Origin of the sequence: Mycobacterium sp. KBS0706, assembly GCF_005938675.2 — a bacterium.
Lineage (GTDB): Bacteria > Pseudomonadota > Alphaproteobacteria > DSM-16000 > Inquilinaceae > Inquilinus.
The window spans coordinates 1-57,671 of sequence record NZ_VCCH02000036.1; the positions used below are offsets into that span (position 1 = coordinate 1).

Sequence of the window (57,671 nt, forward strand, 5' to 3'; positions counted from 1 at the left end):
AACGGCTTGCGCGATGCGCTGCATCGCGCTGCACCGCCCTCCTGCCCTGCCGGCATGGGACGATGGCGCAGGGCACAGGGAGTGTGAGAAATGCCGGCTGCGCCGTGCCATGATTCTGGGTGTGCTCCGGTTAGTTGATCAGGCCGGCGAAGACCATCGCCTCGCGCATCGCCGTCCGCGTCGCCTCGCCCGGCGGCACCAGCGGCAGCCGGACCCGGTCGTCGGACAGGCCGAGCAACTTGGCGCCGTACTTCACCGGACCCGGGCTGGTCTCCAGGAACAGCGCCCGGTGCAGCGGCATCAGCAGGTCGCGCAGTGCCTCCATCCGCTTCAGGTTGCCCTCGGCCCAGGCGGCGTGCATTTCGGCGCAGAGCCGCGGCGCGACGTTGGCAGTGACCGAGATGCAGCCATGACCACCCTGCGCCAGGAATGCCGTGGCAGTGGCATCCTCGCCCGAAAGCTGGCAGAACTCGGGACCGATCCGCAGCCGCGTCGCCAGCGGCCGCACCAGGTCGGCGGTCGCGTCCTTGACCCCGACGATGCGCGGCAGCTCGGCCAGGCGGGCCATGGTGTCGATCGACATGTCGACGATGCTGCGGCCCGGGATGTTGTAGATCACGATCGGCAGATCGACCGCGTCATGGATGGCCCTGTAATGCTGGTAGAGACCTTCCTGCGTCGGCTTGTTGTAGTAGGGCGTGACGACCAGCGCGGCGTCCGCGCCGGCCTTCTGCGCGTGCCGGGTCAGGGAGATCGCCTCCTCGGTCGAGTTCGAGCCGGTGCCGGCGATCACCGGGACGCGGCCCTTCGCCACCTCGACGCACAGCTCGACCACCCGTTCGTGCTCGGGGTGGCTCAAGGTCGGGGACTCGCCGGTGGTGCCGCAGGGCACGACGCCCTGGGTGCCCTCGCGGATCTGCCAGTCGACGAAGCCCTGGAAGGCTTTGTCGTCCACCCCGCTCTCGGTGAACGGCGTAATCAGGGCGACGATCGATCCCTTGAACATGGAAGCTTCCGTGGGCGTTGGGGTGGTGAACGCAGTGTCATAGCGGCTGTGGTGCGGGCCGGCAAGCGCAGGGCTCTGGCCGCGGCCGCCGCTCTGCTGCTCGTCAGCGCCGCCCCGGCCCTGGCGCAGCCGGCCACGCCGGCCGAGATCAAGGCGGCGCAGGCCCTGTTCTTCGCCGTCGACCGCAACGCCTGGGACGTGGTGCGGACGGTCGAGACCCAGATGGCCAGCACCCTGATCGGCCGGCTGGCGACCTGGGCCGACCTGTCGCGCCCGGACAGCACCGCCGGCTTCGAGGAGCTGGCCGCCTTCATCGTCCGCAACCCGGACTGGCCGAACGTCCAGGCCCTGCGCCGCCGCGCCGAACGGGCGATGCCGGACGGGCTGCCGGCCGACGCGGTGGTGGCCTGGTTCGACGCCTTCGCCCCGCTGACCGCCGAGGGCGTGCTGCATTTCGGCGCGGCGCTGCAGGCCAACGACCCGATCCGCGCCCCGATTTGGGCCCGCGACACCTGGCGCGGCATCGCCCTGACCGCCGGGCAGGAGAGCGAGTTCCTGGGGCGCTTCGGCAACCTGCTGAGCGCCGACGACCACTGGGCGCGGCTCGACGCCCTGCTCTGGGCCGAGCGGACGGACGAGGCCCGCCGCATGCTGCCCCGCGTCGCCGGCGATCGGCGCCTCCTCGCCGATGCCCGGCTGAAGCTGATGGCGCGCACGCCGGACGCCTCGGCCGCGGTGCGGGCCCTGCCGGCGAAGCTGCTGCAGGACGAGGGCGTCCTGTACGAGCGCACCCGCTGGCGCCGCCGCAACGACGACGAGGCCGGCGCCATCGAGATGCTGGGCCAGCAGCCGAAGACCTCGGCCCATGCCAGGGACTGGTGGCTGGAGCGGCACATCATCGCCCGCCGCCTGTTCGACGAGCAGTCGTATCGCAAGGCCTATCAGCTGGTCACGGCGCGCGAGCAGAGCGACCCGGTGGACCGGGCCGAGAAGGACTTCCTCGCCGGCTGGCTGGCGCTGCGCTTCCTCGACCGCCCGGACGACGCCGTCGAGCATTTCGAGAAGCTGTACGGCGACGTCTCTATGCCGATCAGCCTGGCCCGCGGCGCCTATTGGGCCGGGCGGGCGCATGAGGCGGCCGGCCACAAGCAGAAGGCGGCGGACTGGTACCGGACGGCGGCGAAGCAGACGCTGACCTTTTACGGCCAGCTCGCCGCCGACAAGCTCGACCAGCCCAGCATTGCCGCCCTGCCGGTGTCGGCGACGCCCAGCACCCAGGCGGTCGACGCTTATGGCGGCGACCTGGCCCGCGCCGCCCGGCTGCTCGACGCCGTCGGCCAGCGCGACCGGGCCGACCTGTTCCTCCGCAAGCTGATGGTCGACGCCGACACGCCGGAGAAGAACCGGCTGCTGGCGGCGCTGGCGACGTCGATGCAGTACCCCTTCGTCGCCGTCCGCGCCGGCAAGGCCGCGGCGCGCGAGGGTCTCACGGTGGTGGACGCCGCCTATCCGCTGGTGCCGCTGCCGGACGACCTGAGCGGCCTGCCGCCGGCCCTGGTGCTGGGCTTGGCGCGACAGGAGAGCGAGTTCAACAGCACCGCCGTCTCCAGCGCCGGGGCGATCGGGCTGATGCAGCTCAGGCCCGGCACCGCCCGCGACGTCGCCCAGTCGCTCGGCATCGACCACACCACCGGCATGCTCAGCGGCGACCCGGTGCACAATCTCCGCCTCGGCAGCCGCTACCTGGCCGATCTGATCAAGCGCTATGACGGCAACTGGCCGCGGGCCATCGCCGCCTACAATGCCGGCTTCGGCCGGGTCGACACCTGGGCGCCGACGCCGTCGAAGACTCCGGAGCAGGTGGTGGACTGGATCGAATCCATCCCGCTGCCGGAGACGCGCAGCTACGTCCAGCGCGTGCTGGAGAACGCGCAAGTCTACCGCCTGCGCCTGGGCGAGGCGCCGCAGGCCGGGGCGCTGGAGGCGGATCTGCTGCGCTGAGGCTGATGCGGGGCCGTGGATGTCCCTTCCTCGGCAACATTGAAGTTCGCCCCTGGCTGTCCTATCTTATGTCCAGATCCGGGTCGGAGATTGGGACATGACGAGGCCGACAGCGGGCAGCCGGACGAGACAAGACACCCCCGCCCGAAAAAGCGCGTCTGACCCGGGCATAGGCGGGATGGCGTTTGCCGGCGCGGGTTTCGTCACGGTCTTCATCGACGAGGCCGGTATCATCGACGTCGATCGCGTCGCCGATGCCTTCCGCATGACCAAGGGGCAGCTTGCCGAGACGGTCGGCCTCGCTGCAGCGACCGTGAGCAAGGCCGAGCGCCGCACGGCTCCCCGCACCCAGTCGCGCATGCTCGAAATGCTGGAGATCGTCTCGCGGATTCGCGAATGGGCCGGCGGCGAAACCCAGGCGATGGCCTGGTATCGATCGCAGCCGATCCCCGCGCTGGATGGGCGAACGCCGGAAGCGCTGGTCAAGGCCGGCGAGGCCGGCGCGGTCAGGGACTATCTCGATCACCTGGCGCTCGGGGGATACGCTTGAGGTTCACCGGCCGCTGCTATCGCGGCCACGACCCGACATGGTCCTTCTCGCCGCTTTCAGGCGCGGGAGCCGCGAAGACCGGAGGCCGGTTCAACCGAAAAGGCAGGCCGACCCTTTATCTGTCGCTCGACGTCATGACCTCGATCGGCGAGTGCACCCAGGGCCTGACCCAACGGCTGCTGCCGCTGACGATGTGCGAGTACGATGTCGACTGCGAACCCGTCGCGGATCTGAGGGACGGCGCCGGGCGCGATCACCATGGCATCACGCTGGCGGAACTGGGCTGCGCTTGGCTGCGCCATCTGCGCGATGGCGGGGACGCACCGTCCTGGCTGGTCGCGGAGCGGCTCGAGGCGGATGGCTTCGTCGGCATGCTGGCGCCGAGCTTCGTGCCCCATGCGACCGAGGCCAACTGCAACCTGATCCTGTGGCGCTGGGGTCCCGAGCTGCCGGCCCGCATCGTCGTGTTCGATCCGACCGGGCGCCTTCCCAGGGACCAGCTGTCCTGGACGTAACCGGCATAAATCCGTTCATGAAATTCGGATCGGGGATATTCGGCGACACGGCGGGACTGCCCCTTGAGCAAGCAAGGGAATGTCTGCCATTCCCTCTTTTGTCATGCCCGGGCTTGACCCGGGCATCCAGACGGCGTCGACATCCTCCGGATTGCCGGGTCAAGCCCGGCAATGACAGCAAAAGTTAATGCTCTGATTTAAATTCCGTCGGTAACTGGCTGAGAAAAAACAATGATCGTCTCCGTCACCGATATCGAGGCTGCCGCCGACCGCCTGCGCGGCCAAGCCGTGCGCACGCCGCTCCTGCGTTCGCCGCTGCTCGACGCCCGGGCCGGGCGCGAGGTGCTGGTCAAGGCCGAACCGCTGCAGCGCACCGGGTCCTTCAAGTTCCGCGGCGCCTACAACCGGATCGCCATGATCCCGGAGGCGGACCGGGTCCGCGGCGTGGTCGCCTTCTCCAGCGGCAACCATGCCCAGGGCGTGGCGGCGGCGGCCCGGCTGTTCGGCATCAGGGCCACGATCGTGATGCCGGCCGACGCCCCGGCGATCAAGCGGCGCAACACCGAATCCTACGGCGCCACCGTCGTGGCCTATGACCGCTTCGGCGAGGACCGCGAGGTGGTGGCGGCGAAGATCCAGGCCGAGACCGGCGCCACTCTGGTGAAGCCCTATGACGACCCCGGCATCATCGCCGGCCAGGGCACGATCGGCCTGGAGATCGCCGAGCAATGCGCCGAGCTGGGCGTGCGCCCGGACGCGGTGCTGGTCGGCTGCAGCGGCGGCGGCCTGGTCTCCGGCATCTCGGTGGCGGTGAAGGCGCGGCTGCCGGGCACGCGGATCTATGCGGCCGAGCCGGAGGCGCTGGACGATATGCGGCGGTCGCTGGCCGCCGGAGAGCGCGTGAAGAACGACCCTGCGGCGCGGTCGATCTGCGACGCGCTGCAATCCCCCACCCCGGGCGAGATCACCTTCTCGATCGCGCGCGAGACGCTGTCGGGCGGCGTCACCGCCCCGGACGACGCGGTGCTGCGGGCCATGGCCGTGGCCTTCGACACGCTGAAGCTGGTGGTCGAGCCGGGCGGCGCCATCGGCCTGGCGGCGACGCTGGAGCGGCGGATCCCGGACGACATTCGCAGCGTCGTCATCGTCTGCTCCGGCGGCAATGTCGATGCCGCCACCTTCCGCGACGCCCTGGCGACGCTCTGAGCCGATGACCACCGCCTTGTTCGACCGGCTGCAGGGCTGGTGGGACGGCCGCGCCGAGGGCGGGCGGCCGCCGCATCGCGACGGGCTGAGCCCGGTCGAGATCATGCCGTTGCTGCCGCATCTGCTGATGCTCGACCTGTCCGGCCCGGCGCGGGTGCTGTGGGCCGGCACCGCGGTGAAGGAGACGCTGGGCGGCAATCCGGGCGACCAGCCGCTGGACCGGACGCCGCTGGGCGGGCCGGAGGCCGAGGCCGCCATCGCCCGGATGTTCGCCGCAGCCCGGCCGGTCGAGGCCCGGCTCGGCGGCCGGCCGGCGCTGCTGTGCCCGCTGGCGGACGATGACGGTGCGATCGGCGCGGTTCTGGCCGCGCTGGCGCCGCCGGATCCCTGAATCCGATCGGCCCGTCCGAATTTCGCCACAACCGGCCGTCATTCTGTGGGCAGATCATCCCATTCAGTCGCGGACCGATCAAACATTCCTAGAGAGACGACCCGGCCATGGCGGCCGCAAGGTCGCCCCCTGAGCATCGAGCCAGGCCGGGACACCATTTTCATCGCTGCATAGTGCGACCATTGAGGACCACCATGCCCGGATTTCGACGGATCGTTGCGATCTTGCTGCCGCTGCTGCTGGCGCTGTCCCTGCCCGCTTTCGCCGCGGTCCCGACCGGCCCGCATCCCCGCATCTGGCTGACGCCGCAGGTGGTCGCCAGCTGGCAGGCGGCGCAATCCGTACCCGGCAGCCCGGTGGCCCGCGCCATTGCCAAATGCACCGACGCCCGGTTGAATCCCGCGAGCTACGCCAGCGGCCAGTACCAGAGCTTCCGCTGGGTCGAGGCGCTCGATTCCTGCCTGGTAGCCCGTGCCGCCACAGGATCGAGCCTGCACCGCGACACCGCAATCAAGTACTGGCAGGCGCTGCTGGACGATGCGGACACGATCGGCGACGCCAACGGGCCGCGTTATCCGGACCTGACGGGCCCGGCCACGCCGTTCGGCATCGCCGCGCGCGATTCGGGCTATTCGATGCGCACCAACGGCGCCTGGGGCGCCCTCGGCTACGACTGGCTGTACAACGACCTGAGCCCGGCGCTGCGGGCCAAGGCGGCCACCCGCTTCGCCCAGTGGATCGCCTTCCACCAGGACCCGGACACCTATCAGCGGGCCGAGGCCGGGTCGAACTACCATGCCGGCCACGTGCTGGCGGTCACCCTGATCGCGATCGGCCATGCCGACGCCATGGACGCCGCCAGCCCGGGCAGCGGCACCGCGCTGTGGAGCTACGTCACCAACACCATGTGGACCCAGGTGATGGCCGGCGGCATGGGCGCGCGCCAGCCGCTGCCGGGCGGCGACTGGGCCGAGGGCTGGCAGTACGGGCCGCTGTCGGTGCTCTCCTATGCCCTGGCCGGCCGGGCCATGACCGAGCGCGGCGTCGCCCAGCCCTGGATCGGTCCATGGCTGCACCAGTCGCTCTATCGCTATGTCTACGGGCTGACGCCGGACGACCGGATGTTCGTCGGCGGCGACACCGACGACCCGGCGCCGACCCTGGACGCCAATCCCCTGCCCCTCTACGCCGTGCTGGCCGGCCCGGCCGCCGCGCTGGACAAGGCCCAGGCCAAGGCCGAGCTGAACCGCCTGGCCCTGTCGGCGCCCCCGGCCAATGGCGACTTCACCTTGCTGTTCCAGGCGCTGGCGGCGGCGGAACCGGTGACGGCCCAGCCGATCGACCGCACCGTCCTGCCACCCGGCTGGCTGGCCGCGGGCGCCGGCAATTTCTACGCCCGCAGCGGCTTCGGCCCGGGCGCGGTCTGGATGGTCGGCCAGTGCCGCGGCCTGATCAGCGCGCATCAGCAGCTCAACGCCGGCAACATCGTGCTGTCGCGCGGCGCCGATGCACTTGTGGTCGACCCCTCACCCTACGGGTCGCTGTCGACGCTGACCGGCAACGCGCCGACCATGAGCCAGCCGCATTTCGCCGCCGACTACCGGCCGAGCCAGGGCAGCTGGGGCGAGGAGAACCCGCCCGATGTGCTGCCGCTGGCCCTGACCACGCGCTTCCTGTTCGCCGGGTCCAGCGCATCCACGGGCGTCTCGGCGACGCAATGCGCCTATACTGGCCAGTTCCGCTTCCAGGGCAATGCCTCCGAGATCGTCTGGGGCACACGGCGCGACCTGGTGCTGCTGCCCGGCCCGACCGGCGCCTCGGTGCTGGTGCGCGACCTCGTCCGCACCAACCCGGCATGGAACCAGACGCCGAACCCGCTGCTGCTGCGCTTCCGCTCGCCCGGGACCTTCGTCCAGGGCCCCGGCGGCGACCGCGCCCGCGCCGTGGTCGGCGGGTCGGCGCTGCTGGTGCGGCGGCTGTCCGGCGCCGCCACCACCGTGGCCGGCGCCGTGCCGGTGGATGATTTCTGCGACGAGCAGGGATCCTGCGTCGACGGCCGCTTCCCGGCGGGCGAATGGAAGGTGACGGTGCCCGGACCGGACCCGGGCGCGATCCACCTGCTCGACGCCGATGCCGGCGCCAGCGCCGCCCCGACAGCCTCCGCCATCCGCACCGGCTCGGTCATCCTGACCTCGGTGCTGCGCGAGGGCCGGCAGTACTATGTCGCGTCCCATACCGTGGTCAGCGGCGTGGTGACCGGCTACGACGCCCCGGCGGTCGCCAGCACGCATGTCGTGCTCGACCCGCCCGCCGGCCCCCGGGTCGCCGTCACGGCGGTCCTGAACCCGACGGCCCATACCTGCCGCTTCACCCTGGCCGCGGCCAGTGGCTCGGCCGGGCTCAAGAGCCAGCCGCTGATCATGCGGGTCGGCCCCACCTGCGCCGTCCAGGAGTAGGCCGCAGCCGCAGCCGCCGCCTCGCACCGCTTCCCTGACGTTCATCGAACCGTCATCAAACTGCAGCAAATCAAACATTACAGATCGGTAAGGTCCGCCCCGGATTCGAAGCCCGCCGCCACGGCAGCCAGCCCAGAGGGGACCGAGATGGACCAGGATTCCACCCTTTCGCGCGTTCAGCGCTACGAGCAGCAGGACGACCGCAGCAGCAACGCTTCCGACAACCCGACCATGGGCGACATCGTCAATGCCCGCTTCGGCCGGCGCGGCATGCTGCGCGGCGCCCTGGCCGTCTCGGCGATCAGCGCGGTGGTGGGGCCGGCGGCGTTCCTGTCGAACAGCCGCCCGGCCCAGGCCGCCTCCGCCTCGCGCTACGTGTTCGAGGAGCTCGAAGCCGGCGTCGACGCCAAGCACCATGTGGCCAAGGGCTACGACGCCGACATCCTGATCCGTTGGGGCGACCCGGTGGTGAAGGGCGCGCCCGCCTTCGACGTGCAGAAGCAGACTGCCGCGGCGCAGGAGAAGCAGTTCGGCTACAACAACGACTATATCGGCTATGTGCCGCTGCCGCTGGGCTCGACCTCGAGCGACCACGGCCTACTGGTGGTGAACCACGAATACACCGACGCCGCGATCATGTTCCCCGGCCTCGCCGACGCCAAGGGCGAGTTCGAGCTGTCGCAGCAGAGCAAGGAGCAGGTCGACATCGAGATGGCCGCGCACGGCCAGTCTGTGATCGAGATCAAGCGCGGCGCCGACGGCAAATGGGCCGTGGTGCCCGACAGCGCCTATGGCCGCCGTATCACCGCGCTTTCGACCGAGTTCCTGGTCACCGGCCCGGCCGCCGGCCATGACCGGCTGAAGACCTCGGCCGACAAGACCGGCACCAAGGTGATCGGCACCATCAACAACTGCGCCGGCGGCACCACCCCCTGGGGCACCACGGTGCACGCCGAGGAGAACTTCAACGGCTATTTCGGCGGCGAGCTGAAGGACGACCATCCGGAAGCCCGCAACTACAAGCGCTACGGCATGGGCGAGGCGGAGTACGGCTGGAGCCTGCACCATGACCGCTTCGATGTGGTCAAGGAGCCGAACGAGGCGAACCGCTTCGGCTGGATCGTCGAGATCGACCCGACCGACCCGACCTCGACCCCGAAGAAGCGCACCGCGCTGGGCCGCTTCAAGCATGAAGGCGCCGAGAGCATCGTCGCCAAGGACGGCCGCGTCGTCGTCTACATGGGCGACGACCAGCGCTTCGACTACCTGTACAAGTTCGTCACCGCCGGCACGTTCAACCTGAACGACCGCAAGGCGAACATGGACCTGCTGGACCAGGGCACGCTGTACGTCGCCAAGTTCGACGCCGACGGCAAGGTCGCCTGGATGCCGGTGGTGTTCGGCCAGGGCCCGCTGACCGAGGCCAACGGCTTCAAGAGCCAGGCCGACGTGCTGATCGAGACCCGCCGAGCCGCCGATCTGCTGGGCGCCACCAAGATGGACCGGCCGGAGGACGTGCAGCCGAACCCGGTGAACGGCAAGGTCTATGTCATCCTGACCAACAACGACAAGCGCAAGGCCGAGCAGGTCGACGCCGCCAATCCGCGGCCGGAGAACAAGTTCGGCCACATCGTCGAGATCACCCCGGCCGATGGCGACCACACCGCCACCGCCGCCGCCTGGGACCTGCTGGTGAAGTGCGGCGACCCGAGCGTCGCCGCGGTCGGCGCCACCTTCCACCCCGGCACCAGCAAGAACGGCTGGTTCGGGTCGCCCGACAATTGCGAGATCGACGCCGACGGCCGGCTGTGGGTCGCCACCGACGGCAACAACTTCAAATACAGCGGTCGCGCCGACGGCATCTGGGGGCTTGAGACCGAGGGCGAGGCCCGCGGCACCGGCAAGCTGTTCTTCCGCGTCCCGGTCGGCGCCGAGATGTGCGGCCCGAAGATCACCCCCGACCTGGCCACCTTCTTCGTCGCGGTGCAGCATCCGGGCGAAGGCGGCAAGGAATGGCCGGAATTCGGCCGCCCCAGCACCTTCGCCGATCCGTCGACCCGCTGGCCGGACTTCCAGGACGGCGTGCCGCCGCGCCCCTCGGTGGTGGTGATCACCAAGCAGGGCGGCGGCAAGATCGGAGTTTGAGGTTCAGAAAGTACGCGTAACTGCCTGACAATTCCTCATTGCGACCCCGGCCTTGAGCCGGGGGAAGCAATTCGGGGGCGCAAGAGCGGCGACATGGATTGTTTCGTCCGCTTCGCCTCCTCGCAATGACGGTTCAGGCTTCTGAGAAGCAGCACGAACCTCCCCGCTCCGGCGGGGAGGTTTTTTTGTCGCCGCCTTGCACTCCGTCTTGCCGCCGGGCGAGGTCCTATCGATATTGGGGCCCAGCCCGCGAGACGATCGGACCACACGGACCATGAGACGCCTGAACGCGGCCACCGCGGCCGCCATCATCGCCCTGCTCGGGCTGATCAGCGCCGCCCGGGCGCAGAGCAACGACCTGTATGTGCTTGGCATCGCTCTGTTCGTCGCCTGCATCGGCGTCGTCATGCTGCTGATCAAGCAGCATTTCGACGCCCGCGAGAACCGGCCGAGCGGCGCCTTCCTGCCGAGCGAGCCGGACTCCTGCTTCGTGGTGACCTTCCTGCTCGGCCTCCTGGCCGTGGTCGGGCTGATCGCGGCGACCTCGCCCGAGTTGTACCGGGTCGGGCTGGGCGTGTTCGCCGTCAGCATCATCGGCGCCGGCGCGGCGCTGAAGCGGGGCTACGACCTGATCGACCGCGGCCACGCCGAGGACCATGCGGATGCGCATTGAAGCCATGCGTTGCGACGGCCCGTCGCAGCTCCGAACCCCGCCTTCGGTTGCTTGACAATTTTGAATTCGCTACCAAATCCATAGGGCGGCCGGCGATGGCTCGTCCCCCCAGCCATCGCCAAGATCCTCCGATGGGATCGATTTAGCCGTCAGCCAGGCCGAACGCTCCCTCCCCTCCGAGCGGATCGACCAGGCTTAAGAACGGCCCCGACGCTTCCCCCCGCGTCGGGGCCACTTCTTTTTCTGCTTCAAGATCCAGCCGAAACACATTGGATTTTATGGACTCCGGCTGGAGTGCCGGCGCTTGCTCAGGACCGGCCACTTTCGGTTCTGTCGTTTCCCGTCGGATTTCCTTCGCCAAAGCGATTGACAAGCCCTTCGCAGCGCAACATGGATGCTTAACGCAGTTGCAGCATCGCGGCTGCCGCACGGGGAGGCACCATGCCGGATACGCGCCCAGCCACGCCTCGGCCGGAGGATCGGACGACACCCCTCGCCCGCGAGCTGACGCAGCTGCTGAAGCGCTACGAGAAATCCCAGCGCGAGGACCCCTTCGCCAACCCGATCCAGCATCTGGCGCTGGAGCTGTCGCGGCGCCTGGCCGACGGCAAGCTGGGTTATCGCGACATCGAGGAGCTGATCGGCCATCTGACGACCGAGGGCTTCAGCCACCGCGCCGCCCGGCTCGGCCGGTATCTCGGCGAGACCGGGCCCGAGGCCAATGACGCGACGCTGCGCGCCCTGTTCCTGCGCCTGGCGAAGGACGCCAAGGGCAAGACCGTGCCCTTCGCCGCCTTCCGCCGCCGGGTCGAGAGCGAGGCCTTCGGTGCCGTCTTCACCGCCCATCCGACCTTCAACCTGTCCGGCGCCCTGATGGCCGACCTGGCGGTGCTGGCGGTCGGCCGCAGCCCCGACGGCACGCCGCTGAGCGACGAGGCCCGGACTGCCCTGCTGGCCCGCGCCGCCGCGGTCGAGCACCGGCCGGACGAGGATCTGAGCCTGGCGCGCGAGCACGCCCTGTCGCTCGACGCCATCGCCAATGCCCGCGCCGCGCTGGGCCGGGCCTGGGGCATCCTGCTGGACGTCGCCCGCGACGCCTTTCCCGAGGATTGGCGCAGCCTGACGCCGCGGCTGGTCACGCTGGCCTCCTGGGTCGGCTACGACCTCGACGGCCGCTCCGACATCCGCTGGACCGACACGCTGCACAAGCGCCTGCTGGTCCAGGCGGCCCAGCTCGACCACTATTTGTCCGAGGTGCGGGCGATCCGGTCCGGGGTGCCGCGCGGCGCCGCCGACCTCATGGAAACGCTGGACCTGCTGGAGAGCCGGGTGGCGCTGGCCATCGCCCAGATCCGGGACGAGGTCGCCGCCTTCGCCGTGGCCGATCCCGGCTCGGCCGCCGGGCGCGAGCAGATTCGCGTCATCAGCCAGCGCATCCATGCCGGCCAGGCGCTGCGCCTGACCGAATCCGCCAGCCTGATCGCGATCGTCGACCGGGCGCTGGAGCGCACCGACGACCCCGATTTGTCGCGCCGCTTCTGCCTGCTGCGGGCCGAGCTGGCGACGCATGGGCTGGGTGCCGCCCACAGCCATGTGCGGATCAACGCCACCCAGGTGCACAATGCCATCCGCAAGGCGGTCGGGATGGTGTCCGACCCGAACGATCCGCGCTACCGGCAATCCTATCTCGACCGGCTGAACGCGCTGCTCGACGCGGTCGAGCCGATGACGGTCAATTTCGGCTCGCTGTTGTCGGAGCGCACCTCGGTCAAGCGCCTGTTCATGCTGCTGGCGCAGATGCTGAAATACAACGACCGCTCGGCGCCGATCCGCTTCCTGATCGCCGAGAGCGAGAGTGCCCTGACCTGCCTGACCGCCCTGTACTACGCCCGGCTGTTCGGGGTCGACGGCATGGTCGACATCTCGCCGCTGTTCGAGACCGAGAAGGCGCTGGAAAATGGCAGCCGGATCATCGAGCAGCTGCTGGAGAACCCGCACTATCGCGCCTATGTCCAACGCCGCGGCCGCGTCTGCGTCCAGACCGGATACTCCGACGCCGGCCGCTATCTCGGCCAGACACCGGCTGGCGCCTCAATCGAGCGGCTGCGCCTCAGGCTGATCCGGGTGATCGCCAAGGCCGGGCTGCCGGACGTGCAGCTCTTGATCTTCGACACCCATGGCGAGTCGATCGGCCGCGGCTGCCATCCGGGCGGCATCGCCGACCGGCTGTCCTATGTCGACCCGCCGGCGACCCGCGCCTTCATGGCCAGCCAGGGCGTCGGTTTCAAGCAGGAGGTCAGCTTCCAGGGCGGCGATGGCTATCTCTACTTCGCCCATCCCGACATGGCCTATGCCGTGGTCACCCGCATCCTCGAGCACATCCTGGCCGAGGTCGACGGCACCCAGGACGGCAAGGTGGCGGACGACCCGTTCTATGACGAAGCCTCCTATATCCGCGAGTTCTTCACCACGGTGAAGGAGTTCCAGGTCCGGCTGATGGAGAGCCGCGACTACGGCGTGCTGCTGCAGGCGCTGGGCCCGAACCTCCTGTTCCCCTCCGGCAGCCGCGCCACCAAGCGGCAGCACGAGGACCCGAGCGAGCTGGACCACGCCATGCCGTCGCAGCTGCGCGCGATCCCGCACAACGCGATCCTGATGCAGCTGGGCCTCATGGCCAACAGCGTCGGCGGCGCCGGCGCCGCCATCGCCAAGGACCCGGAGCGGTTCCGCGAGCTCTACGCCGCCTCGCCGCGGTTCCGGCAGTTGATCGGCATCGTCACCTACGGCGCCTCGGCCAGCAACCCGGCGGCGATGAGATCCTATATCGACGCGCTCGACCCCGGATCCTGGATCACCCGCGCCGCCGCCACCGGCGACCGCGAGCAGGCGGACCGGATGGTGGCCCTGTCCGGCCATCTCGAGCCGATGCCGGTGTATGAGCGGCAGAGCCGGGTGTTCCGCGCCCTGCACAAAGACTTCATCCTGCTGCGCGAGGGGCTGGAAAGCATCGCCGAGCAGTCGCCGCATGTCGACGCCGCCAGCCGCGACGCACTGGCCGTGCTGCACGCGGTGCGCTTGGCGCTGATCCAGGAGATCTTCCTGCTGGCGATGCGGATTCCGGAATTCTCCAGCCGGCACAACCTGACCCTGAAGCAGGTGATCGCCCGGGTCCTGCATCTCGACGTGCTGCCGGCGGTGACCTCGCTGGAGGAGATCTTCCCGCTGACCGAGGACACCATCGCCGTGGCCGATTTCGGCGAGACCGCGACCTACCGCTCGGATGAGAGCCAGAACTACCAGTTCGAGAACGAGCGGATCTTCCGCCCGATGCGGCAGCTCTACGGCCTGGTGCGCCGGGTCTCGGCCGCGGTGGTGCACCGGACCGGCTTCTTCGGCTGAAAGCGGGGCGAGGGCCGACCCCTCGCCCGGCCTGCGGCGTCAAAGAACGAAGTCGGTGCGGACCAGCGTAAAGGCGTTGACGACATCGATCTGCATGTCGGCGGCCTTGTCACCGTTGATGTCGACCAGCACCGACTGAACGCTGCCGCTCACCATCACCCGCACCTCATGCCCTGCACCGGTGAAGACATTGGCCCCGAGGAAGGTGAAGGCGGTGTTGCCGTTGCCGGAGTTGCCGTCGGCATCGATGACGGAAAGGTCGATCCGGTCGCGGTCCGGGTTCCAAAAATCGGAGATCGTGTCCCGGCCCGCCGCCGCGACGGTGCTGTCGCCCACCGCGCCATACATGAACCAGTCCCCGCCGGCCCCGCCGGTCAGGACGTCAGCTCCGGAACCACCGACCATGCCATCATTGCCGTCGCCACCCTTGAGGGCGTCGTTGCCGCCGGCCCCCATGAGAGTGTCGGCGCCGCCCAGGCCCCACAGCGTGTTGGCGCCGGCATTGCCCCCGACTGTGTCGGCAAAGGCTGAGCCCTGGACGTTCTCGACGCCGGTCAGCGTGTCGCCCGCGGCATCGCCGGCGGTGCCGACCCCTGTGCCGAGGCTCAGCCGCACGGCGCCGGAGGCGTTCGCAAAATTGACGACGTCGATGCCGCTACCGCCGTCCAGGATGTCGGCGCCGGCGCCGCCGACGAGGCTGTCATTGCCGTCGCCGCCGCGCAGCGTGTCGGTGCCCGCCTCGCCATAGAGCGCATCGTCGCCGAGCCCGCCGACGAGCCCGTCGTTTCCGGCGCGGCCCCAGAGAGTGTTGGCTCCGGCATCGCCGGTCAGCATGTCGGCATAGGCGGTGCCGCCGACCGTCTCGATGCCGGACAGGACATCGCCCTGGGCGTTGCCGCCGGACGCGGTCCCGGCGCCGAGATTGATCGCCACGCCGGTGGCGTTGCGGGCGGGATCGGCGTCGTAATCCGCCATGTCGGTCCCGGCGCCGCCGTCCAGCCGATCGACGCCGGCGCCGCCGAAGAGCGTGTCGTTGCCGGCACCACCGGCGAGGACGTCGTTGCCGGCACCGCCATTCAGCATGTTGGAGCCGGCATCGCCGGTGAGGGTGTCGGCGAAGGCTGTTCCAACCACCCCTTCTATGCCGACGAAGCCGTCGCCGGCGGCATCGCCGCCGCTTTTGGCGCCGGTGGCCAGGTTGATCGTCACCGCAGCGCCGGAGGTGTCATAGATCGCGACATCGTTGCCGTTGCCGCCGGTCAGGACGTCCGCCCCGACGCCGCCGACCAGCCAGTCGTCGCCGTCGCCGCCGTCGAGCCAGTCGGCGCCGCCGGCGCCGGACAGGCGATCCGACCCGGCTATACCCCACAGACCGTTGGCCCCGGCATCGCCGGCGATCGTATCGCCGAACGCCGAACCCACGACCTGCTCGATGCCGGCAAAGCTATCGCCCGCCGCATCGCCGCTCGTGCCGCCACCGACGCCGAGCCCGAGAGCCACTCCCGCCAGGGCATCGGCGTAGTTCGCGGTGTCGATGCCGATGCCCCCGTTCAACACATCCGCGCCGGCGCCGCCGACGAGCGTATCGTTGCCGTCGCCGCCCGCCAGGCTGTCGGTACCGTTCCCGCCCCAGAGAGCATCATTGCCGGCATTGCCGGAGAGCTGGTCATCGCCGCTTCGGCCCGATAGCGTGTTGGCACCGCCGTCGCCGGTCAGGGCATCGCTGAAGGCGGAACCGCTGACCAGTTCGATGCCGCTCAGCGTATCCCCGGCCGCGTCGCCGCCGCTGCCCATGCCGGTGGCGAGGTTGACCGTCACTCCGGCCGCGGAGGCCCCGTATTCGGCCCGGTCGGTGCCAGCACCGCCATCGAGCCGATCCGCCCCGGCACCACCCGTGAGCAGGTCGTCTCCGGCCAGTCCCCACAGCGTGTTGGTCCCGGCATTGCCAGTCAGAGCATCGTTGAAGTTGGCGCCACGTACATTCTCGATGCCGATCAGGACGTCGCCGTCGGGTCCGGTTCCGGTGGCCAGGTTCACGGTCACCGCGAGGAAATATCGATAGTCGACGGTGTCGATGCCGGCGCCGCCGTCGAGGCGGTCGGCATCCTGGCTTCCGATCAGGACATCGTTACCGGCGCCGCCTGAGACCGTGTCGCGGCCCGCCGCCCCGTCGAGCTCGTTATTTCCCGCATCGCCGATCAGCGTATCGCCGAACTGGCTGCCGATGACGTTTTCGATGCCGATCAGCGTGTCGCCGACGCTGCTGGTCCCGGCCACGAGGTTGACCGTTACCTCGCGATCAGGGTTGTAGTCGGAAAAGAAGGAGGCCGTGTCGATGCCGGCTCCACCGATCAGGATGTCGGCACCGCCATTTCCGCCAAGAATGTCATCACCAACACCGCCGTCCAACCGGTCGGCCAAATTCGCGCCCGCAAGCCTATCGTTCCCCTCCAGCCCCCAAAGATTTTGAACCGTCAGATCATCATATCTGATATTAATTAGATCATCGAAATTGGTGCCGAAAATCGTATGGCAAGTCGCTATATTCGATACAATCTCACCACCCGAGCTTCCGATATTAGCTACCGTAAAATACTCCTGTCGATAATCGGGATAATATTGGTAAAAAGCTCGAATTCCATTGGCACGGCCGCTGAGATCGAGGACGCCATCGACAATCGGCTCCATGAACGCTTCCCCTGTCAAATCCGGCAAGTCTATCGGTTGGCCTGGCGCCGCGCCGCCGTCACCGGATAGATCACTATTATGAATAATTTCATATACTTTAAAATCGATCCCCCGGCAATGCCAAACGTTCCGGCACCGCGTGACAGTCGGCTCATGGCACGACGTCGTCGGGGACCGGGCGGAGGGTTCCGCGCGCACCCATCCTTCCGCCGGCGGCCGGAACCCTTTAGAACGGGATCAACCGCTTCAGCGATCGATCGAGACCATGACCGATTCCACCAGCGCCCCGCGCACCGTCCGCCTCGCCGACTACCGCCTGCCCGATTTCCTGATCGACGCGGTCGACCTGCATTTCGACCTGCGCGAGAACGGGGCGACGGTGACCTCGCGCCTGACCATGCGGCGCAACCCGGCGACCTCCGACCCGGCGGCGCCGCTGGTGCTGGACGGCCAGGGTCTGAAGCTGGCCGGCGTCGCGCTGGATGGCGAGGCGCTGGGCAACAACCGCTATTCGGTCGATGCCGAGCACCTGACCCTGCCCGGCCTGCCCCAGTCCTTCACCCTTGAGATCACCACCGAGATCGAGCCGCAGACCAACACCTCGCTGCAGGGGCTCTACACCTCCGGCGGCAATTTCTGCACCCAATGCGAGGCCGAGGGCTTCCGCCACATCACCTACTACCTCGACCGGCCGGACGTGCTGGCCCGCTACACCACCACCATCGTCGCCGACAAGGCGAAGGTCCCGGTGCTGCTGTCGAACGGCAACCCGGTGGGCACCGGCGAGGCCGAGGGCGGCCGGCACTGGGCGAAGTGGGAGGATCCGTTCCCCAAGCCGTCCTATCTGTTCGCCCTGGTGGCCGGCGACCTGATCGCGGTCGAGGACAGCTTCACCACCCGGTCCGGGCGGCCGATCGACCTCAAGATCTTCACCCGCCGCGGCGACGAGACCAAGGTCGGCCACGCCATGCGGTCGCTGAAGGCGTCGATGGCCTGGGACGAGCGGGCCTACGGCTTCGAATACGACCTCGACCTGTTCATGATCGTCGCCGTCTCCGACTTCAACATGGGGGCGATGGAGAACAAGGGCCTCAACATCTTCAACACAGCCCTGGTCCTGGCCAGCCGCGAGACCGCCACCGACGGCGACTTCCAGCGCGTCGAATCCGTGGTGGCGCACGAGTATTTCCACAACTGGACCGGCAACCGCATCACCTGCCGCGACTGGTTCCAGCTGTCGCTGAAGGAGGGCCTGACCGTCTTCCGCGACCAGGAGTTCTCGGCCGACCTGAACAGCCGGCCGGTGCAGCGCATCGCCGATGTCCGCCGCCTGCGCGCCATCCAGTTCCCTGAGGACGCCGGCCCGATCGCCCATCCGATCCGGCCGGAGAGCTATATCGAGATCAACAACTTCTACACACCGACGGTGTACGAGAAGGGCGCGGAGGTCATCCGCATGATCCACACCCTGCTGGGGCCGGAGGGGTACCGGAAGGGCATCGACCTGTATGTCGAGCGCCATGACGGCGAGGCCGCGACCTGCGAGAACTTCGTCGCGGCGATGGAGGATGCCGGCAGCGTTGACCTGACGCTGTTCCGCCGCTGGTATTCCCAGGCCGGCACGCCGGAGATCGCGGTCGAGGAGGACTGGGCCGACGGCCGCTACAGCCTGACCCTGGCGCAGTCGACCGCGCCGACGCCCGGCCAGCCGGACAAGCAGCCGCTGCACATCCCGGTCGCGCTCGGCTTGCTCGACGCCGAGGGCCGCGATCTGCCGGTGCGGCTGGCCGGCGAGGCGGAGGCCGCGCCCGGCACCCGCGTGCTGTCGCTGACCGAGGCGCGCCAGCGCTTCGTCTTCGAGGGGCTGGCCGCGCGGCCGGTGCCGTCGCTGTTCCGCGGCTTCTCCGCCCCGGTCAAGCTGGCGCCGCAGCCGCGGCAGCGGCTGGCCTTCCTGTTCGCCCATGACAGCGACCCGTTCAACCGCTGGGAAGCCGGCCAGCAGCTGGCGACGCAGCTGCTGCTGGAGGGCGTCGCCGCCCGCAAGGCCGGGCGGGACTGGCGGCTGGACCCGGATTTCGTCGCCGCCGTCGGCCGGCTGCTGGACGACCCGGCGCTGGACGCCGCCTTCATTGCCGAGGCGATGGCGCTGCCGAGCGAATCCTTCCTGGCCGACCAGATGGCGCTGATCGATGTCGAGGGCATCCATGCGGTGCGCGAGGCGGCGCGGCTGGCCATCGCCACGGCGCTGCGCGACCGGCTGCTGGCCTTGTACAAGGCCAATGACGACAAGGGACCGTTCGACGTTTCCGCCGCCGCGGTCGGCCGGCGAGCGCTGAAGAATTCCTGCCTGGGGTATCTCGGCCTGCTGCCGGGCGATGCAGAGGCGACCGGGCTGATCCTTGCCCAGGCGCGGACCGGCGGCACCATGACCGACGTGCTGGCCGCCCTGACCGTGCTGCGCGACCGCGATATCCCGGAACGGGCCGAGGCGCTGGAGGCGTTCTACACCAAGTGGCAGGACGAACCATTGGTCGTCGACAAATGGTTCGCGCTGCAGGCGACCTCCGCCTTGCCCGGCACGCTCGACGCGATCAGGGCGCTGACCCGGCACCCGGCCTTCACCCTGCGCAACCCGAACCGGGCGCGGGCGCTGATCTCCAGCCTGGCGATGGGCAACCCGCTGCACTTCCACGCCGCGGACGGCTCCGGCTACGCCTTCCTGGCCGACCAGGTGCTGGCGCTGAACGGGCCGAACCCGCAGCTGGCGGCGCGCATCCTGGTGCCGCTCGGCCGCTGGCAGCGGCACGAGCCCGGCCGGCAGGCGGCGATGAAGGCCGAGCTGGACCGGATCCTGGCGGCGCCCGACCTGTCGCGCGACGTCTACGAGATCGCGGCGAAGAGCCGGGCATAAGACCGGGCTTCGTCCAGCCGTTGCAGATGAAACCTCGGCCTGAGCTCGGCCGAAGGAACAGGGGGAGGACGTTCCGGATGACGCTATGGTTCGAGGGCCGATCCCCCGGCTGGGTGCGAACCGGCTGGGTGCGAAACAGCTGCTTCATTTCGTGCCGTTGACCGGACCGGGCCGGCGCCTTACCTCGCCTGCAGTCACTGGAGCACCGATCCCTTGGCCCCTACTCCGCCCCGACCATCCTCGACCGGCCCGATCGACGACCGCGCCGCCGGCCGCTGGCTGAAGCGGCAGGCCGGGCTGGCGCGCCGGCCGATCGGGTTGACCGCGGCGGCCGGGATCGCCCAGGGCCTGTGCGGCGTCGCCCAGGCCGGGCTGATCGCCTGGATCCTGCAGCGCGCGGTGATGGAAGGCGCCGGGCTCTCCGACCTCTGGCCGCTTTTCGCCGGCCTGCTGGCCGCGGCGCTGCTGCGGGCCGGCACCGCCTGGACCTGGGAGGCGCTGGGAGCGGTGGCGGCGACGCAGGTGAAGACCCGGCTGCGGCGGCAGATCCTGGATCGCGTCCACGCCCTGGGTCCCGCCTGGCGGGCGGAGCGGCAGACCGGCGACCTGGCCGTCACGCTGATCGAGCGGGTCGAGGCACTGGACGGCTACTACGCCCGCTTCCTGCCGCAGAGCCGGGTGGCGTCGATCCTGCCGATCCTGATCCTGGCCGCGGTCTATCCCATCGACTGGGTGTCCGGCGTGATCCTGACCGTCGCCGGGCCGTTCGTGCCGCTGATGATGGCGCTGATCGGCATGAAAGCGGCGGATGAGAGCCGCAAGCAGTTCCGCACCCTGGCGCGGATGAGCGCCTATTTTCTCGACCGGCTCCAGGGGCTGGCGACGCTGCGGCTGTTCGGCAGAGCGGAAGCCGAGGTCGACAACATCGCCCTGGCCGCCGACGCCTTCCGCGACCGCACCATGCGGGTGCTGCGCATCGCCTTCCTGTCCTCCGCCAGCCTGGAGTTCTTCGCCTCGGTCGCGGTCGCCGTCGTCGCCACCTATGTGGGCTTGGGCCTGCTCGGCCATATCGGCTGGGGCACGGCGCCGAACCTGACGCTGTTCAGCGGCCTGTTCGTGCTGCTGATGGCGCCCGACTTCTTCCAGCCGCTGCGGCTGCTGGCCGCCTATTACCACGACCGGGTCGCCGCGATCGGCGCTGCCGAGGGACTGGCCGAGGTGCTGGACGGGTCCGCCGAGGCCCCCGCCGGCGGCCGGCCGATGCCGGCGGGCGATCTCGACATCGTGTTCGAGACCGTCTCGGTGGCCTTCGATGGTGGCACTCGCAGCGCCGTGCGCGGGGTCAGCCTGCGGATTGCGCCGGGCGACCACATCGCCCTGGTCGGGATGAGCGGTGCCGGCAAGTCGACCCTGCTGTCGCTGCTGCTGGGGTTCCGCCGACCCGATACCGGGCGGGTGCTGGTCAACGGCATCGACCTGGCCGAGATCGACCCGGAGGCGCTGCGCCGCCGCATCGCCTGGATCGGCCAGGCGCCGGTGCTGTTCCACGGCACGCTGCGCGACAACATCCGGCTGGGCCGGCCCGAGGCCGACGACGCGGCGGTCGAGCGCGCCGCGGCTGAGGCGCGGGTGACGGAATTCGCGGCGGCGCTGCCGCAGGGGCTGGACACGCCGGTCGGCGAACGTGGCGTCGGCCTGTCCGGCGGCCAGGCCCAGCGCGTCGCCCTGGCCCGCGCTTTTCTGAAGGACGCGCCGCTGGTGCTGCTGGACGAGCCGACCGCCGCGCTCGACCGCGACACCGAGGCCGAGATCCTGGAGTCGATCCGGCGACTGGCCCGCGGCCGTACCGTGGTGGTGGCGACGCACAGCCCGGCGGCGATGGCGATCGCCGACCGCCGGATCCTGCTCGACCAGGGCCGGGTGCAGGCGGAGGCCGCGTGATGGATCGTCGCGATCGCCCCCTCCTCACCATCCTGCGCCTGGCGCGGCCGCAGCGGCGGAAGATGACCTTCGGCCTGCTGCTGGCCATCGTCACCGCCCTGTCGGGTCTGGGCCTCTTGGTGCTGTCCGGCTGGTTCATCGCCGCCTCCGCCGTGGCCGGCGCGGCGGCCGCGACCGCCGTCGCCTTCAACTTCGCCAGCCCATCGGCCGGCATCCGCGGCCTGGCCGTGCTGCGCACCGGGTCGCGCTATGCCGAACGGCTGGTGACGCATGATGCCACCTTCCGCTTCCTGGCGGGGCTGCGGGTCTGGCTGTTCCGCGCCGCCATCCCGCTGGCCCCGGCGCGGCTGGAGGAGCAGCGCGGCGGCGACCTGCTGAACCGGATGACGGCCGATGTCGACTCCCTCGACGCCGTCTATCTGCGGGTGATCGTGCCTGCAATCGTCGCCATCCTGGCGGTGCTGCTGGTCGGCGGTGTGCTGCTGTGGCTGGATCCGGCGGCGGCGGCGATCGTGGTGGCGCTGGCGCTGCTGGTCGGGCTCGTCCTGCCCTGGGCGATGCAGCGGATCGGCGCCCCGGCCGGCAAGGCGATCGCCCTGGCCACGGCGCGGCTGCGGACCCGCATCGTCGAGGGCATGCAGGGCCTGGCCGAGCTGAAGGTCTACCAGGCCGATGGCCGCCACGCCGAGGCGGTGCTGGCCGAGAACGAGGCCCTGATGACCGCGCAGCGGCGCATGGCCCGGCTGTCCGGCGTGTCGACCGCGCTGTCCGGCCTGGCCGGGCAGCTGGCGGCGCTGGCGATCCTGGCGCTCGGCGTGGCGGGTGTCGCCGCCGGGGTGCTGCCGGGGGCGGCGGTGGCGCTGATGATGCTGGGAGCGCTGGCTCTGTTCGACGCGCTGGTGCCCCTGCCGCTGGCCTTCCAGAATCTCGGCCGCACCCGCGCCGCCGCCCGCCGGCTGCTCGACTTCGCCGGGCTGGCGCCGCTGGTGCGCGACCCGGAGGCGCCCGCCCCTGCCCCGGCCGGCAACAGCATCACCCTGTCCGGCGTGTCCTACCGCTACCGTGCCGGCGACCGGCCGGCGGTGCGGGACATCGACCTGGAGCTGCCAGAGGGTCAGCGGATCGCGCTGGTCGGCCCGAGCGGCAGCGGCAAGAGCACGCTGACCGCCCTGATCCTGCGCTTCCGCGATCCGGACGCGGGCAGCGTCACACTGGGCGGCGTCGACGTCCGCCGCCTGGCGCAGGCCGAGATCTGGCGCCGCATAGCGTACCTGTCACAGCGCAGCCAGATCTTCGCCGGGACGATCCGCGACAACCTGCTGATCGGCGACCCGGAGGCCGGCGACGACCGGCTGGCGGCGGCGGTCGAGGCGGCCGGGCTTTCGGCCTGGGCCGAATCCCTGCCGCGCGGCCTGGACACCTGGGTCGGCGAGGCCGGGGTCCAGGTTTCCGGCGGCCAGGCGCGGCGCATCGCCTTGGCCCGCTGCATCCTGAAGGACGCGCCGATCCTGGTGCTGGACGAGCCGACCGAGGGGCTGGACGCCGACACCGAGGCGCAGGTGATCGACGCACTGGAGCGGCTGACCGCAGGCCGCACCACGCTGGTGATCACCCACCGCCCGGCGCTGCTGCGCCTGGCCGACACCGCCGTGCTGATGGCCGAGGGCCGGATCGTGGTGCAGGGCGTGCCGGCCGAGATCCTCGACGCCGCCCTGCCGGGGCGGCCGAAGCGCCATGCCGCGGTTTGACCTCAACCGGATCGGAGGCCTGGGCCCGACAACGTTGCGGCTGGTACTGCAGGTGTTCGGCACGCTGTGCGTGATCGCCGGCATCATCGGGGTGTTCGTGCCGCTGTGGCCGACCACGATCTTCATGATCCTGGCGCTGTGGGCCTTCGCCCGGTCCTCGCCGCGGCTGCACAACTGGCTGTTGACCCATCGCCGCTTCGGGCCGCCGCTGCAGGCCTGGGAACGGCACGGCGCCATCCCGGCCTGGGCCAAGCTGCTCGCGGTGGTCAGCCTGGCCACCAGCCTGGCGATCGTGGCATTTGCGGTGCATTCGCACCTGGTGGTCGGGATCGTCGCCGCGTTCTTCGCGATCCTGATCCTGTACATCCTGACCCGCCCGAACGCCGCGCCGGGCAACAAAATCTAACCGCAGCATGGGCCGGCCATGACACGCTTGTCATTTCCGAACCGCCCCGCCTCGTCGTAAGGTTCGGATCATGCGAATCCTCGTGATCGAAGACGATGCCCAGGCCGCGCAATACCTGACCAAGGGATTGCGCGAGAGCGGATTCGTCGTGGACCATGCGCCGGACGGGCCGCAGGGCCTGTTCCTGGCGACCAGCGAGACCTACGACGCGATGATCGTCGACCGCATGCTGCCGGGCATGGACGGCCTGCTGATCGTCGAGACCATCCGGCGCAACGGCAACCAGACCCCGGTGCTGTTCCTCAGCGCCATGGGCCAGGTCGACGACCGGGTCCGCGGCCTGCGCGCCGGCGGCGACGACTACCTGACCAAGCCCTACGCCTTCACCGAGCTTCTGGCCCGGCTGGAGGCGCTGCTGCGCCGCGGCGCCGCGCCGGCGGCGGCACAGACCGAGCTGCAGATCGGCGACCTGCGGATGGACTTGCTGTCGCGCAGCGTCACCCGCTCCGGCCGCAAGATCGACCTGCAGCAGCGCGAGTTCCAGATCCTGGAGTACCTGATGCGCCATTCCGGCCAGGTGGTCACCCGGACCATGTTGCTGGAGAATGTCTGGAACTATCACTTCGATCCGCAGACCAATGTGATCGACGTCCATATCAGCCGGCTGCGGCAGAAGATCGACCGCGACTTCGACGCGCCGCTGCTGCAGACCGTGCGCGGCGCGGGATATTGCCTCCGTGCATCTGATTAGGGTCCTCCGCAGCTCCACCTTCCGCTACGCGATCATCTACATGCTGGTGTTCGGGGCGTCCGTCGCCGGCGTGATGGGATTCGTGTACTGGCAGACGGTGCGGGTGATCGCCTCGCAGACCGACGACACCATCCAGGCCGAGATCACCGGCCTGGCCGAGCAGTACCGCCAGTCCGCCCTGCTCGGGCTGATCCGCATCATCCGCGAGCGCAGCCAGGCCGCCCCCGGCCGGCGCGGGCTGTACCTGCTGGCCGACCGCAACTACAACCGGATCGAAGGCAACCTGTCGTCCTGGCCGCCGATCGCCCGGGGCGCGCCGAACACGGTCGACTTCCTGGTCGCGACCGATGTCGGCGAGGACGCCAGGCCCCAGGTGGCGCGGGCCCGCACCGTCGACGTGCCCGGCGGCTTCCATCTGCTGGTCGGGCGCGACATGACCGAGCGCACCGACTTCACCAAGCTGATGACCGACGCGCTGATCGGCGGTCTGATCCTGACCGCGGTGCTGGGCATCGCCGGCGGCATCCTGATGAGCCGCAGCCTGCTGGCCCGGATCGAGGGCATCAACCGCGGCACCGAGGACATCCTGCAGGGCGACCTGACCCGGCGCATGCCGGTGCGCGGCAACCGCGACGAGTTCGACCGGCTGGCCACCAGCCTGAACGCCATGCTCGACCAGATCGACGGGCTGATGACCGGCATGCGCGGCGTCGCCGACAACATCGCGCACGACCTGCGCAGCCCGATCTCGCGGCTGCGCAGCCGGCTTGAGGTCTCACTGATGGGCGAGACCGATGCCGACGGCTATCGCCGGGCGATGGAGGATGCGATCCGCGAGGCCGACGGCATCCTCGCAACCTTCAACGCGCTCTTGGAGATCGCCCTGGCCGAGGCCGGGGCGGTGCGCGACCGGTTCAGCCCGATCGACCTCTCGGCGCTGGCCGCCGACGCCGGCGACCTGTACGGCCCTGTGGCCGAGGACAAGGGCCAGGCCCTGGCGGCCGCGATCGAGCCCGGGGTGACCGTGCCCGGCAACAGCCATCTGCTGGCCCAGGCCGTGGCCAACCTGCTGGACAACGCCATCAAATACACACCGGAGGGTGGCCGGATCTCGCTCGACGTCCGGCGCGACGGCGACGGCGCCGTGCTCGACATCCGCGACACCGGCCCGGGCATCCCGGAGGAGGCGCGCGGCCGGGTGCTGGAGCGCTTCGTCCGGCTCGACGCCAGCCGCAGCGCGCCCGGCGCCGGGCTCGGCCTGTCCCTGGTCTCGGCGGTGGCGCGGCTGCACCGGGCGACGCTGGCCCTGACCGACAATGCGCCAGGCCTGCACGTCACGATGCGCTTCCCGCAAGTGCTGGCGCCGGCGAACGGTGCCGCCGAAACGCATCCGGCATAGGGGTCACGCCACCGCGGGCAAGCCGGCAACGAAGGCGCTGTGCTGCTGCAGATAGTCCTGGGTCCCCTCCCAGGCAATGTCGGCGGCACGCCGGGCCGCCACGGCCACCTCGCCATCGAGCTTCGCCAGCAGCGCCTCGTAATCGGCGACGAAGCCATCGGGATCGGCGGGGTCGCCGAGATTCAGGCCAAGGCCGAGATCCCGGTCGAGCAGATTGCCGACCCACAGCACCTCATGCGGCGAGTGGCCGCCATTGTAGCCCACCAGCATGGCGGTCATGGTCAGGAAGAAGCTCGCGGGGGTTTCGTCCGGAACCGTCCCTGTCTCCTTCAGATACCAGAACAGGTGCAGCAGCATGTTCGCGGTTCCGGACACGCCGCTGCCGAACGGAACGCCCCGCTGATGCGCCGTGCGGATGGCCGGCGGCAGGTCCATCTCGTCAAGCTCGACGCCCTCCTGCCGGATGCCGAAGCGGTAATTGGTCGAGGCGCGCGTGCTCTCGCCCGGCACCGCGTCGCGCGCTGCGGCGGGCTGGTGCAACAGGGTGATCCCGACGGCGTCGGTGGCGGGAACCTCGTCATCCGGCCAGGGGAATTCGCGGTCCCTCTGCGGCTTGATGAGATCCTCGTATCGCTCATTCGCCGGCTCCATCCACGGCGGATCGGGCTGCTCCAGATCGCGTCGCGCCCGCGTCAGCTGATCGGACAGCTCGGCCATCAGCGAGAGCCTGGCGAGCATCTCCTGCCCGGTCCGCGGCCTGGCGACGAGAATGGTCTTGATGGCGCCCAGCGTGGCCCCGGAGTCGCCATCTTCGTCCGCCTCCGCCTCGGCTGTCACAGCCAGGTCCGCCATCTCGGGCAGGCCCCGCGACCAAGGCCGCGGCGCCTCCGCGGCATAGACCGGCCCGACCTTGACGGCAGCGGCGAGGCAGCCCTCGTCGTCATCCCCGAGCAGCTGGCTGAAGGCCGTTCCGACATCGAGGCAGATGTCGAGGAATTCCTCGGGCGGCTGCTGCACCAGCGCCGCGACAAACTTGGTCTCGAATACCCGCCCATACAGGTTGTCGTGCAGCTGGGCCCGCGGCTGGACCTTGCCGGCTTCGGGCAGCTGAGTCCGCAGCGTCCCGACCATGGCATGGGCATCGGGATCGAGCTCCGCGAGGATCGCCTCGGCCTCCTGCAGCAGCAGGTCGACGGCTGAACGGTCCGCCGCATGAGTCGTGAACATCGTCCGGCCGCGCCGTTGCAGCGCCTGCAGCCGCTCATTCTCCGGGTGGCGCTGTGCGGCACTGCGGATCGTCGCCATCAGGTGGATCAGGACATCGTTCGGGGTCCGTTCGGTGTGCGTCCGCTCGCGCTGCGGGGTCCGGGACAGCGGCCTGGTCACCAGCGTGCCGAGCCGGGCCGACAGCTGGACGGCCATGGCCTCGATGGCGCTCTGCTCCCAGCGTTTCGTGCCGCGGGCCGGCGCGAGGGCGTCGACCGCCCGGATCGCTGCGGCCAGCAGCACCGGATTGTCGTCGGCCAGGACCTGCGCGATATAGGCTTCGAAATCCGCGATCAGCGCGTCGATCTCAGGCTGTTGCTGCTTGATGGTCTTCTTGAACCGTCGGGGTCCTGCCCCGGGCCTGAACGGGTCCCTTATCGTCCCGGCCGTGTCGACCTGGTCGAGCAGGGCGTCCGCATAGGCCCTTTCATCGGCGGCATAGAGTTCCTGGTTCGCCTCGGTCGGCTCGATCCGGACCCGGATGCCGGACCGCAAGGCCTTCAGCTCGGCGAACTCCGTCGGCGATGGCGCGGTTCCGTCATCGCGGCCGTCAATGCGCCGCACCAGATCGGCGAGATCCCTGGCCGCCACGTCGTGGATCGCGGCGGCAGCCGCGATATCGCCGGCAGCGTCCGCAGCGATAAGATCCGCCAGTTCAGCCGGCGTGCGGTTGGACGCCGCCCGGACATACGGCAGCATCAGCCGCAGATCGGTCGCGATCGCCTGGGCTTCATCGCGCATGGCCGGATCCGGCCAGGTCGCGGCCCGCGCGGCCAACGCGTCGCAAGCCTGCACCACGCCGGAGTCGGGAATGGGCGCGGCTGCGGATGGCTGACGGCTGGACACCGCCGCGCCGGTGATCCGTTCGATCCAATCGGCAATCACCGCCGGTAAGCTGAGACTGTTCATGCTTGCTGCCGCTGCGCCTTGCGTTCGGGGCTGTCGGCAGTGATGTGTGGCCGGCCGCCGCCCGGCGCCACGACGGAAGGGCTACAGCGGTAATGGCGTTCGCGAGGCCCGGGCGGCTATGGCCGATCGGCGAGATCCTGGCGGATGATTTCGACCAGCCCGTCGAACACGTCTTCGGTGCCGCCGATGCGCTGGCGGCGGGCACCGTCGCCGCCGCCGAGGAACGCCGCCTGCTCGGTGAACCGCATCGCGGTCCGCGACCCGGCCGGCAGCAGCTCCACCGTCGCCAGCGAGGCCGAGACCCGCTGGCCGCCGAAGCTCATCTCATAGGCGTAGATGATCCGCTGCCCGGCGACGATGTCGAGATAGTGGGCGCGGAAGGTCATCTCCTGCCCGTCGGGCATCCGCCAATGCTTGGCCTCGATGCCGCCGACCCGGAAGTCGAACAGGTCCTCGAGCACGGCCCAGTCGGGGTGGCAATCGGTCCAGCGCCGCTTCAGCGCCGGCTCTGCCCAGAAGCGGAAGGCGTGGGCGGGGCTGCCGGGCAGGTCGCGCTCGACGACGAAGGTGGCATGGTCGACGGTGCTCACGGCGTCTCCTCGGGGATCTCGTGCATCAGGGTCTCCAGCCGGTCGAAGGCGGCGTTGAGGGCGGCCTCGCGGTCGCGCACCCAGTCGGCAATCACGGCCAGGGCGGCGGGCTGCAGGCTGTAGGTGCGGGCGCGGCCGGCCTTGCGCGACACGACGATGCCGCTGTCCTCCAGGATCCGGAGGTGCTTGACCGCGGAGGGCAGCCGCATCCCCGCCGGCTCGGCCAATTGCTTGACCGTCGCCGGGCCGCGACTGAGGCGCTCGGCCATGCCCCGGCGGTTCGGGTCGGACAGGGCGATGAAGATGCGGTCGAGAGCTTCCACCCGTCGGCTCTCCGGCTAGTCCTGCAGGAACCTGTCCGGCATGGCCTCACGATACGGGAACATCGAGAAGTAGGGCCGGGCCTCGCGCAGCGTGCGCCGCATCGACGGCCGGTCCAGCAGCCGTTCGAAATAAGCTGCGAGGTTCGGGAATGCCGGCGCGAAGGGATGGACCATCGAGGCATAGAACAGCGCCGGCGACGCGGCGCAGTCGGCCAGGGTGAAGCGGTCGCCGATCGCCCACTCCTTGCCGGCGAGATGGGCGTCGAGCATGGCATAGGCGGTGTCGAGCGACCGCCGCGCCTCGGCGATGCCGAACGGATCCCGGCTGTCGGCCGGGCGCAGCCGGTCGCCGACGATCCGCTGCATCGGCACGGCGACGTAGAGGTCGAAGGCGCGGTCCCACAGCCGGGCGTCGAGCGCCTGCTCCGGATCCTCCGGCAGCATCGGGGCCGGGCCGGGATAGTGCCGCTGCACGTATTCGATGATGATGCTCGTCTCCGCGACGACGCGGTCGCGCCCGGAGTCGTGGAGGACCGGGATCTTCCCGACCGGCCATTTCGCCATCAGCGCCGCCGCCTCGCCCGGGTCGCCCAGATCGACCGTCACCGCCTCGAACGCGGTTTCGTTCTCATAGAAGGCGATCAGGACCTTGTGACAGAAGGACGCCAGGGGGTGGAGGTACAGGGTCAGGGCCATTGGTCCGCTCCCATAGTTTCCTTATCTGGAAACTATTCGAAGCCGACGACAAAGACAAGGACAGTTTCCGCTGCCGGAAACCATCTCGACCGACCGGCTCTAACGACCTCTCATCATCCGTCATGGCGAGCCCCGAAGGGGCGTGGCCATCCAGGGCGGCTCGCACCGGCCCCTGGATGGCCACGGCGCTGCGCGCCTCGCCATGACGGGTTTATATTCGCGGTACTCCGGCCCTACCCCTTCACCGCCCCGGCCGACAGCCCCTCGACCAGGAAGCGCTGGAGATAGACGAAGCCGAGCGCGATCGGCACCACGGCGAGGACCGAGGCGGCCATCAGCCCGCCCCAGTCGGTCAGGTGCGAGCCCTTGAACAGCATGATGCCGGGCGTCAGCGTCCGCCGCGCGTCGCTGTTGATCAGCACATAGCCGAACATGAACTCGTTCCACGCCGTGACGAAGGCGAAGACCGCGGTGGCGAAGATGCCGGGCGCCGAGACCGGCAGCAGCACGCGCAGGATGAAGCCGGTGCGGGAGCAGCCGTCGATCTCCGACGCGTCCTCCAGCTCGCGCGGCACGGCGTCGAAGAAGCCCTTCAGCATGAAGGTGCAGAGCGGGATGGTGAAGGTGCAGTAGACGATGATCAGCGCCGCATAGGTCGACAAGAGGCCCAGGCGCTGCATCAGGATGTAGAGCGGCACCAGCAGCAGCACGCCCGGGATCATCTGCGACAGCAGCAGCGCGCCGCCGACCAGCCGCGACAGCGACAGATACGCCCAGCGGCTGAGCGCGTAGCTGCAGAACACCGAGACGGTGATGGTCAGGATGGTCGACCCGGCGGCGACGATCAGGCTGTTGCGGAAATAGGTCAGGAACTCGCTGTCCAGCAGCACCCGGGCGAAGTTCGACAGGGTCGGGGCGTCGATCCAGAAGCTGGGGTCGGCGCTGCGCACCTCCGCCACCGGCTTCAGCGCCGTGTCGATCATCCACAGGAACGGAAACAGGCTGTAGGCCGCGAACAGGATCAGCGTGCCGTAGGTCAGCAGGCTGCGCAGCGACCGCTGGGAGGCGCCGACGACCATCAGCCCTCCCGCCGGCGCCTTGCGACGCCGTAGTGGTAGACGAAGAACAGGCTGGCCAGGAACGCCATCGACATCGAGGCCACGGCGCAGGCGGCGCCGACGTCGAAATCCTGCATGGCGTAGCGGTAGATCATGATCGGCAGCGTCTCCGACGCGTTCAGCGGGCCGCCTTCGGTCATCACCCAGATGAAGTCGAAATTGATCGCGGTCCAGACGATGTGGATGAAGATCAGCGTCAGCGACACCGTGCGCAGATGCGGCAGGGTGATGACCCGGAAGCGGCGCCAGGCCCCTGCCCCGTCGACCGCCGCGGCCTCGTGCAGCTCGCGCGGGATCGCCTGCAGCGCCGCCAGCAAGCTGAGGGTGTAGAAGGGATAGCTGCGCCAGATGTTGACGAAGGTGACGGTCAGGAGCGCCGTGTCCATCTGGCCGAGCCAGGGATAGGGCGCGTCGAGCAGGCCCAGCTTCACCATCCAGATGTTCAGGATCCCGTAGTCGGGCGTCAGCATCCAGGTCCAGTTCAGCCCGGCGACGGCGATCGGGATCACCCAGGGGATGATGATCAGGCCGCGGAAGATGGCCCGGGCCCTGACCGGCTGGGCCAGGGCCACGGCCGAGGCGAGGCCGAGCGCGTATTCCCCGGCCACCGACAGCCCGGTCCAGATCGCGGTGTTCCAGAGCGCCGGCAGGAAGTCGCCGTCCTCCCAGACGGTCCGGTAGTTATCCCAGCCGGCGAAGCCGGTGACCGTCGGGTTGACCAGGTTGACGTAACGCAGGCTGTCCCACAGCACCCGCAGCAGCGGATAGGCGACCAGCACCAGGACCAGGATCCCGGCCGGCGCCAGGAACACCAGCGCGGTGCGCCGGATCCGGGCGGCGCGGGTCGGGTGCCGGCGGGCGTCTGGCCTCGCCGGCGCCGATGCGCGTATCCCGATCTCCGCCGCAGCCTTCATGACGCTATCCCCTGACGCTCACTCGAACGGAGAGGCCGGAGCCGCCCCCTCACCCGAAATCGCTGCGCGATTTCGACCTCTCCCCGAGGGAGAGGTGAAGATTCCCTCTCCTCGGGGAGAGGGGGCCCGACGCCGAAGGCGGCGGGAGGGTGAGGGGGCGGCACCGGCCGAGCCCCCTTCTCTGCTACGACGAGCTCAGCTCGCCGGACTGGCGCAGGGCGCGGTTGACCTGCTTGGCGAGCCAGGCGGCGACCTCGGCAGGGTCCTCCTTCTTCAGCAGCACCCGGCCGATCGATTCCTCTATCGCCCGGGTGATCTGGCCCAGCGCCACCGGCGGGAAGACCACGCCCGTCGCGGCCAGCGAGGAGAAGCCCTCGCCCCACACGCCGGGGCTGACCACGTCCTGGCGGATCGAGGTCGTCGGCCGCCCCGCCGCCTGGTAGTCGCGGCCGGTCATGAAGGTGGCGAAGGCCCAGACCTCCTTCGGGTGCTGTGTCGACTTGTAGAGGTAGAAGGGGTTGATCTCGAAGAAGGTCGCCGGCTTCAGCTTGTACGGCGGCGGCGCCACCTTCACATCGGCCATCGTCTCGGGGTTGGTCTGGGCGCGCGATTGCATCCAGGCGCCGTCGACTGCCATGGCGTATTTGCCGAGGGCGAAGTTGCTGTCCTCCTCCTCCCAGCCCCAGCCGGCGGCTTCGGGTGCCAAGGCGCCCTCGTCCAGCAGGCGGCGATAGAAGGCGAAGACCTCGGTCGCCCGCGCCAGCTCCGCCGGGTCGTCGGCCCAGCTGTTCTTGTAGCCGCCGTCCGGCTGGCGCCGGGCAATGGCGACGTCGTTCTGCGCCAGGTACATGATCAGCTCCTGCGGCGCCCGCACCCCGGTGCCGGCGATGCCGAAGCCGTACTGGCCGGTCGCCGCCTTGACCTTCGCGGCGGCCGCGATCAGCTCGTCCCAGGTCTTCGGCGGCGCCGCGACCCCGGCCTTCTTCAGCGTCTCCTCGTGATAGAGCAGCGCCCGGATGCCGAGGTAATGCGGCATCGCCATCAGCTTGCCGTCGATGGTCAGCGCCTCGATCACATTCGGGTAGATCGCCTCGCGCCCCGGCCAGTCGGCGGCGTAGGGGGTGAGGTCGAGCAGCGCGCCCATGCGGTACAACTCACCGAACCATTCCGGCAGTCCCCAGCTGATGTCTGGCGCGTCACCGCCGGCCACCGCCGTCACCAGCTTGTCGTGCAAGGCGCTGAAGGCGATGTTCTGGGTCTCGATCCTGATATCCGGATGCGCCTGCTCGAAGGCGGCGATCTGCGCCTGCATCGCCTTGGCGTCGGGCTGGGCGGGGTCCCAGGCCACCCAGAAGCGCAGCGTCACCGGTTCGGCCATGGCCGGCAGCGCCAGCAACAGCCCCGCCAGAACGAGCGCGATCTTCGTCAATTTCATGGTCGCCTCCCCTCGATGTTGGTTTGCCGGAGCGTTGGCCGCCCGGGCTATTGCGCGGCGTCCGCCTTGGCCGTGGCCCGGGCCTCGCGCAGCTGGTCGACGCTGCGCACCGACAGGCGGGCGGCGCCGTCCCAGTCGCGCGTCGCCACGCCGCCGCGGGCCAGGCGCTGCTTCGCGCCGTCGATGGCATGGGCGTATTGCGGCAGCCACTCGGCCTGGGCGACCAGCAGCTCGTCGACCATCTGCCAGACCTCGTCCGGGTTGCAGACGGCGCCGACCAGCGGATCGTGCAACACGGCCAGGCGCAGCAGGTCGAGGTCGCCGGTCACTGCGGCCTTGACCGCCATGCGCTGGACATTGACCGAGGTGGTGCAGGTGGCGGCGCAGCCCAGCGGCAGCTCCAGCCCCGCCGCCATGTTGAGGCCGAAGCGGTCGACGAAGCCCGGCGTCTCGACGATGCAATCCTGCGGCAGGTTGGTGATCAGCCCCTCGTTGCGCCGGTTGAAATGACCGCGATAGACCCGGCCGGTCTCGAGAGCCTCGATGATGTAGCTGCCGTGCTCGTCCGAGCGGCGGTAGTCGGACAGCGGCGCCCCGGCTTCGGACAGCCAGCGCGGGAAGTCGGTCTCGAACCAGTTCCGCTGCTCGGTGCAGTGGCGCAGATAGCCGCCGGTCTCGCCGTTGATCCAGTTCGACAGGTCGATCCAGCGGTTGATCTCGTCCGGCCGCTTCCGGTACCACGGCAGGTATTCGCTGAGATGGCCGTTGCTCTCGGTCGAATAGCAGCCGAAGCGGCGCAGCACGTCGATCCGGACCTTCTCCTCCTGGCTGTAGCGCGGATGACGCTCGAAGGCCTCCAGCAGCTCCTGTGCCTCGATCTTGCGGCCGCGGAAGCGGATGTCGGTGTACCAGGTCTGGTGGTTGATGCCGGCGCAGATGTAGTCGACCTCACGCGGGTCCTCGGCGCCCAGGACCTCGGCGATCTGGTGCCAGCCATGCTGCACGCCGTGGCACAGGCCGATGGTGTTGGCGACGCCGCCGTGCTCGATCGCGGCCCAGGTGTTCATCGCCATCGGGTTGGCGTAGTTCAGGAACCACGCCCCCTCCTCCGCCTCCGCCCGGATGTCGCGGCAAAAGTCGAGAACCTGCGGGATGTTGCGCTGGCCGTACAGGATGCCGCCGGCGCAGATGGTGTCGCCGACGCATTGGTCGACGCCGTATTTCAGCGGGATCTCGATGTCGCCGGCGAAGGCGCGCAGGCCGCCGATGCGAACGCAGCTGATGACGTAGCGCGCGCCCGCCAGCGCCCGGCGCCGTTCCGCCGATGTCGTCACCCGCGCCGGCAGCCGATTGGCCTCGATGTCGCGGCGCAGGATCTGCGCCACCATGTCGAGGTTGTCGGCATTGATGTCATGAAGCGCGAATTCGGTGTCCTGCAGCTCCGGCACCTTCAGCATGTCGCGCACCAGCTTCCGGGTGAAGCCGACGCTGCCCGCGCCGATCACGGCAACCTTCATCGCATCCTCCTGAAGCCCACCGGCCTCTCGGCAAGCCATTTCGTGCTATGGTCTATGGGGCCAGGAAAACCGGCGAAAGAGGAATTTCGTGCGATCATGGGACATTCCATGCTGCCGATGCTGCGCGACCGTACCCCGGGCGGGGTCTCGGTGGTGTTCCCGAAGGACCGCTACCGGCTGCACGCCATGGTCACCAGCGCCGGCTACGACCGCTGCACCGACCCCGGCTATGACTGGCATGGGCTGAGGCGCGGCGATGCGCCCTTCGTGCTGCTGCAGCACACCATCGGCGGCCGCGGCCATCTGCGGGTCGAGCGCAAGCGCTGGGAGCTGCGGCCGGGCCAGACCATGCTGCTGCGCTTCCCGCAGGACAACCGCTACTGGCTGGGCCGCAACCCGGAATGGGAGTTCTTCTGGCTGTGCCTGAACGGCCGCGAGGTGCTGCGGGTGTGGCGCGAGGTGATCGCCACGCACGGCCCGGTGGTGACGCTGCCGGAGGCCGCGGTCGAGCAGCTGGCAAGCCTGTGCCTGTCGGCGCTGCAGGGCGAGGCCGGCAGCCCGGCCCGTGCCTCCGCCCTCGCCTATGCCGCGGCGATGGGGCTGGCCGAAGAGTTGCTGCCCTGGGGCGAGGCGCCGGCGGATTCGCCCCGGCCGGCGGCGGTCGAGCGCGCTGTATCGCTGTGCGCCGGCCAGCCGGCCGAGCGGATCGACGTCGCCCGGATGGCCAAGGCCGCGGGCTACAGCCGCTATCACTTCAGCCGGGTCTTCGCCGCGCATGAGGGCACCACGCCGGCCCGCTACCTGCTGCGCGTTCGGATGGAGGAGGCAGCGCGGCTGCTGCATGTCGACGAGGCGCCGGTCAAGGTGATCGCCCAGCGCTGCGGCTTCGACGACGCCAACTACTTCGCCAAGGTGTTCCGCCGCTTCTACGGCATCGGGCCGCGCGATTTCCGGCGCAGCGGCATGTATGCCGGGACGGTGCGGACCGGCCGGGGGGATGAGGCCGGCCCGACTCGCCCGGCTTAGCCGGCGTTGCCGCCGCCGGCGATGGCGGAGGGCTTGCCGCCGACCGGGACGTCCAGACCCTGCTTCAGGCTGTTCAGGTAGAATTCGCGGATGCGGCCGTTCTCCGGGTCGCTGACGAAGGCGCTGTTGCCGATGATGGCGACCCCCGGGGCCGGCGTCGCCGCGTCCCAGGCGCAGTCGAAGGCCGGGACGGCATCGAACTCCGCCACCGCCTTCCACTCGGGCGCGATGTCGTAGACGCGCAGCTTGCCGTCCTGGGTCAGGTTGACGACGCGCTTGCCGTCTCCGGTCACCTCGTACTGGCAGACCGCCTGGCCGCCGGGGATCGGAAACACGTCCGCGGCCGTCAGCGCCCCGGCTTTCGGATCGATCCGCAGCAGGGCGGCGAACGGACCGCCCTGGTCGCCACCGTAATTGGCGACCAGGTACTGCCCCGCCGGGCCGGCCTTGATCGTGCTGGCGCGGCGGCCATCGGGATAGGCGAGCTTGCGCGCGTCCCAGGCCCCGTCCGGCCCCGGCCCCACGATCAGGACGCCGCCGTCGCTGGCGGCGTCGTCCTCGATCCGGGCGTTGCAGCCGAAGACATGGATGTCCTGCAGCCCGGCATGGCCGTGAAACTCCTTGCAGGAACGGTCCGGGTCCGCCGTGTCGTTGAAGGTGGCGACGGGCTTCCAGCCCTGCGCCTTATCGAGGATCTGGAAGCCGTTCGGCCGCGACGACACCGTCTTGTCCTCGCCCCTGGCATAGGCCTCCTTCGACACCGAGATCAGGAACCGGTCGCCGCCGAGCGGCACGGCGATGCCGTGCTGGGGCGCCGACGCGGGCCAGACGGTGGTCTCGACCTTGTCCCCGTCCAGGCTGTCGAGCCGGATCGCCACCACCTTCGGGTCGCTCTCGCCGAGCCACGGCCGCTGCCCGTCATAGAAGACCGTCAGCCAGCCCTGCTCCGACACGACATGGGACGGCTTGTCGCCGGTGAGGGTCAGGTCGAGCAGCTTCACCTCGCCCTTCTCGATGTCGAAATGGTCCTCGTGCGACTCATAGAACAGGCCGCTGTCCAGCAGCCGGATGGTGCCGGCATCGTCGCCGCTGCGGATCACCACGAAGCGCCCGCCCTCGGTGCCGATCAGCGCCGGGTCGGCCTTCGACACCTCGAAGCTGTGGGTCACCTTCGCGGTGTCGAGGTCGAGCACGCTGACCACGGGCTGCTCGTGATCGGCGAAGATCAGCCGGCCGCGCGATACCTGGTCATGGGCGGGCACCGGGCCGGCAGCGAGGGCGAGCGCGGCCAGCAGCGCTCCGGCGGCGGTCCTACGGGGTCCGGTCATGTCGAGGAATCCTGGAAATCGTTAACTAGAATTAATGTTATAACATATCAAACCGGAACGACAAGACGCCGTAGACGTCCCTTTGCCGTCATCGCGAGCGCAGCGAAGCAATCCAGGGCGCTCGCACCGGCCCCTGGATTGCTTCGTCGGCTCCGCCTCCTCGCAATGACGGTGGTGCCCGGCCTCAGACCTCGACCCGGATCGTCGTCGACAGCAGCTCCTTCCGTTCGGCCCTGGTGCCGACCAGGATCTCGATCTCGCCGACCTCCAGCACCGGCTTGAGGTCGAGACCCGGGAACTTCAGCGCATCGGCCGGCAGCGGCAGGCGCAGCACCTGCTTCTGCCCGGGAGCCAGCGCCGCCTTGGCCATGCCCTTCAGCTCCAGGAGCGGCCGGGCCACGCTGGCGACGGGATCGCGGGTGAACAGGAACACCGTCTGCTCACCCGCCACCGTACCGGTGTTGGCCACCGCGACCTCGACCGTCAGCGTCTCGCCCGGGCGCAGCACCGGGGCGGAGACGCGCAGGTCGCCGAGGTCGAAACGGCTGTAGGACAGACCGTGGCCGAAGGGGAATTCCGGCGTACTCGGCAGGTCGATGTATTTGCTGGTGTAGTGCTGCTCCGGGTCGGTCGGGCGGCCGGTGTTGCGCTCGCCGAAATAGATCGGCACCTGGCCGACATCGCGCGGCCAGGTCACCGGCAGCCGGCCGGACGGGTTGACCGCGCCGGTCAGCACATCGGCGATGGCGTGGCCGGCCTCATGGCCGAGGAACCAGGTGGCGGCGACGGCCGCCGCGCGCTCGAACAGCCAGGGCAGCATCAGCGGCCGGCCGGAGGTCAGCAGCGCCACCACCGGCACGCCGAGGTCCAGCACCGCCTCGGCCAGGTTGCGCTGCAAGCCCGGCAGCCCGGCCCCGGCCCGGCTCGCCGCCTCGCCGCTCATGATCGCCGCCTCGCCCAGGCACAGCAGCACGATCTCGGCGCCGCGCGCGGCCTCGACCGCGGCGGCGATGCCGGCGTCGCCGCCGGACTCGATCTCGGTGCCCGGGACATAGGCGATCTCGGCCTTTGGCAGCGCGGCCTTCACGCCCTCGAGGATGGTCACCGCCTCCTCCCACCGGCCGGCGCCGGCCCAGGAGCCGAGCATCTCCGACCGCGCCTCGGCCAGCGGCCCGATCACGGCGATGCGTTTGGCGGAGGGCGCCAGGGGCAGCACGCCCTTGTTGGTCAGGAGCACGATCGACTTCGCCGCTGCCTCGCGCGCCAGGCGCCGCCGCTCCGCCGCGTGGAAGGCGTCGGGCACGGCGACGACGCGGCGATACGGGTCGTCGAACAGGCCGAGCCGCTGCTTCAGCCGCAGCACCCGGCGGACCGCGCCGTCGATCTCATCTTGCGTGACCAAGCCGCGCTGCAGCGCCGTCGGCAGGCCGGCGGCGTAGGCGCCGCTCATCATGTCCATGTCGACGCCGGCCTTCAGCGCCAGGGCCGCGGCCTCGACCGCGTCGGCGGCGACGCCATGGCTCAGCAGCTCCATGATCGCGTTGTAGTCGCTGATCACCGCGCCGTCGAAGCCGATCTCGCCGAACAGCGTGCCGCGCAGCAGGGCGGCATTGGCCGTCATCGGCACGCCGGCGACGTCGTTGAAGGCCGGCATCACCGTCGCCGCCCCGGCGGCGACGGCGGCGGCGAAGGGCGGCAGATAGACCTCGCGGATCGCCCGGTCCGACACATCGGCCGAATTGTAGTCCCGGCCCGCCAGCGCGGCGCCATAGGCCAGGTAGTGCTTGGCGCAGGCCGCCACCGCGTCGGGTGCCGTGAGATCGGCGGTCTGGTAGCCGCGGACCTTGGCCTCGGCGATGCGGCTAGCGAGCCAGGGATCCTCGCCCGGGCCCTCGGAGATGCGGCCCCAGCGCGGGTCGCGGGCGATGTCGAGCATCGGCGAGAACACCAGGTCCAGCCCGTCCTCCGCCGCCTCCATCGCCGCCTCGCGCGCCGTGTGCTCCCACAGCTCGGGCGAGAACAGCGCCGCTTCGGCCAGCGGGATCGGGAAGATGGTGCGGTGCCCGTGGATGACGTCGAAGGCGAAGAACAGCGGGATCTTCAGCCGCGACTCCTCCACCGCCAGGCGCTGGGTCTCGCGCACCCGGTCGGGGCCCCAATGGTTGAACAGGCTGCCGATGCGGCCGGCTCGGATGCCCTCGGTGACGTCGCCCGGCAGCACCGGGCCGGTCACCGCCAGCGTCGACGACATCATGGTGAGCTGGCCGATCTTCTCGTCGAGCGTCATCGCCGCGAGCAGGGTTTCGATCCGATCCACGGGCCTGACTCCGCTTTCGCCTCAACCGGGGAAGCACGCCCGGGATGAAGGCAAAAAAAACGGGCGCCGGAAAGGGGAATCCGGCGCCCGCAGTCGAGGGGAAGAATGAAGACGGCCGGGGATCAGGCCTTCGGCAGCTTCAGCGCGACGAAGCGCTGGTCGCCCTGGTGGTTGATCAGCAGCATCACGGCGTTGCGGTCCGCCTCCTTGGCCGCCTTGACCTGCTTGGCGACCTCGGACGGCGTCTTCACCGCCTCGCTGCCGACCCGGACGATGACGTCGCCGGGGCCGACGCCGGTCTCGCGCGCCGGGCCGTCGTCGCGGATGCCGGTGACCAGCACGCCCTCGATCTCGTCCGGCACGCTGAACTCACGGCGCACCTTCGGGGTCAGGGCCGAGAGCGACAGGCCAAGCTGGTCGTCGACCGCCGGGCCGTTCTCATCGGCGCTGGCGACCTTCTCCTGCGAGGCCGGCAGCTTGGCGATCTCGACCGAGATGGTCTCGGTCTTGCCGTTGCGCAGCACCTCGACCGGCACGGTCTTGCCGGCGGTGGTGTCGGCGACCAGGCGCGGCAGGTCCGACAGCTGATTCACCGGCTTGCCATCATAGGTGGTGATCACGTCGCCCTGGTGCAGGCCGGCCTTCAGCGCCGGGCTGTCGTCCTGGACGTCGGCGACGAGCGCGCCCTTGGCCTTGTCGAGGCCGAGGGCCTCGGCCATCTCCGGCGTCACCGACTGGATCTGCACGCCGAGCCAGCCGCGCTGGACGCTGCCATGCTCGCGGATCTGGGCGATCACGGTCTTGGCCAGGTTCGACGGGATGGCGAAGCCGATGCCGACCGAGCCGCCCGAGGGCGAGTAGATCGCGCTGTTGATGCCGATCACCTTGCCGCTGGTGTCGAAGCTGGGGCCGCCCGAATTGCCGCGGTTGATCGGCGCGTCGATCTGCAGGAAGTCGTCGAACGGGCCGGAATGCAGGTCGCGGCCGCGGGCCGAGACGATGCCCGCGGTGACGCTGCCGCCGAGGCCGAACGGATTGCCGACGGCCACGACCCAGTCGCCGACCTGGGCGGCGTCGCTGTCGCCCCATTCGACCGCGGTCAGCTTCTTGTCGGTATCGATCTTGAGCAGGGCGAGGTCGGTCTTCTCATCGGTGCCGATCACCTTGGCCGGGATCTCGGTGCCGTCATTGAGGGTGACGGTGATGTTGTCGGCGTCCTTCACCACATGGTTGTTGGTGACGATGTAGCCGGCCGGGTCGATGATGAAGCCGGAGCCGGCGCCATGGACCACCTGGTTGCCGTCGTCGCCGCCACCGCCGCCACGGGGCCCGCGGCGGCCGGGCTGCTGCTCGTCGAAGAAGCGCTTGAAGAAGTCGTCGAAGGGCGAGCCGGGCGGGAACTGCCGCTGCATCTGGCCACCCTCATCCTGGTCGGCCATCTGCTGCGACGCCGACGGATGCTCGGTGGTCGAGACATTGACCACGGCTGGGGTGACCTGGCGCACCAGGCCGGCGAAGGAACCGGGGGCGGCCGGGACGATCGAGGTCTGGGCTTCGGCCTGGGCCACGGCCGGACGATCGAAGGTCAGGACGGCCCCGACCGGCACGCCGATCAGGGCCGTACCGAGCAGCAGCGCCGTCGTCATCCGGCGAAGGCCGGTCCGCGGGCCGCGATCGTCGGAACCGAGGGGGGTCTTCATCTGCATCATCTCCACCACTGTCCATGGCGCCGACGCAATCGGCCGGCGTGTGGTGATGAAGATGGGGTGCCGGCGTTTAACCTGCTGTTTCGACGCCATTAATTCGGATTAATATTGATCGGGTCCGGGCGCCCCGGCAGAGCTGTCGTGATCCTTTCGCCAACCTTAACGAAAATTATATTGCTGGTCCCGGACCCGGGGCGCAAAACCAAAGCGTGACTTCGGCCCATGCTGGCGGCGCGCCATCGCTTCCCGCCAGCATCCGACCACAAATTGCCGGCCCGACCGTGGCGTCGTTCAGGCTGGTGACTATGAAACCCAGTGATTGTTCTTGGCGATCGGCCTGCCCATATATCGGGACATCGGCCGATAGCCGAGAACCGGTCCCGATGTTCACCCATCCGGGTGAGCGGGAGAGAGATGTCATGGTGACAACGCTTCTGATCGTTTGGGCCATCATCGGCCCGTCCGTCGGCCTTGCCGTCGGCGCCTGGTGGTGCAGCCGCGAGCGCGAGGAGCCGGCACGGCTCGGCGCCCGCCAGGCGATACCGTCCGCCGGAGGGTCGCTGGCCGTCAGATGATGGTCAGAAGCGACTGGAACTCGGCCGGGTCGATTTCCGGCTGCGGATCGCCCCAATAGGCCGGCACCTCGTCGGTGATCTGGTTGAGCACATGCACCCGGACATCGGGGCAGCCGTCGATCCGCTGCTGCACCGCGGCATCCACCGGCCAGACCGTGGCGACCAGCATCAGCACGTAGGACAGATCGTCGGTCGCGTCCGACAGGGGCAGCAGCAGGGTCCGTTTGCGGACGCTGTCGAGGCCGTCGGACAGCGCGAATTCGGCATAGATCGGCCGCTCGGACAACTGGACCGACATCAGCCCGCGCCGGATCGCGTCATGGCGCTCCCCGCTGCACAGCTCCTCCAGCGGCCGCCCGGGCAGATTGCGATCCGAGGGCAGCCCCGCGCCCTGCGCGTCCAAAGCGAAACGGAACGTTCCCTCGCACGGCATCCAGGCCCACAGCAGGATCGGCGGAGGCAACCGGCTGAGACTGGCGAAGATCATGTCGTCGCAAGCCGGAAGACGTCCTCGCGACGCGAGCCGCGCCCAGATCCGGTAGACCGTTCGAAGCTGCCGGTCCGCAATCGCCTCATCAAAGGCCACGCTAACCATCCCCCCACAGGAAGCTCGCCGCACACGCGAGTAAACTCTGCGCTCACAGCCTAAACTATGCATCCCCCAATTGGAGGATGACATCGAAAGTTTTCAGCTTCGCGACACGATTCGTCGCGATCTGTTGCCGGAATGCCGAGCGGGCGTGACGCGGGCCTTGCGCCGGGGTATTCCACGTTGCAACTCTGGGCTTTGACGAGTCGAGCATGTGCCGCTGGCTGAGCTATTCGGGCGCCCCGATCTTCCTCGAGAAGCTGCTGTTCGAGCCCGAATTCTCGCTGATCGCCCAGAGCCTTCACGCCCGAAAGGCGACGGTGGCGACCAATGGCGACGGCTTCGGCGTCGGCTGGTACGGCGAACGGCCGGTGCCCGGCCTGTACCGCGACATCCTGCCGGCCTGGGCCGACCCGAACCTGAAGAGCCTGGCGCACCAGATCCGGGCCAAGATGTTCTTCGCCCATGTCCGGGCGTCGACCGGCACCGCGACCAGCCGGGCCAACTGCCATCCCTTCGCCCAAGGGCGCTGGCTGTTCATGCACAACGGCCAGATCGGCGGCTATGACCGGATTCGGCGGCGGCTCGACGCGCTGATCCCGGACGAGTTGTATCCCCGGCGCGGCGGCACCACCGACAGCGAGCTGATCTTCCTGGCGCTGTTCGGCTTCGGGTTGGAGACCGACCCGGCCGGGGCACTGCGACGCACCGCCGCGGCGATCGGCGAGGCGATGGCGGATGCGGCGATCGACGAGCCGTTCCGCATGACCGCGGCGCTGAGCGACGGCTGCAGCGTCTGGACCGTGCGCTACGCCACGGACGAGACGCCGCCCTCGCTGTTCTACTGTGCCGATGACGGCCAGCGGCTGATCGTGTCGGAGCCGCTGGACGGTGAGTTCAGCCAGTGGCACCAGGTGCCGCCCGGCCACCTGCTGGTGACCGATTGCGCCGGCCGGCTGGACCTGGAGCCGTTCCGCCCCTGATCCGGCCGGGCCGGCACGGGGTCAGGCCCGCAGCCGCTCGTTGTTCGGATCGAAGGGCGATTCCTCGATCACCATGGCGCGGTGCGGCTTGCCGAGGATGCTGACGTCGAGTTCAGTGCCGATCTCGCCGAGATCCGGCCGGACCATGGCCAGGGCCAGCGACTTGCCGAGGCGCCAGCCATAGCCGCCCGAGGTGCAGCGGCCGACCAGCGCGCCGCCCTTGGTGATCGGCTCGTTGCCGCGGGCGTCGGCGTCGGTGACGTCCATCACTTCCAATGTCACGAAGCGGTTCTTGAAGCCGCGCTCGCGCCAGGCCACCAGCGCGTCGCGGCCGATGAAGTCGCCCTTGTTCGGGTGGACGAACCGGTCGAGTCCCGATTCCAGCGCCGAATACTCGATCGACAGCTCGCGCGGGATCAGCCGGTAGGACTTCTCCAGCCGCAGCGAATCCATGGTGCGGATGCCGAAGGGCTTGAGGTCGAACTCCTTGCCCGCATCCATCAGCAGGTCGAAGATGGTGTTCTGCATCTCGATCGGGTGATGCAGCTCCCACCCCAGCTCGCCGACGAAGTTGACGCGCAGCGCCTGGGCCTGGGCGATGCCGACATTGATCGGCTTGCCCGACAGCCAGGGGAAGGCAGCGGTCGACAGGTCGGTGTCGGTCAGCTTCTGCAGCAGGGCGCGGGAGCTGGGGCCTGCCAGGACGAACACGCCGGCTTGGGTGGTGATCTTCTGCAGCTCGACCGAGCCGTCGCGCGGCCGCAGCTTCTGCAGCGTGTCCCAGTCATGCCGCTCGAAGGCGCCGGCGCCGACCAGATAGTAACGGTTCGGCGCCTCGCAGTAGATCGTGAACTCCGACCGCACGCCGCCATTCTTCGACAAGAGATGCGCCAGCGTCATGCGGCCCGGCTTCTTCGGCACCCGGTTGGCGACGATGCCGTCCAGCCAAGCGGCCGCGCCCGGCCCGCTGACCGTGTATTTGGCGAAGGCCGACATGTCGAGCAGGCCGACCTTCTCATGCACATGCCGGGCCTCGCGGCCGACGAACTCGAAATAGTTCGACCGGCGGAAGCTCCACCTCTCGCGGATCGGCTCGCCCGGCGCCACAGGCGCATGGTTCTCGTTGACCAGCGTGTCGGGCTTGTTCAGGTCAGCCTCGCTCAGGCTGTAGCCCTCGGGCGCGAACCAGTTCGGCCGCTCCCAGCCATAGACGGTGCCGAACACGGCGCCGAGCGCCTTCATCCGGTCGTAGCAGGGCGCCCGCTTCAGCGGCCGTGCCTCGGCCCGCTCCTCGTCCGGGTAGTGGACGGTGAAGACGTTGCGGTAGGCCTCCTCGTTCTTGGCCTTGAGGTAGCCGCGCGAGGCGTAGGGGCCGAAGCGGCGCGGGTCGACGCCCATCATGTCGATCGACGGCTCGCCCTCGACGATCCACTCCGCCAGCTGCCAGCCGGCGCCGCCGGCGGCGGTGACGCCGAAGCTGTGGCCCTCGTTCAGCCAGAAGTTCTTCAAGCCCCAGGCCGGGCCGATGATCGGGCTGCCGTCGGGGGTGTAGGCGATGGCGCCGTTATAGACCTTCTTGACCCCGACCTCGCCGAAGGCCGGCACGCGGGCGATCGCGGTCTCGATATGCGGCGCGATCCGCTCCAGATCCTCCTGGAACAGCTCGTATTCCGACTGCTCGTCCGGCCCGTCGACATAGCAGACGGGCGCGCCCGGCTCGTACGGGCCGAGGATGAAGCCGCCGGCCTCCTCGCGCAGGTACCAGGAGCTGTCGGCCTCGCGCAGCACGCCCATCTCGGGCAGGCCCTGGCGCTGCCGCTCCTGCACCGCCGGGTGCGGCTCGGTGACGATGTACTGGTGCTCGACCGGGATCACCGGGATGTCGAGCCCGACCATGGCGCCGGTGCGGCGGGCGAAGTTGCCCGAGGCCGAGACCACGTGCTCGCAGGTGATGTCGCCCTTGTCGGTCTTCACCAGCCACTCGCCGGACGGGGTCTGCTCGATCCCGAGGACGGTGGTGAAGCGGTGGATCTCCGCCCCCATCGCCCGGGCGCCCTTGGCGAAGGCCTGGGTCAGGTCGGCCGGCTGGATGTAGCCGTCATCCGGATGCTGGATCGCGCCGATGATGCCGTCGGTCTCGCACAGCGGCCAGATCTCCTTGACCTGTGCCGGGGTCAGGATGTTGACCTTGATCCCGATCGTGTCGGCCACGCCCTTGTAGTACATGAACTCGTCCCAGCGGTCCTTCGTCCGGGCGAGGCGGATGTTGGAGACCTGGCGGAAGCCGACATGCTGGCCGGTCTCGGCCTCGAGCGAATTGTAGAGCTTGACCGAGTGCTTGTGGATCTGCCCGACCGAGTAGCTCATGTTGAACAGCGGCAGCAGCCCGGCGGCATGCCAGGTCGAGCCCGAGGTCAGCTCCCTGCGCTCGATCAGGACGACGTCCGACCAGCCCTTCTTGGCCAGGTGGTAAAGCGTGCCCACGCCCACCACGCCGCCGCCGATCACCACCACGCGCGCTGTTGATTTCATCGCTCGAACCGCTCCCTGCAGGCTCATACGGCCATCCTGCGGCAAGTGTCCGGGCGGGGCCGGTTCGGGGCTAATCCAGCCGCGACCTGTGATGTCGCAGGCCCGCCAAACGTCAAGTCACGCCAGAGATTGGCGATGTCGCAATCGGACTGGCCGGCCCCGCCGGGATCGGCATGCTGGCGGCAGGACCATGCGAGGCCGACCATGACGCTGCCGCCCGAACCGAAGATCGTCTTCCTCGACCGCGAGACCCTGGCGCCGGCGATCCGGCTGCGCCCGCCCGCCTTCCCGCACCGCTGGGAGAAGCACCAGCGGACCGCGCCGGAGCAGGTGCTGGAGCGGCTGCACGGGGCCAGCGTCGCCGTGATCAACAAGGTGCCGCTGCGCGAGCCGGTGCTGGAGCAGTTGCCGGAGCTGCGCCTGATCGCGGTCGCCGCCACCGGCACGGATTGCGTCGACACCGCCTGGTGCGACCGCAACGGCGTCGCGGTCTGCAACATCCGCGGCTACGCCGTGCACACGGTGCCGGAGCATGTCTTCACCCTGATCCTGGCGCTGCGCCGGTCGCTGCTGCCCTATCGCCGCTCGGTCGAGGCCGGGCGCTGGCAGGAGGCGAAGCAGTTCTGCTTCTTCGACCATCCGATCCTCGACCTGCATGGCGCCCGGCTGGGGCTGATCGGCGGCGGGTCGCTGGGCAATGCGGTGGCGACGATCGGCCGGGCCTTCGGCATGGACGTGGTCTTCGCCGGCCGCAAGGGCGAGAGCGCCCCGGGCGGCGACCGGGTTTCCTTCGACGAGGTGATCGCGACCAGCGACGTGATCTCGCTGCACTGCCCGCTGCGGCCAGAGACACGCGGCCTGATCGGCGCCGCCGAATTCGCCCGGATGAAGCCGGAGGTCCTGCTGATCAACACCGCGCGCGGCGGCTTGGTGGACGAGGATGCGCTGACCTCGGCGCTGCGGGGCGGCCGCATCGGCGGCGCCGGCTTCGACGTGGCGATGCCGGAGCCGCCGCCGGCCGACGCGCCGCTGATGCGCCTCCTGGACCTGCCGAACTTCATCCTGACGCCACATGTCGCCTGGGCCGGCCGCAACGCCATGCAGTCCCTGGCCGACCAGTTGATCGACCTGATCGACGCCTTCCAGCAGGGCAAGCCGTTCAACCTGGTGGCGGGAGCGTCGAAGGAGTGAGTCCGTAGGTTGGGTTCGCGGCAAGCGAACCCAACAGAGGCTCCGCGGCGACATGTTGGGTTCGCGTCGCGAACCCAACCTTGTATTAGCGCGATGGATTAGATTGTCATCGTTCCGTGAGGAACGGCCCGGCCCGGGCGGCCGCCCGGGCCGGGCCGCCGATCGTCGGATCGTAACCCAACCCAGCTACACGCTGCCAGGGGTGAAGGCTTGTTGCGTTGCAGACAGCCGGCGGCGCCCGGCACGGGTCGCCCGTGCCGGCGTCTCTCACCCCATCATGCAGCCAGGCCCAGTCGTTGGCGATCGCGCTTCCGGTCCTTGCGTCCGGCCGCGTCCTCGCCGGGCGGCGCCGTCGCAGGCGGGCCGGAGCCGGCCCCTCCCTGCCCTCCTCCCACAGCAGGCGGGGGAACCGGCCGGGGCGGCGCCATGGCGGCTTCGGGCGGGCCGGCGTCGGCGGCCTCGGGCTGCTCCGGACCGGCGGCGGTCGTGCCGGAAGCGCCGTGCTGACCCCCGGGCGGACCGGAGGTCCCGAGGGCATCCCCGGCTGGGCGGCCCCTCGGGCCGGCCTTGCCGGTCCCGGCTGGCCCGGCACCGCCGGGCCAGTGCGGCGGCAGGCCGAGGGCCCGGCACAGGCTGGCGATCAGGGCCTCGATCGGCAAGGCGGTGTCGGCGAGGTCGACGTCGATGCGCTCGTCCTCGGTCAGCTTTTCCCAGAGATCGACGGTCAGCTGCTCCTTGGCGTCGGCGTCGGTGTCGTGAGCCGCGGCGATGGCCTGGGCAACGCCCTGGGCGACGGCCTGGCGCCGGTCGTCCTTCTCTTTCTGCCGGCTCTCCCGCCGCTGTTCGGCCTCGCACCGCGCCTTCTCCCGCTGCTCGCGCAGCTTGATCTTCAGTGCGACGGCGCGGCGGATGCCGAGGAACAGGCTGCTGAAATGGGTCTCCGCATCCCCGGCGCGGTCGAGATCGCCGGCCTTGAGGGCGGCGACGCCCAGGGCCTGGAAGGCAGTGGCCAGCGCCATAGCGAGCTCCATCAGCTCGGACAGCATCGCGGCCTCGGCCGCGGCCGGCGAAACGGCCTGCTCCCGCTGCCGGCGCAGCTTGGCGTTGAGCGCGACGACGCGGCGGATGGCGAGGAAGAGGCTGCTGAACCGGGTCTCGGCCTTGCCGGCGCGCTTGAGATCGCCGGCCGCAAGGGCGGCGACGGCTTGAGCCTGAAAGGTCCGGGCCATCTCCAGGGCGAGCTGCGTCAGCCCCGACAGCACCTCGATCTCCCGAACAGCCTCGTCCGCGGCCGGCGAAGCGGCGGGCGGAGTTTCGGCTGTGGTGGCATCGACCATTCTTGCATTAGAACAAATCAGGAACACAGAATCAAGCGGAATCGCATTCAGATCGCATCGTCGCCTGATTTGGACCTCCGATCGACTTGGCGCCGATGGCAGCGCGAGTCACACTGACCGCGAACGGCCCGCCCGGCACGGCATCCCCTGCCCCGCCGCGGCCGCTCCCGCAGAACGCGCCACCAGAACGGCCTGATCGGAAGGACGGACGCATGACAACGGCTCCCAGCATCGTGCATCGCCGGCTCGGCGGCCTCTCGGTCTCCGCCATCGGGCTCGGCCTGATGCCGCTCTCCGGCGTCTACGGCGCCGCCGACGATGCGGCCTCGGAGGACCTGATCCGCCGCGCCGTCGACCTCGGAATCGACCATCTCGACAGCGCCGACATGTATGGCTGGGGCCACAATGAGGAGCTGCTGGGCCGCGCCATCAAGGGCCGGCGCGACCGCGTCGTGCTGGTCACCAAATTCGGCCAGATCCGGCGCGAGGGCGGCCCGAACGGCGTCGATGGCCGCCCCGACTATGTGATCCAGGCTTGCGAGGCCAGCCTGCGGCGCCTGGGCGTCGACACCATCGACCTGTACTACCAGCACCGGGTCGACCCGGCGGTGCCGATCGAGGACACGGTGGGCGCCATGGCCCGGCTGGTCGAGCAGGGCAAGGTCCGCCATCTCGGCCTGTCCGAGGCCGGGGCGGACACCATCCGGCGTGCCCATGCCGTCCATCCGATCGCGGCGGTGCAGACCGAATACTCGCTGATGTACCGGGCCGAGGCGGAGGCGACCCGCAAGGTCACCCGGTCGCTCGGCATCGGCTTCGTCGGCTATTCCCCGCTCGGCCGCGGCTTCCTGGCCGGCGCGATCCAGGACCTCTCCCAGATCGACGGCCGCCGGGCGGCGCATCCGCGCTTCCAGGCGGAGAACTTCGCCCATAACCGCGGGCTGGTCGACCGGTTCGAGGCGCTGGCGGCCGAGAAGGGCTGCAAGCCGTCGCATCTCGCCCTCGCCTGGCTGCTGGCCCAGGGCGAGGACGTGGTGGCGATCCCCGGCACCCGTTCGATCGCGCGGCTGGAGGAGAATCTCGGCGCCCTGCAGGTGACGCTGACGCCGGACGACCTGGCCCGGCTGGACGCCGCCATCCCGCCCGGCGCCGCCGCCGGCACGCGCTATGCCGCAGCCGGGATGAAATCGGTGCAGATCTGAGGCCGATGGCGGGGTCGGCAGCCGCGATGTAAGAGTCGGCCGGCACGATAAGGGGCCGGAGGCAAGCATGGGCTGGGAGCCGATATCCGAGGCGGAGATCTGGGACGAGCTCAACCAGGCCGCCGGCCGTATGACCGTGCCGCAGGAGCGCTTCTGGGAAGCGATCCGGATCCCTCCCGAGAAATGGGCGCAGGAGCCCTATGGCAATCTCGGCGGCGGCTTCTGGGCCGTGGCCGTGATCGGGCGGATCGTGGTCTGGTTCAACGACATCGAGGATGGGTTCAATTTCTCCCGTTACTCGGCCCACGGCACGATCGGCCAGTATTTCGCAAACCAGGACGAATTGGAGCTCGTGATCCAGGAGTTGATGGAGATCGTGCGGACGGGCTATCGCATCGGCGGCCAGTTCGGACCGCCGCGTCCAGGCCCCCATCCCGGATAGGGAGCCGGCGGCTCCTCCTTCACCGCATCCGCGAATTTCCGCATCAGCCGCACCAGCGCGCCGAACTCCTCCGCGTCCCAGCTCTCGAACACGGCGCGGCCGATCCGTTCGCGCGCGGCGTCGACGAGGTCGGTCATCGCCTTGCCTTTCGCGGTGATGACCGCCTCGCGCACGCGGCGGTCGGCGGCACCGGCGCGGCGCTGCACCAGGCCGAGGCTTTCCAGCTTGGCGACCTGGCGGCTGACGGTGGTGTAGTCCCGTCCAGCACGGTCGGCCAGCTCGACCACGCCGATCGGCCCGAGCCGCTCGATGCCGACCAGCAGCGGGAACAGCGCCCGGTCGAGCCGGATCCCGGCCTCGCGGATCAGCACCTCGTCGCGCTGCGGCCGGTTCATCACGCTGACGATATCGAGCAGCGCCCCGTGCAGCACCCGCAGCTGCTCACCGATATGTGTATTTTGCACACTCTTTCTTGACGGCATCTTCGGCTCCTCATATATGTGCATTATACACACATATCCGAGAGCCGAAAGGTATCCCCCATGAAAGCCGCGATCGTCCGGACCTCCGGGCGGCCCCCTGTCTATGCCGATTTCGCCGAGCCGGCGCCGTCCGCGGGAGAGAGCCGCATCACCGTCACCGCCGCCGCCCTCAGCCCCGTCGTCAAGAGCCGGGCTTCGGGCCGGCATTACAGCTCGTCCGGCCAGTTCCCCTTCGTCGCCGGCCTGGACGGCGTCGGGCGGCTCGACGACGGGCGCCGGGTGTATTTCGTCCTGCCGAAGGCGCCCTATGGCAGCATGGCGGAGCGCGCGGTGGTGCCGGCGGCACACTGCCTGCCCGTGCCGGACGGGCTCGACGACGTGACCGCCGCGGCCATCGCCAATCCCGGCATGTCGTCCTGGGCCGCCTATATCGAGCGCGCCCGGCTCAAGCCCGGCGAGACCGTGCTGGTCAACGGCGCCACCGGCACCGCCGGCCGCCTCGCCGTGCAGATCGCCAGGCACCTCGGGGCGGGCAAGGTCGTCGCCACCGGCCGCAACGCCGAGGCCCTGCGCGCGGTCGCGGCGCTCGGGGCCGATGTGACGATCCCGCTCGGCGAGGATCCGGCGGCTTTGGAGGAGAGCTTCCAGGCGCAGTTCGCCGAAGGGGTCGATGTCGTCATCGACTATCTGTGGGGGCCGAGCGCGGAACGGCTGCTGGTCGCCGCCGCCAGGGCCGGGGCGGAGGCGGTGCCGATCCGCTTCGTCCAGGTCGGGGCGGTGAGCGGGCCGGAGATCACGCTGCCTGGCGCCGTGCTGCGCTCCTCGGCGATCGAGCTGATGGGCAGCGGCATCGGCAGCGTGCCCCTGGACCGCTTCGTCCACTGCATCGGCGGGCTGCTGCAGGCGGCGGGGCCGGGCGGCTTCCGGATCGCCGCCAGGCCCGTGCCGCTGTCGCAGGTCGAGCAGGCCTGGCCCGAGGACGACAGCGCCCGGCGCACCGTGTTTACCCTGGACGGGCCGACGGGCTGAGATGAGCGCCCCCAAGGACACGGCCTCGCGCCGGCTCGATCGCCGCCTGATGCTGCCGGTCTTCCTCGTCGTCTGCCTCGACGCGGCCAGCAGCGGCGCGGTGCTGCCGGTCCTGCCCTTCTTCCTGCGGGACCTGGGCGCCACGCCGCTGGTGCTCGGCATCGTGCTCGGCGCCGAGGCGCTCAGCCAGTTCGTCGCCGCCCCCTGGCTCGGCCAGCTCTCCGACCGGTTCGGCCGCAAGACGGTCCTGCTGGCCAGCCAGGCCGGGGCGCTGCTCAGCCTGTCGCTGCTGGCCTCGGCCGAGATCGTGGCCTTCGCGCTGCTGGCGCGGGTGCTGCTCGGCCTCACTGCGGCGAATTTCTCGATGGCGGCCGCCTATGCCGCCGACAACAGCAGCCCCGCCGACCGGCGGCAGGCGATCGGCATCCTGAGCGCCGGCCTCGGCCTGGGCGGGATGGCCGGCCCGGGACTGTCGGGCCTGCTGTCCAACATCTCCCTGACGGCGCCGATCTGGCTCGCTTTGTCCCTGTCGGCGGCCAGCATGCTGGTGACCGGCCTCTGGTTGAAGGGCGCGCCCGGCCAGCCGAACGGCGACACCGCGGCGGACGAGGCGGTCCGCGAGCAGGTGTCGGTCCGGTCGCTGCTGGCGTCGCCGGCGATCCGCATCCTCGTCGCCGTGCTGCTGTGCCATTATTTCTCCTACGGCATGTTCAGCTCCCAGCTCGCCGTCTTCCTCGGCGACACCTTCGTCTGGAACGGCCATGCCTTCGGCCCCGCGGAGCTCGGCTATCTCCTGACCGCCGACGGCGCCATCAACATCGCCGCCCAGCTGTTGCTGCTGCCGTGGCTGGGCCGCCAGCTCAGCGAACGGAGCCTGATCGTGCTGGTGTTCGGCATCCTGGCGACCGGCTACGTCGCGGCGGGTGCGGCGACCGGGATCGGTGGTCTCGCCCTCTCCGTCCTGTGCGTCAGCACCGGGGTGGCGCTGGCCCGGCCGACCTTCGTGGCCGCGCTGTCCGTCCACGTGCCGCAGCAGCGCCAGGGCGTGGTCATGGGCACGATCCAGTCGCTGGTCGCGGTCACCGACATCGCCTCGCCGGTCCTCGCCGGCCTCGTCGTCGGACAGGGCCTGTACGGCGCCTGGATCGGCGCCGTGGTCGCGGTCGCGCTGACCGGCGCCGCCATCGCCCGCAGCCGCCTCGGCCCGCCGGCCGCCGATCACCGCTCCTTCAACTCCGCGTCGTAGCGGTCGCGCGCGGCGTCGAGCGCCGGGAAGTTGCGCTCGGCCCAGCGGTCGAGCGCCGTCAGGGTCTCGCTCAGGGATTCGCCGAGCGGGCTGAGCCGGTATTCGACGCAGGGCCGGGCGGTGTGGAAGTCCTGGCGCAGCACCAGGCCGTTGCGCTCCAGCTCGCGCAGGGTCTGGGCCAGCATCTTCTGCGAGATGCCGCCGATCCGGCACAGCAGTTCGGCATTGCGGGTCGGGCCGCCGGCCAGAGCGGAGAGGATCAGCACCGACCATTTCGACGCGACCAGCTCCAGCGCGTGGCGGGCCGAGCAGGTCTCGTCGAAGACATCCGGGGCGGGTTCGGGCCGGTGCGCCATGGTTACCTCGAGGTGCGTAATTGCGGGCCGCGGGCCCATTCCCGATACATGGACTCGTATCGTGGATTGCAAGCCAGGAGACCCGATGAAGGCCCTCATCCTCAGCTCCAGCCCGCGGCGCGAGGGGAACTCCGCCGCCCTCGCCGGTGCCGTCGCGGCCGGACTGGCCGAAGCCGGCCATGCCGCCGAGACGGTCCATCTGGCCGACGCCATCGGCGGCTTCCTGCGCGACTGCCGGCAGTGCCGGCGGCCGGACGGCAGTTGCGCCATCGACGACGGCTACCAGCCGCTGTTCCTCGACCGGTTCCTGGGGGCCGACGGGGTGGTCGTGGCCACGCCGATCTACTGGTACGGCATGTCGGCCCAGCTCAAGGCCTTCTTCGACCGGATGTTCTGCTACGTCGCCGCCTCCTACCCCGAGGCCGAGACGGTGAAGGCGCGGATGACCGGCAAGCGCATCGGCCTCGTGCTCAGCTCCGAGGAGGCCTATCCCGCGGTCTCGGCCGCGATCGTGCATCAGGTCCAGGAATACAGCCGCTACACCCGGTCGCGATTCGTCGGGGCGGTGCATGGCTACGGCAATGCCCGGGGCGAGGTGCGGCGCGACCCGCTGGACCCGCTGGCCGAGGCCCGACGGCTCGGGCGCGCCTTGTTCGACCGCTATGCCACGGATTACGAGATCGACACCGACCGGCCGGCCCGGGTCTGGCCGGAGGCGGCCGTCTGACCCGGGCCGGCCGGGCGCGCTTCGGACGGCAGGACTTTCAGTTCCGGACGGAAGGGTGGCCGCCAGCGACCTTCATCCGACGCAGAGAACCGCGGCCCCGACCCGGCAGCAGCATGGTCGCTCCATCACGGCGGGTCGTTGATCTGAAATACCCACCCATCCTCCGTCCTATAGGAGCGCTGCCAATTGTATGAAGTCTTATCGTCCAAGACCATCTGTGTATAAGATCCAAAACAATCGCCATGCGAACAAATAGGCTGAACCCAACTCGGCGGCGGGAGGTTGTCAGCATAGTAATTAGAGCCAAGATCATTTGCGTAGAATTGGCCATTATACCAGTCGGATCCAAACTTCCTATGGACAATTCCGAAATATCCATTTTGCAATTGCGAATTATTATCATATATAAATTTAAATGCTGAAAATTTTTCTTGCTCAACGCAATCGAGTCCAGAATTTACATCCTCCCAAGAAATCGTACCCTGCGACTTCGGACCTATATAGTGGGGGTAGTTGGTTTGAGAGACACAGGTCTCGGAGATATCCGTTATATTAATGCCCTGCGATGAGTTGTTGATTATCGTATAGCCATGCGGCGCCTCGGCAAAAGCCACTTCGTTTCCGCACAATAAAAAGCAAATCCCCATCGACAATTGTAAGAATCTACGAAGAAGCCGTGTCGGCGATGCATGCATTTTAGCAAAATCCCTTCGTTCCAAAACATACAGATCTTATTATAGGAATAAAGAGACTATGCGGAAGTGAGAATCGTCGTTGGATGATAAAGCGGAGCCGCCGCCTCCGGCAGCGATAGCCAGGCGTGCGCTTTGGCATGGCGGGCGGCTGGCTTAACGGAAGCCAGGGTCGGTGGCGGGGCCGCAGTTCCAGCCAGCCCCACCATCTGCGTCAGAGCTCGTTGGCGGCTACAGGCGCCGGATCGAACGGCCGGCAAGCCTCCTCGATCCGACGGCCCGGCCCGAGGCGGCGGCCTGACGCGGGCGCCGCCGCGCGGGTTGTGCCTGCCGCCCGGATGGGACAGGATCGCGCCGCGCCGAACCATGGCGCGCAGGTTCCATCGCGTGGAGGAAGGGATGACGTCTCGCCTGTTCGGATCCGGCTGGACCTTCGGGGCGGCGCTGCTCCTGCCACTGCTGGCCACCGGCCCGGCCCTGGCCGATTTCGGCTCCTGCGTCGCCGGCCTGGCCGACTCCGCGGCAAAGGCCGGGGTCGACCGCGACGTCACCGCCCGCGCCTTCGACGGGCTGACCCAGCCGGACGACAAGGTGCTGCGCTTCCTGGAGGCGCAGCCGGAGTTCAAGACGCCGATCTGGGACTATCTCGCCTTCCTGGTCGACGACCAGCGCATCGCCGACGGCCGCGCCATGCTGTCGAAATACGGCCGGGTGCTGCAGCAGGCGGAGCAGCGCTACGGCATCGACCGCACCGTGATCGTCGCGGTCTGGGGCGTCGAGAGCGACTACGGCAAGGAGCGCGGCAGCTACTTCCTGCCGCACGCCCTGGCCACGCTGGTCTGCGCCGGCGAGCGGCGCACCGATTTCTGGCGCGGCGAGCTGATGGCGGCGCTGAAGCTGGTCAGCGCCGGCGACCTGCGGCTGGACGAGCTGTACGGCTCCTGGGCCGGCGCCTTCGGCCAGACCCAGTTCATCCCGTCGACCTATCAGCGCCTGGCGGTCGATTTCGACGGCGACGGGCGGCGCGACCTGGTCAATTCGATCGCCGACGCGCTCGGCTCCACCGCCAACTACCTGAAGCGCTCCGGCTGGCAGGAAGGCCAGCCCTGGATGATCGAGGTCAAGGTGCCGGCCGGCTACAACGGCCCGACCGGGCGCAAGGACAAGGATCCGCTGTCGGCCTGGGCCCAGCGCGGCGTCGTCCGCGCCGACGGGGCGCCGCTGTCCGGCAACGCCCAGGCCGGCCTGCTGCTGCCGGCCGGGCCGCAGGGGCCGGGCTTCCTGGTGTTCCGCAATTTCGACGCGATCTATTCCTACAACGCGGCGGAATCCTACGCGCTCGCCATCTCGTACCTCGCCCAGCGGCTGGCCGGCGGGCCGGCGCTGCGGACGCCGTGGCCGACCGACGATCCCGGCCTGTCGCGGGCCCAGCGGCTGCGGCTGCAGCAGCTGCTGCTGGCCCAGGGCTACGACATCGGCGGCCAGGCGGACGGCAAGATCGGCCCCGCCACCCGCGCCGCGATCTCGGCGGCGGAACAGCGCCTCGGCATGCCGCAGACCGGCCGGGCCGGGCTCAAGGTGTATCAAGCGCTGGGTGGACAATAGTCCGGAAGGACGTCAGGGCCGGCGTGCAGCCGGCCCGCCTCTTCAATGCGACCAGAAGAGGTCGAAGCGGTCGTCATCCTGGTCCGATTGGCACAATTTCGCATGGATCGGCCGTGAGACATGCGGGTCGCGAATCTGCACATTATAGGCGACCGGCTGCTCCTCCCGCCGGCAGGCCCAGGCGCCGCCGATCTCGTTCTCGCCCGAATAGACCAGGAGGTCGGGCGCCTTCGGCGTGTCCGTGGCCCGCGGGTTCGGGACCAGACGGATCCGATCCTGGAACAGCAGCGTTCTGACCGGCCCCTCGATGACGTCCTGGGTGCGGTAGAGCGTCCCGATACCGATCGTGGTCATGGCTGGTCCTCAGTGACAGAGAAGCGCGTCAGGCCGGCCCGGACGACCGCAATCGCGGAGACCGACTCCCGATATCCGCCGTGCCGCGACAGGGACAAGACTCCGTCAAAGAACTCTGCCGGCTCACCAAGGTTCCCATTGACAAAAGATCCGGTGTTTTTTAGTAAATTTTCCATCCGCGCTACACTTCCACAGACGAGACATGCGGAATCACGACAGTGATCGAGTTATCACTTCAGTCCTGATTCCGACCCGAAGAAAGGGGGGGCACCCCCCCTTTTTCGGCGCCGAATTTCGGACGAAACCTCATCCTGGTACGAACCGGGCAGCAGGACTAGGATTCCCGACCGCTCCCATCGTGGAAGACGCTGCCATGACCGCTGGTGAACAGACTTCCCGTGCCTTGGTGATCGAGGACCAGGACCTGATGCGCCTGGCCCTGATCAGCGAGCTGAAGGCCGCGCTGCGGGACTGCATCGTCCAGGGTGCCGCGACCTGGGAGATCGCCTCCGGCCTGCTGCGCGAGCACAGCTTCGACCTGGTGATCATCGATCCGGGCCTGCCGGGCTTCGACCCGACCTCGCCGCAGCACCGGCTGGCCGTGGTCAAGGCGGTGGTCGACGCCTCGCCCGACGCGCTGCACATCGTCGTCACCGGATCGGACAGCGTCGAGGAGGGCGAAGCGTGCCGGATGCTCGGGGCCAATGCCTATGTCGGCAAGACCGGCCTCGACCGCGACACTCTGTCCAGCATCATCGACGAGATCTCGGACACGCGGTTCTCGCTGTCGCTGTCCGCGGTCAAGGCGGTGACGCCGGAGTTCTATTATTCCGGCCTGACGCCGCGGGAGCAGGAGATCATCGATTTCATGCGCAGCCGGCCGAAGGGGGTCAAGCGCAAGGAGATCTACGAGAAGATGGGCGACCGGTTCGGCATCGACCCCTATACGGTGGAGAAATACTACAAGCAGGCGCGCGCCAAGCTGCTGAAGAACGGGC

The 57,671-nt window shown here is 69.4% G+C and carries 45 protein-coding genes (1 of these 45 running past the window's edge); 26 read left to right on the plus strand and 19 right to left on the minus strand.

Annotated elements, in window-relative coordinates; translation table 11 throughout:
* Positions 1–130: 130 nt before the first annotated feature.
* Positions 131–1,006 (minus strand): 4-hydroxy-tetrahydrodipicolinate synthase, encoded by an 876-nt coding sequence (gene dapA, locus FFK22_RS19945; protein ID WP_138891160.1) that lies wholly within the window; start codon positions 1,004–1,006, stop codon positions 131–133.
* 51 nt (positions 1,007–1,057) lie between these two features.
* On the opposite strand from dapA, the gene FFK22_RS19950 reads away from it, so the two are divergent.
* From FFK22_RS19950 to FFK22_RS19990, 9 genes are all read left to right on the plus strand, one after another.
* Positions 1,058–3,007 (plus strand): lytic transglycosylase domain-containing protein, encoded by a 1,950-nt coding sequence (locus FFK22_RS19950; protein ID WP_138891161.1) that lies wholly within the window; start codon positions 1,058–1,060, stop codon positions 3,005–3,007.
* Between the two features lie 178 nt (positions 3,008–3,185).
* On the plus strand, positions 3,186–3,557 hold the full coding sequence (locus FFK22_RS19955) for an antitoxin Xre/MbcA/ParS toxin-binding domain-containing protein (RefSeq protein ID WP_138891162.1): 372 nt from the start codon (positions 3,186–3,188) through the stop codon (positions 3,555–3,557).
* Positions 3,554–4,072 (plus strand): RES family NAD+ phosphorylase, encoded by a 519-nt coding sequence (locus FFK22_RS19960; protein ID WP_138891163.1) that lies wholly within the window; start codon positions 3,554–3,556, stop codon positions 4,070–4,072. Before FFK22_RS19955 ends, FFK22_RS19960 begins: the two co-directional genes overlap by 4 nt.
* 231 nt (positions 4,073–4,303) lie before the next feature.
* On the plus strand, positions 4,304–5,278 hold the full coding sequence (locus FFK22_RS19965; RefSeq protein ID WP_138891164.1) for a threonine/serine dehydratase: 975 nt from the start codon (positions 4,304–4,306) through the stop codon (positions 5,276–5,278).
* A 4-nt stretch (positions 5,279–5,282) separates the two neighbouring features.
* Positions 5,283–5,669, plus strand: coding sequence for a hypothetical protein (locus tag FFK22_RS19970; RefSeq protein WP_138891165.1), 387 nt, complete (start codon positions 5,283–5,285; stop codon positions 5,667–5,669).
* A 194-nt stretch (positions 5,670–5,863) separates the two neighbouring features.
* On the plus strand, positions 5,864–8,125 hold the full coding sequence (locus tag FFK22_RS19975; RefSeq protein WP_138891166.1) for a hypothetical protein: 2,262 nt from the start codon (positions 5,864–5,866) through the stop codon (positions 8,123–8,125).
* 147 nt (positions 8,126–8,272) lie between these two features.
* Positions 8,273–10,270 (plus strand): PhoX family phosphatase, encoded by a 1,998-nt coding sequence (locus tag FFK22_RS19980; protein WP_138891167.1) that lies wholly within the window; start codon positions 8,273–8,275, stop codon positions 10,268–10,270.
* Between the two features lie 274 nt (positions 10,271–10,544).
* Positions 10,545–10,943, plus strand: coding sequence for a hypothetical protein (locus FFK22_RS19985; RefSeq protein WP_138891168.1), 399 nt, complete (start codon positions 10,545–10,547; stop codon positions 10,941–10,943).
* 441 nt (positions 10,944–11,384) lie between these two features.
* Entirely contained in the window at positions 11,385–14,342 is a 2,958-nt protein-coding gene (locus FFK22_RS19990; RefSeq protein ID WP_138891169.1) for a phosphoenolpyruvate carboxylase, read from the plus strand.
* 39 nt (positions 14,343–14,381) lie between these two features.
* Here FFK22_RS19990 and FFK22_RS19995 read toward each other — a convergent pair whose 3' ends face one another.
* Complete coding sequence (locus FFK22_RS19995; RefSeq protein WP_138891170.1) at positions 14,382–17,030, minus strand: hypothetical protein; 2,649 nt, start codon at positions 17,028–17,030, stop codon at positions 14,382–14,384.
* Positions 17,031–17,295: 265 nt separating this feature from the next.
* On the opposite strand from FFK22_RS19995, the gene pepN reads away from it, so the two are divergent.
* From pepN to FFK22_RS20025, 6 genes are all read left to right on the plus strand, one after another.
* Entirely contained in the window at positions 17,296–19,941 is a 2,646-nt protein-coding gene (gene pepN, locus FFK22_RS20000) for an aminopeptidase N (protein ID WP_138891171.1), read from the plus strand.
* Positions 19,942–20,154: 213 nt separating this feature from the next.
* Positions 20,155–21,882: a thiol reductant ABC exporter subunit CydD gene (cydD, locus tag FFK22_RS20005; RefSeq protein ID WP_221938721.1), complete on the plus strand. Its 1,728-nt coding sequence runs from the start codon at positions 20,155–20,157 to the stop codon at positions 21,880–21,882.
* The gene (gene cydC / locus FFK22_RS20010; RefSeq protein ID WP_138891172.1) at positions 21,882–23,630 is read left to right on the plus strand and encodes a thiol reductant ABC exporter subunit CydC; all 1,749 of its coding nucleotides are present in this window, start codon (positions 21,882–21,884) and stop codon (positions 23,628–23,630) included. The genes cydD and cydC overlap by 1 nt, the downstream gene beginning before the upstream one ends.
* The gene (locus FFK22_RS20015; protein WP_138891173.1) at positions 23,617–24,036 is read left to right on the plus strand and encodes a YbaN family protein; all 420 of its coding nucleotides are present in this window, start codon (positions 23,617–23,619) and stop codon (positions 24,034–24,036) included. Before cydC ends, FFK22_RS20015 begins: the two co-directional genes overlap by 14 nt.
* 70 nt (positions 24,037–24,106) lie before the next feature.
* Positions 24,107–24,787 carry a response regulator transcription factor gene (locus FFK22_RS20020; protein ID WP_138891174.1) on the plus strand — a complete coding sequence of 227 codons (681 nt, stop codon included), beginning with the start codon at positions 24,107–24,109 and terminating at the stop codon, positions 24,785–24,787.
* Positions 24,774–26,186, plus strand: a complete 1,413-nt coding sequence (locus FFK22_RS20025; protein ID WP_138891175.1) for a HAMP domain-containing sensor histidine kinase — start codon at positions 24,774–24,776, stop codon at positions 26,184–26,186. The genes FFK22_RS20020 and FFK22_RS20025 overlap by 14 nt, the downstream gene beginning before the upstream one ends.
* A gap of 3 nt (positions 26,187–26,189) precedes the next feature.
* Here FFK22_RS20025 and FFK22_RS20030 read toward each other — a convergent pair whose 3' ends face one another.
* The 8 genes from FFK22_RS20030 to FFK22_RS20065 all read right to left on the minus strand — a co-directional run bounded on the left by FFK22_RS20030 (position 26,190) and on the right by FFK22_RS20065 (position 34,954).
* Positions 26,190–28,193 carry a hypothetical protein gene (locus tag FFK22_RS20030; RefSeq protein WP_143956847.1) on the minus strand — a complete coding sequence of 668 codons (2,004 nt, stop codon included), beginning with the start codon at positions 28,191–28,193 and terminating at the stop codon, positions 26,190–26,192.
* A 284-nt stretch (positions 28,194–28,477) separates the two neighbouring features.
* Positions 28,478–28,951, minus strand: coding sequence for an SRPBCC family protein (locus FFK22_RS20035; protein ID WP_138891177.1), 474 nt, complete (start codon positions 28,949–28,951; stop codon positions 28,478–28,480).
* Entirely contained in the window at positions 28,948–29,274 is a 327-nt protein-coding gene (locus FFK22_RS20040; protein ID WP_306770138.1) for a helix-turn-helix transcriptional regulator, read from the minus strand. The genes FFK22_RS20035 and FFK22_RS20040 overlap by 4 nt, the downstream gene beginning before the upstream one ends.
* Positions 29,275–29,289: 15 nt before the next feature.
* The gene (locus tag FFK22_RS20045; RefSeq protein ID WP_138891178.1) at positions 29,290–29,970 is read right to left on the minus strand and encodes a glutathione S-transferase family protein; all 681 of its coding nucleotides are present in this window, start codon (positions 29,968–29,970) and stop codon (positions 29,290–29,292) included.
* 233 nt (positions 29,971–30,203) lie between these two features.
* Positions 30,204–31,049, minus strand: a complete 846-nt coding sequence (locus tag FFK22_RS20050) for a carbohydrate ABC transporter permease (protein ID WP_138891179.1) — start codon at positions 31,047–31,049, stop codon at positions 30,204–30,206.
* On the minus strand, positions 31,049–32,002 hold the full coding sequence (locus tag FFK22_RS20055; protein WP_138891180.1) for a carbohydrate ABC transporter permease: 954 nt from the start codon (positions 32,000–32,002) through the stop codon (positions 31,049–31,051). Before FFK22_RS20055 ends, FFK22_RS20050 begins: the two co-directional genes overlap by 1 nt.
* A gap of 184 nt (positions 32,003–32,186) precedes the next feature.
* A complete protein-coding gene (locus tag FFK22_RS20060) occupies positions 32,187–33,437 on the minus strand; it encodes a sugar ABC transporter substrate-binding protein (RefSeq protein ID WP_138891181.1) in 1,251 nt (416 codons plus the stop codon).
* A gap of 47 nt (positions 33,438–33,484) precedes the next feature.
* Positions 33,485–34,954 (minus strand): alpha-glucosidase/alpha-galactosidase, encoded by a 1,470-nt coding sequence (locus FFK22_RS20065; RefSeq protein ID WP_221938722.1) that lies wholly within the window; start codon positions 34,952–34,954, stop codon positions 33,485–33,487.
* Positions 34,955–35,050: 96 nt separating this feature from the next.
* Here FFK22_RS20065 and FFK22_RS20070 point away from each other — a divergent pair, with 96 nt between their 5' ends.
* Positions 35,051–35,980 carry an AraC family transcriptional regulator gene (locus tag FFK22_RS20070; protein ID WP_186002556.1) on the plus strand — a complete coding sequence of 310 codons (930 nt, stop codon included), beginning with the start codon at positions 35,051–35,053 and terminating at the stop codon, positions 35,978–35,980.
* Here FFK22_RS20070 and FFK22_RS20075 read toward each other — a convergent pair.
* The 3 genes from FFK22_RS20075 to FFK22_RS20085 all read right to left on the minus strand — a co-directional run bounded on the left by FFK22_RS20075 (position 35,977) and on the right by FFK22_RS20085 (position 41,325).
* Complete coding sequence (locus FFK22_RS20075; protein WP_221938723.1) at positions 35,977–37,308, minus strand: hypothetical protein; 1,332 nt, start codon at positions 37,306–37,308, stop codon at positions 35,977–35,979. The genes FFK22_RS20070 and FFK22_RS20075 overlap by 4 nt on opposite strands.
* 184 nt (positions 37,309–37,492) lie before the next feature.
* On the minus strand, positions 37,493–39,625 hold the full coding sequence (gene bglX / locus FFK22_RS20080) for a beta-glucosidase BglX (RefSeq protein WP_138891184.1): 2,133 nt from the start codon (positions 39,623–39,625) through the stop codon (positions 37,493–37,495).
* Positions 39,626–39,747: 122 nt separating this feature from the next.
* Positions 39,748–41,325, minus strand: coding sequence for a DegQ family serine endoprotease (locus tag FFK22_RS20085; RefSeq protein WP_138891185.1), 1,578 nt, complete (start codon positions 41,323–41,325; stop codon positions 39,748–39,750).
* A 425-nt stretch (positions 41,326–41,750) separates the two neighbouring features.
* Here FFK22_RS20085 and FFK22_RS43085 point away from each other — a divergent pair, with 425 nt between their 5' ends.
* Positions 41,751–41,906 carry a hypothetical protein gene (locus tag FFK22_RS43085; RefSeq protein ID WP_186002557.1) on the plus strand — a complete coding sequence of 52 codons (156 nt, stop codon included), beginning with the start codon at positions 41,751–41,753 and terminating at the stop codon, positions 41,904–41,906.
* Here the strand turns inward: FFK22_RS43085 and FFK22_RS20090 are convergent.
* Positions 41,899–42,393 (minus strand): hypothetical protein, encoded by a 495-nt coding sequence (locus tag FFK22_RS20090; protein WP_138891186.1) that lies wholly within the window; start codon positions 42,391–42,393, stop codon positions 41,899–41,901. The genes FFK22_RS43085 and FFK22_RS20090 overlap by 8 nt on opposite strands.
* A gap of 314 nt (positions 42,394–42,707) precedes the next feature.
* Here FFK22_RS20090 and FFK22_RS20095 point away from each other — a divergent pair, with 314 nt between their 5' ends.
* Entirely contained in the window at positions 42,708–43,478 is a 771-nt protein-coding gene (locus FFK22_RS20095) for a class II glutamine amidotransferase (RefSeq protein ID WP_138891187.1), read from the plus strand.
* 21 nt (positions 43,479–43,499) lie between these two features.
* On the opposite strand, the gene FFK22_RS20100 is transcribed toward FFK22_RS20095, so the two are convergent.
* Positions 43,500–46,010, minus strand: a complete 2,511-nt coding sequence (locus FFK22_RS20100) for an FAD-dependent oxidoreductase (protein ID WP_138891188.1) — start codon at positions 46,008–46,010, stop codon at positions 43,500–43,502.
* 204 nt (positions 46,011–46,214) lie between these two features.
* Here FFK22_RS20100 and FFK22_RS20105 point away from each other — a divergent pair, with 204 nt between their 5' ends.
* Positions 46,215–47,201 carry a D-2-hydroxyacid dehydrogenase gene (locus FFK22_RS20105; protein WP_138891189.1) on the plus strand — a complete coding sequence of 329 codons (987 nt, stop codon included), beginning with the start codon at positions 46,215–46,217 and terminating at the stop codon, positions 47,199–47,201.
* A 275-nt stretch (positions 47,202–47,476) separates the two neighbouring features.
* Here the strand turns inward: FFK22_RS20105 and FFK22_RS20110 are convergent, their stop codons facing one another.
* Entirely contained in the window at positions 47,477–48,463 is a 987-nt protein-coding gene (locus tag FFK22_RS20110; protein WP_143956848.1) for a hypothetical protein, read from the minus strand.
* Positions 48,464–48,768: 305 nt separating this feature from the next.
* Between FFK22_RS20110 and FFK22_RS20115 the strand changes: the two genes are divergently transcribed.
* Together FFK22_RS20115 and FFK22_RS20120 are read left to right on the plus strand one after the other, a co-directional pair.
* Positions 48,769–49,740: an aldo/keto reductase gene (locus FFK22_RS20115; protein WP_138893440.1), complete on the plus strand. Its 972-nt coding sequence runs from the start codon at positions 48,769–48,771 to the stop codon at positions 49,738–49,740.
* A gap of 67 nt (positions 49,741–49,807) precedes the next feature.
* Positions 49,808–50,182, plus strand: a complete 375-nt coding sequence (locus tag FFK22_RS20120) for a hypothetical protein (protein WP_138893433.1) — start codon at positions 49,808–49,810, stop codon at positions 50,180–50,182.
* On the opposite strand, the gene FFK22_RS20125 is transcribed toward FFK22_RS20120, so the two are convergent.
* Positions 50,128–50,664: a MarR family winged helix-turn-helix transcriptional regulator gene (locus FFK22_RS20125; RefSeq protein WP_138893434.1), complete on the minus strand. Its 537-nt coding sequence runs from the start codon at positions 50,662–50,664 to the stop codon at positions 50,128–50,130. The two genes, FFK22_RS20120 and FFK22_RS20125, sit on opposite strands and share 55 nt — an antisense overlap.
* 60 nt (positions 50,665–50,724) lie before the next feature.
* Here FFK22_RS20125 and FFK22_RS20130 point away from each other — a divergent pair, with 60 nt between their 5' ends.
* A complete protein-coding gene (locus FFK22_RS20130) occupies positions 50,725–51,693 on the plus strand; it encodes a zinc-binding alcohol dehydrogenase family protein (protein WP_138893435.1) in 969 nt (322 codons plus the stop codon).
* Position 51,694: 1 nt separating this feature from the next.
* Positions 51,695–52,939: an MFS transporter gene (locus FFK22_RS20135; RefSeq protein WP_138893436.1), complete on the plus strand. Its 1,245-nt coding sequence runs from the start codon at positions 51,695–51,697 to the stop codon at positions 52,937–52,939.
* On the opposite strand, the gene FFK22_RS20140 is transcribed toward FFK22_RS20135, so the two are convergent.
* The gene (locus FFK22_RS20140) at positions 52,912–53,295 is read right to left on the minus strand and encodes a helix-turn-helix domain-containing protein (RefSeq protein ID WP_138893437.1); all 384 of its coding nucleotides are present in this window, start codon (positions 53,293–53,295) and stop codon (positions 52,912–52,914) included. The genes FFK22_RS20135 and FFK22_RS20140 overlap by 28 nt on opposite strands.
* A gap of 85 nt (positions 53,296–53,380) precedes the next feature.
* On the opposite strand from FFK22_RS20140, the gene FFK22_RS20145 reads away from it, so the two are divergent.
* A complete protein-coding gene (locus FFK22_RS20145; RefSeq protein WP_138893438.1) occupies positions 53,381–54,022 on the plus strand; it encodes a flavodoxin family protein in 642 nt (213 codons plus the stop codon).
* Between the two features lie 1,091 nt (positions 54,023–55,113).
* Complete coding sequence (locus FFK22_RS20150) at positions 55,114–56,319, plus strand: lytic murein transglycosylase (protein ID WP_143956849.1); 1,206 nt, start codon at positions 55,114–55,116, stop codon at positions 56,317–56,319.
* A 42-nt stretch (positions 56,320–56,361) separates the two neighbouring features.
* Here FFK22_RS20150 and FFK22_RS20155 read toward each other — a convergent pair whose 3' ends face one another.
* Positions 56,362–56,673 carry a DUF736 family protein gene (locus FFK22_RS20155; RefSeq protein WP_138890243.1) on the minus strand — a complete coding sequence of 104 codons (312 nt, stop codon included), beginning with the start codon at positions 56,671–56,673 and terminating at the stop codon, positions 56,362–56,364.
* 373 nt (positions 56,674–57,046) lie between these two features.
* Between FFK22_RS20155 and FFK22_RS20160 the strand changes: the two genes are divergently transcribed.
* Positions 57,047–57,671 carry the 5' portion of a response regulator transcription factor gene (locus FFK22_RS20160; protein WP_138890244.1) on the plus strand. It continues 20 nt past the right edge of the window, so 625 of the gene's 645 nt are visible here — the first part of the coding sequence; the start codon lies at positions 57,047–57,049; its stop codon lies beyond the right edge, outside the window.

Excerpts from the sequence above, each read along its gene's own strand:
- dapA (WP_138891160.1), bottom strand. The coding sequence starts at position 1,006 with ATGTTCAAGGGATCGATCGTCGCCCTGATTACGCCGTTCACCGAGAGC.
- FFK22_RS19955 (WP_138891162.1), top strand. The coding sequence starts at position 3,186 with ATGGCGTTTGCCGGCGCGGGTTTCGTCACGGTCTTCATCGACGAGGCC.
- FFK22_RS19965 (WP_138891164.1), top strand. The coding sequence starts at position 4,304 with ATGATCGTCTCCGTCACCGATATCGAGGCTGCCGCCGACCGCCTGCGC.
- FFK22_RS19970 (WP_138891165.1), top strand. The coding sequence starts at position 5,283 with ATGACCACCGCCTTGTTCGACCGGCTGCAGGGCTGGTGGGACGGCCGC.
- FFK22_RS19975 (WP_138891166.1), top strand. The coding sequence starts at position 5,864 with ATGCCCGGATTTCGACGGATCGTTGCGATCTTGCTGCCGCTGCTGCTG.
- FFK22_RS19980 (WP_138891167.1), top strand. The coding sequence starts at position 8,273 with ATGGACCAGGATTCCACCCTTTCGCGCGTTCAGCGCTACGAGCAGCAG.
- FFK22_RS19985 (WP_138891168.1), top strand. The coding sequence starts at position 10,545 with ATGAGACGCCTGAACGCGGCCACCGCGGCCGCCATCATCGCCCTGCTC.
- FFK22_RS19990 (WP_138891169.1), top strand. The coding sequence starts at position 11,385 with ATGCCGGATACGCGCCCAGCCACGCCTCGGCCGGAGGATCGGACGACA.
- FFK22_RS19995 (WP_138891170.1), bottom strand. The coding sequence starts at position 17,030 with ATGGAGCCGATTGTCGATGGCGTCCTCGATCTCAGCGGCCGTGCCAAT.
- pepN (WP_138891171.1), top strand. The coding sequence starts at position 17,296 with ATGACCGATTCCACCAGCGCCCCGCGCACCGTCCGCCTCGCCGACTAC.
- cydC (WP_138891172.1), top strand. The coding sequence starts at position 21,882 with ATGGATCGTCGCGATCGCCCCCTCCTCACCATCCTGCGCCTGGCGCGG.
- FFK22_RS20015 (WP_138891173.1), top strand. The coding sequence starts at position 23,617 with ATGCCGCGGTTTGACCTCAACCGGATCGGAGGCCTGGGCCCGACAACG.
- FFK22_RS20020 (WP_138891174.1), top strand. The coding sequence starts at position 24,107 with ATGCGAATCCTCGTGATCGAAGACGATGCCCAGGCCGCGCAATACCTG.
- FFK22_RS20030 (WP_143956847.1), bottom strand. The coding sequence starts at position 28,193 with ATGCGCGATGAAGCCCAGGCGATCGCGACCGATCTGCGGCTGATGCTG.
- FFK22_RS20045 (WP_138891178.1), bottom strand. The coding sequence starts at position 29,970 with ATGGCCCTGACCCTGTACCTCCACCCCCTGGCGTCCTTCTGTCACAAG.
- FFK22_RS20050 (WP_138891179.1), bottom strand. The coding sequence starts at position 31,049 with ATGGTCGTCGGCGCCTCCCAGCGGTCGCTGCGCAGCCTGCTGACCTAC.
- FFK22_RS20055 (WP_138891180.1), bottom strand. The coding sequence starts at position 32,002 with ATGAAGGCTGCGGCGGAGATCGGGATACGCGCATCGGCGCCGGCGAGG.
- FFK22_RS20060 (WP_138891181.1), bottom strand. The coding sequence starts at position 33,437 with ATGAAATTGACGAAGATCGCGCTCGTTCTGGCGGGGCTGTTGCTGGCG.
- FFK22_RS20065 (WP_221938722.1), bottom strand. The coding sequence starts at position 34,954 with ATGAAGGTTGCCGTGATCGGCGCGGGCAGCGTCGGCTTCACCCGGAAG.
- FFK22_RS20070 (WP_186002556.1), top strand. The coding sequence starts at position 35,051 with ATGGGACATTCCATGCTGCCGATGCTGCGCGACCGTACCCCGGGCGGG.
- FFK22_RS20075 (WP_221938723.1), bottom strand. The coding sequence starts at position 37,308 with ATGACCGGACCCCGTAGGACCGCCGCCGGAGCGCTGCTGGCCGCGCTC.
- FFK22_RS20085 (WP_138891185.1), bottom strand. The coding sequence starts at position 41,325 with ATGAAGACCCCCCTCGGTTCCGACGATCGCGGCCCGCGGACCGGCCTT.
- FFK22_RS43085 (WP_186002557.1), top strand. The coding sequence starts at position 41,751 with ATGGTGACAACGCTTCTGATCGTTTGGGCCATCATCGGCCCGTCCGTC.
- FFK22_RS20090 (WP_138891186.1), bottom strand. The coding sequence starts at position 42,393 with ATGATCTTCGCCAGTCTCAGCCGGTTGCCTCCGCCGATCCTGCTGTGG.
- FFK22_RS20095 (WP_138891187.1), top strand. The coding sequence starts at position 42,708 with ATGTGCCGCTGGCTGAGCTATTCGGGCGCCCCGATCTTCCTCGAGAAG.
- FFK22_RS20100 (WP_138891188.1), bottom strand. The coding sequence starts at position 46,010 with ATGAAATCAACAGCGCGCGTGGTGGTGATCGGCGGCGGCGTGGTGGGC.
- FFK22_RS20105 (WP_138891189.1), top strand. The coding sequence starts at position 46,215 with ATGACGCTGCCGCCCGAACCGAAGATCGTCTTCCTCGACCGCGAGACC.
- FFK22_RS20120 (WP_138893433.1), top strand. The coding sequence starts at position 49,808 with ATGGGCTGGGAGCCGATATCCGAGGCGGAGATCTGGGACGAGCTCAAC.
- FFK22_RS20125 (WP_138893434.1), bottom strand. The coding sequence starts at position 50,664 with ATGCCGTCAAGAAAGAGTGTGCAAAATACACATATCGGTGAGCAGCTG.
- FFK22_RS20130 (WP_138893435.1), top strand. The coding sequence starts at position 50,725 with ATGAAAGCCGCGATCGTCCGGACCTCCGGGCGGCCCCCTGTCTATGCC.
- FFK22_RS20135 (WP_138893436.1), top strand. The coding sequence starts at position 51,695 with ATGAGCGCCCCCAAGGACACGGCCTCGCGCCGGCTCGATCGCCGCCTG.
- FFK22_RS20140 (WP_138893437.1), bottom strand. The coding sequence starts at position 53,295 with ATGGCGCACCGGCCCGAACCCGCCCCGGATGTCTTCGACGAGACCTGC.
- FFK22_RS20145 (WP_138893438.1), top strand. The coding sequence starts at position 53,381 with ATGAAGGCCCTCATCCTCAGCTCCAGCCCGCGGCGCGAGGGGAACTCC.
- FFK22_RS20150 (WP_143956849.1), top strand. The coding sequence starts at position 55,114 with ATGACGTCTCGCCTGTTCGGATCCGGCTGGACCTTCGGGGCGGCGCTG.
- FFK22_RS20155 (WP_138890243.1), bottom strand. The coding sequence starts at position 56,673 with ATGACCACGATCGGTATCGGGACGCTCTACCGCACCCAGGACGTCATC.